This is a genomic window from Acidimicrobiales bacterium (assembly GCA_036270875.1).
GTDB lineage: Bacteria > Actinomycetota > Acidimicrobiia > Acidimicrobiales > AC-9 > AC-9.
Genome location: DATBBR010000028.1, coordinates 1 through 47,460, shown reverse-complemented (window position 1 = coordinate 47,460; position 47,460 = coordinate 1). Strand labels below are relative to the sequence as shown.

Sequence of the window (47,460 nt, the reverse complement as noted above, 5' to 3'; positions counted from 1 at the left end):
CGCCAACTCCGGCAGCCATCCCACCGTTCTCAACGTCGGCCAGATGGTCGGCATCCCCGACGGCGGCAACCCGCATCGTTGGTACTCACCCGACAACGTGCAGAGCGTGATCTCCACGATTACCGGGGACTACAAGCAGGTCGACCCGAAGGACGCCGCCTACTTCGACTCCCAGAACCAGGCTTTTGAGACCACCGGCCTCGGCCAGTACAACCAACTCATCAGCCAGATCAAGTCGCGCTACTCGGGCGTGCCGGTCGGGGCATCCGAGAGCATCTTTGTGCCGATGGCCCAGGCTCTCGGCCTCAACCTCCTCACGCCCGACTCCTTCCTCACCGCCATCAGCGAGGGCACCGAGCCGACCGCCCAGGACAAGGCGACGATCGATTCCCAGATCAAGAACCACCAGATCAAGGTCTATGTCTACAACTCCCAGAACTCGACGCCCGACGTGCAGGCCCAGGTCAAGGAGGCCAAGGCCGCAGGCATCCCGGTGACCACCATCACCGAGACCTTGGATCCGGCCAGCTCGACCTTCCAGGCCTGGCAGGTGCGTCAGCTGCAGGGCATCGCCAACGCCCTGGGCAAGGCCACGGGTCAGTGAGCGTGACCGTCCGCGCACGGCTCGGCCCCGGCAGTCAGCCGGACGGCGCGGCCACCGGCTCTTCTCACACCGAGCAGCCCGATACCGTCGTCAGCTTCGATCGAGCGGCGGTGCGGCTCGGTGGCCGTCTCCTGTGGAGCGACGTGACCCTCGCGGTGCACAGAGGAGAGTTCGTCGCCGTCCTCGGTCCGAACGGCGTGGGCAAGTCCACCCTGGTCAAGACGGCGCTCGGGCTCCTTCCACTGTCGGCCGGTAGCGCCACCGTGCTTAGCCGTCCTCCCGGTCGGGCGGGCGAGCGCATCGGCTACCTGCCCCAGCGTCGCAGCTTCGATGCCAGTCTTCGTGTCCGGGGCGCGGACATCGTCCGCCTGGGCCTCGATGGGGACAGGTGGGGGGTGTCGGTGCCGCCGTTCGGGGCAGCGTCCCGGCGGGCGGGCAGGGCCCGCGTGGACGAGGTCATCGAGCTCGTCGGAGCCGACGGCTACGCCGATCGTCCGATCGGACAGGTCTCCGGTGGCGAGCAGCAACGGCTCCTGATCGCCCAGGCCTTGGTACGCCGACCCCAGCTGCTCATCCTCGACGAGCCGCTCGACAGCTTGGACCTGCCCAACCAGGCTGCCGTCGCTGCGCTCGTGCAACACATCTGCGCCGACCAGGGCGTCACCGTGCTGCTCGTGGCCCACGACGTCAACCCCGTCCTGGGCTATCTCGACGGGGTCGTCTACCTGGGCGAAGGCGGCGCCGTCAGCGGCACGGCCCAAGAGGTCATCACGAGCGAGACCCTAAGCCGCCTGTACCGGGCGCCCATCGAGGTCCTGCAGGCCTCCGACGGCCGGCTCGTCGTGGTCGGACAACCCGAGGCACCCGCGCATCACTCCGACCGCCACACCGGCCAACCACGGTGGTGAGCGCTCTGGCGGCGACCACCACCGGGTGGTCATGGAACCCGGCCAGCGACGTCAGCCAGCTCTTCACGTATCCGTTCATGGTCAACGCCCTCCTGGCCGGCACGATCGTGGCCGTCACCGCTGCGGTGGTGGGGTGGTTCATGGTCCTTCGCCGCCAGACCTTCGCCGGGCACACCTTGGCGGTCATCGCCTTTCCCGGCGCCGCTGGCGCCACGCTTATCGGCGTGGCAGCGAGCCTCGGGTACTTCGCCTTCGCCGTGGGCGGTGCGCTCATCGTCGCCGCCGTGCCGGGGTCGGGCACCTCCCGGCGTGGCTTCACCGAGGAGTCAGCGGTGATCGGCACCTTGCAGGCGTTCGCCCTGGCGGCAGGGTTCTTGTTCGTCGCCCTCTACAAGGGCTTCCTCAACGGCGTGAACGCCCTGCTGTTCGGGACGTTCCTCGGTATCACGACCGCCCAAGTGTGGACACTGTTCGTCGTCGGCATCGCGGCACTCGCCGTTCTGGGCCTCATCGGTCGCCCGCTGCTGTTCGCGACGGTCGATCCGGACGTCGCCGCCGCTCGGGGCGTGAGGGTGCGGCTCCTCAGCGTCGTGTTCCTCGTCGTGCTCGGGGTGGCCGTGGCCGAGGCCAGTCAGATCACCGGTTCACTGCTCGTGTTCGCCCTGCTGGTGATGCCTGCCGCCACGGCCCAGCGGTTCACCGTCCGGCCGGTCCTCGGCCTGGCGCTCTCGGTGCTCATTGCGCTGATCGTCACGTGGCTGGGCCTGGTCGTGTCCTATTACTCGCCCTACCCGATGGGCTTCTACCTCACCAGCTTCGCTTTCGGGCTGTATCTGGTGTCGTTCGTCGTCCGGTACGTGCTCGACCGGAGGCGTCGTCTACCGCCGGTCACTTTGAGCGCGCGCATTGCAACCTGATGTTCTTCCTAGCGACCGCGGCAGGGAACGGACTGACAACCTTCTTCGGGCATTCGTTCATTCGCTATGGCCTCCTGGCCGGCACCTTCATCGCTCTTGCCTGCGGATTGGTGGGGTATTTCCTCGTGCTGCGGGCTCAGGTGTTCACCTCAGATGCCCTGGGCCATGTGGCCTACACCGGTGCGCTGGCGGCACTTGCTTTCGGACTCGACCCCGGAGTCGGCCTGTTCGCGGCGACGGTGCTGGTGGCTCTGGGCCTTGCCGCACTCGGGTCCCGCTCACGACCCGACGACGTGGTGATCGGGAGCGTCTTCGCGTGGATCCTCGGGCTGGGAGTGTTCTTTCTCACTATCTACACCACGAGCCGGAGCACCGGCAACGGCAGCGCCAGCGTCAACTATCTGTTCGGCTCGATCTTCGGGTTGTCTGCCACCCAAAGCGTGTTGGCGGCGATCGTATGTGGCGTCGTCAGTCTCGCCGTCGTGCTGATTGCCCGGCCGCTCCTATTCGCCAGTGTGGACGAGGCCGTGGCTGCCGCTCGAGGTGTCCCGGTCCGGATACTCGGGATCGCGTTCCTCGTCCTCGTTGGTGTCACCGCCGCCCAGGCCGCGCCGGCCGTGGGTGCGCTTCTCCTGCTCGGACTCATGGCTGCGCCCGGCGGCGCGGCCCAGCGACTGACGACCCGTCCGTTCGTGGGCCTCGCCATCTCTGGAGCGATCGCCGTCGCCTCGATGTGGATCGGGGTGGTGCTGAGCTATCTCGTCCCGAGCATGCCGCCGAGCTTCGCCGTCCTGGCCGTCGCCACCTGTAGCTATGTTGCAGCGGCGCTCGTTGCTCGGGCTCGCCGTGAGACGGTGCCAGCCGCACAGGACCAGCCGATCGGACGCGGGCTACGGAGGTGGGTGGGTGAGGCCTTGTCGTCGTCGTCGCCGACGATTCGATAGACCGGTAGGCGCCGTGGCGGGCAGACGCCCGCGGCCTCTCCGGCGGACAGATCACCTGGCTCGTCGAGGATCTGAGCTCCTGGCAGCCCACGACCTGCGATTATGAGTTGGTAGCGGCGTGCTTCCTGCACTCACCCATCGACTTTCCCCGCACCAGTGTCCTACAGCGCGCGGCCGCGGCAGTCGCTCCGGGGGGGTACCTGCTGATCGTCGGTCACGCCGAGGCGCCGCCTTGGGCCTGGGCACAGGGTCATGCCGATCACCATTTTCCCATCCCGACCGAAGAGCTCTCCACCTTGCAGTTGGACGACGCCAATTGGGAGACCGTCATCGGCGAAGTCGTGCCGAGGGAGGCGACCGGACCCGATGGGCAAGCCGCGACGCTGCACGACACCGTGGTCTTCGTCAGCCGGCATTAGGGCTCGTCTCGAAACATGGTGACGAAATGGTGTGCTGCCATGCCAGCCGCCCAGCTCGAGGTGTGGGGGAGCAGAATCCGGGCTCGGGACTACCCGTCTCGCTCACGGTCGCGGCCTTGTTATCAGCCGGGGTGCAGGGCCCTGTCCCACCGATCTATCAGGTTGGTCGCTCCCCGCTGGGCTCGACGTCGCCCGGCGCGGTGGACAAGGGCGGCCCCTGCGCACCCCATGCCGCCTCCCACATCTGCAGCCGCCGCGCCTCCTGGGCGCTGGGCTTGCGATCTCGTCGGCGAGCGCGGCGTTCCTCCTGCCTCATCCACTGGTCGAGCATCACCAGGGCCGCCGCGAAGGTGATGATCATGCTCGCTCCCCAGAAGACGGCGCCACCCGTGTGCGTGTCGGACAGGGTGTGTTGGGGCGCGATGGGGCTCCCGAGGTTCATGATTGCCAGTCCGAGGAAGACCTCGAGGGGCATCCCCACGAACATGGCGATGATGCGGGTCGAGAAGGCGGGTCGGTTGGGCAGCTGGTCGACGGCCACCATCGGCCACCAGAAGACGCATCCCAACCCGAACATGACCACGTGGCTGAGGTTGTGGACGAGGGGGTGGCGCAGCGAGAACGGATAGAAGGAGGTCAGGAAGAAGCCGTACATCGACGCGTAGTACAGGGCCCCAGCCACCAGAGGGAGCGTCAGAATGCGAACCACCCGAAGGTGCAGCAGGTGCACGATGCGGCTCTGGAGCGGTCGCCGGGCCGCCTGTATCGCCAGCGTGATGGGCGCGCCAAAGGCCAGCAGCGGTGGGGCCACCATCATGAGGAGCAAGTGCTGGACGACATGGATCGTGAACACCGTGTCGTCATATGAGGCGACCCCCGAGACTACGGCGATGTCGAGCACGAGGACCCCGGCCAGGAAGGCCGTGGTCCGCCACGTCGACCAGGTCCGGCCGTGGCGGCGCAGCCGGCCGACTGCGGCCACGTACCACACCGCCCCGACGACCTGAACGATGAAGGCGACGAGGGCGAACCACTCACCGAACTGCCAGCCCGTGAGCAGCTCGTGAATCTGGACCGGCGGTGACGGGTCGAGGGCGGTGGCTAGCGGCATCATCAGTGTCCCCTGCTCGCGGAGTCAGCCTCCCACAACCGGCTGGTTCCACGCCCATCCGGGCCGCTCGCTATGGACCGGCAGGAGGAGTCGTCCCGACGGGCTGTCCGGCGTCTGCGACTGTCCAGTGGGTACGATCCGGTCGAGGGTTGCCCGCGCCCGTGCCGAACTTGTCCAGGCCCTCCGACCAGGGATGCCGACGCGCCGCGTCGACGAAGGAAGCGGTCCTGTTCGGTGAAGTCCGGCGTCGAGCATCGCCGCCGTCTCGAGGCCGGCATAGGCGAGGCCGAGACGCTCCTGGACGACCGCGGACCCGAAGGCCACACCGCCTTTGGCCTGCTCTTTTGTGGAGGCGATGGGACTCGAACCCACGAAACCTCTTGACTGCCAGTCAAGCGCTCTACCAACTGAGCTACGCCCCCGAGGCCTCATAACTTAGCAAGCGGTGGTCCTCCGAGGCGCCGCCCCGGCGGCCGGCAGAGGTCCGACATCGGGGCCGGTGGCAGGCATCCCCCCGGTACCATCCCAGGCATGGCAGAGGCCTACGACGTCGGCGCCATCGAGAAGAAATGGCAGGAGCGGTGGGCGGCCGACGGCACCTACGAGGTCGATGCCGACGACCCCCGCCCGGCTGAGTACGTGCTCTGCATGTACCCCTACCCGAGCGGGCCAGCGCACCAGGGCCACATTCGCAACTACACGTTCGGGGACCTTGTCGTCCGGTACCACACCATGCTCGGGCGGGCGGTCCTGTCGCCCATCGGCTTCGACTCCTTCGGGCTGCCGGCCGAGAACGCCGCCATCCAGACGGGGGTGCACCCCCGGGTGTTCACCGAGGCCCGGATCGACGAGCTCAAGGCGAGCCTCAAGGCCCTGGGGGCCGTCTACGACTGGCGACGGGAGCTGCGCAGCCACGATCCCGAGTACATCCGCTGGAACCAGGTCATCTTCAAGCGCTTCCTCGAGGCGGGCCTGGCCTACCGGGATCGGGCGCCGGTGAACTGGTGCCCGGGATGTCAGACGGTCCTGGCCAACGAGCAGGTGCTCCCCGACGGCACGTGCGAGCGCTCGGGCGACGTGGTCGTCAAGCGCGAGCTGGAGCAGTGGTTCTTCCGCATCACTGCGTACGCCCAAGAGCTGTTGGACTCACTCGACGACCTCGACTGGCCCGAGCGGGTCAAGGTCATGCAGCGCAACTGGATCGGGCGCTCCGAGGGAGTCGAGTTCGACATGGCCGTCGAGGGCCACTCAGGTCTGTCGGTGCGAGTCTTCACCACCCGGCCCGACACCAGCTTCGGCATGACCTATGCCGTGCTGGCGCCCGAGCACCCGCTGGTCGACGAGCTGACGGTCCCCGAGCAGCGCGCTGCCGTCGACGAGCTGCTCGAGAGGGTGGCCCGCAGCACCGAGATCGAGCGCCAGTCGACCGAGGGTGGTCTGGAGAAGCGCGGCGTCTTCACGGGAAGCCGCGTGATCAACCCCTTCACCGGCGAGCCGGTTCCCGTCTATCTGGCCGACTACGTCCTCTCGGGCTACGGCACGGGGGCGATCATGGCCGTTCCCGGTGAGGACCAGCGCGACTGGGAGTTCGCCCGGACCTACGGCCTGCCCATCGTGCGCACGGTGGCGCCCCCCGAGGGGTGGGAGGGCGAGGCGTACACGGGCGACGGGATCACGATCAACAGCGCCTGGCTGGACGGGCTGGGCATGGACGACGCCATACAGGCTGCCATCGAGTGGCTGGAGGCCGAGGGAATCGGCAGGCGCACGGTCAACTATCGGCTGCGCGACTGGCTCGTGAGCCGGCAGCGGTACTGGGGCTGCCCGATCCCCGTCATCTACTGCGAGTCGTGCGGGCTGGCGACCGTCCCCGACGACCAGCTGCCCGTGCTCGCTCCGGACGACGTCGAGTTCCGCCCCACCGGGGAGTCACCGTTGAAGTACAACGAGGGGTTCCGGTACGTATCGTGCCCCACGTGCGGCGGGCCCGCCGAGCGGGAGACGGACACGCTCGACACGTTCGTCGACTCGTCGTGGTACTTCCTCCGCTTCTGCGATCCCTGGTCCACCGATGTGCCGTTCGACCAGGACCTCGTTCGACACTGGATGCCGGTCGACCAGTACATCGGCGGCATCACCCACGCCATCCTCCACCTGCTCTACGCCCGCTTCTACACCAAGGCCCTCGCCGACCTCGGGCTCGTACCCCCCGAGCTGCGCGAGCCCTTCACCCGCCTGTTCAACCAGGGCATGATCCGCCTGGGCGGCAGCGCCATGTCCAAGTCCAAGGGCAACGTGGTGGCGCCCTCGCGCTACCTGGAGACCGTCGGCGCCGACTCGCTGCGGCTGTTCCATCTCTCCGCCGGCCCGGCGGTCGACGATGTGGACTGGAACGACCAGACCGACGAGATCATCGAGGGGTGCTCGCGGTTCGTGCACAGGCTATGGCGTCTCGGGATCGGCGAGCTGCCCGGACCGGAGCCCGCGGACCGGGAGCCGACAGAGGCGGATCTCGAGGTGCAGCGGGCCACCCACCGTCTCATCGATCGGGTGACCGACGAGTTCCGACGTTGGTCGTACAACACGGCCGTCGCCGGCTTCAGGGAGTTCACCAACACGCTGTACCACTACGTGCAGTCGGGATCTCGGGCCGCCACGCTGGCCGAGGCCGTCGACACGATGCTGCTCCTGCTGGCGCCGATGACGCCGCACGTCACCGCCGAGCTGTGGGAGCGCAGGCATGGCGGCCACGTGCACGAGCAGCCCTGGCCTCAGGCCGACCCCGAGCTGGTGCGGCGCCAGGCCGTCACCCTCGTGGTCCAGGTCAACGGCAAGGTGCGGGACCGCATCGAGGTCGACCCGGCGATCGACGAGGCCGACGCCGAGCGCCTCGCCCTGTCCTCTCCGAAGGTCCGGGAGCAGCTGGCCGGCGAGGCTCCAGCGCGGGTCGTGAGCCGCCCGCCCAGGCTGGTCAACCTGGTGACCGCCCGCACGGGCTGACGCCGGCGTCACCCGCGCGTAACGCCACACCATCGCGGGTAGTCGAACGTCTGTGACCCAAGCTTGGACCTCCGGGCCTGCCCAACCGCGATCGCGCCCCTTGACGCTGCCGGACCGGATCGAGCAAGCGACCGCCAGAGGTGGGACCGTCACGTTCGTCGGGTCCGGCGATCCGGAGCGGGTGAGCTGGGCGTTGCTGCACGAGGACGCCCGGGTGGTGGCGGCCAACCTTCAGCGCCGAGGCATCGGGCCTGGTGACCGGGTCGCCCTGCTGGGCCCGACCTCGCGCCCGCTCGTCACGACCATCCAGGCTGCGTGGCTGGCTGGCGCCACGGTCGTCGTCCTCCCCCTGCCCCTGCGGTTGGGATCCGTCGAGGACTTCGTCGCCCAGACCCGGGCCCGGGTGCGTAGCGCGGACGTCGGCCTGACGCTGGTCGACCGCGATCTGGCTGCCTTCATGGATCCCAACCCGGGGGACCCACCGCTCGTCCTGCTCGACGAGGTGACGGCGGGCCCCGGTCGCGCCGGCGCCGGCGAGCTCGAGGAGCCCGCCGTCGACCCCGCATCGCTCGCCATCCTCCAGTTCACCAGCGGGTCAACTGCTGACCCCAAGGGGGTGATGCTGCCCCACGCCCAGATCGGCGCCAACATCGACGCCATCGGCAGCGCCGCCCACCTCGACGTCGAGAGGGACGTGATCGTCTCCTGGTTGCCCCTGTACCACGACATGGGGCTCATCGGCCTGTTGATGACCCCGATGACGACGGGCACCGATCTCGTGCTGGGGGCACCGCAGGACTTCATGGCCGCCCCCGCCCGCTGGATGCAGTGGATGAGCGACTTCGGGGGCACGGTCACCTGTGGCCCCAACTTCGCCTACGCCCTCGCCGCCCGGGCCCTGCGGCGCCAGAGCGGGTGGGACCTCTCGCCCTGGCGCGTCGCCCTGAACGGCGCCGAGCCGGTCGACCCCAAGGCGGTGGACGACTTCTGCGCCGCTGGGGCCGCGCACGGCCTCGACCCCAAGTCGATGTTCTGTGTGTTCGGCATGGCGGAGGCGTCGCTCGCCGTGACCTTCCCCGAGCCGGGGACGGGCATGACCACCGACATCGTCGACCGCCGGGCGCTCGAGCACGAGGGATCGGCCGCCCCGGTCGCCGAGACCGACGAACGAGGGCGCCGACTGGCCCGTCTGGGTCGGCCCCTCCCCGGGCTCGAGGTTCGCATCGTCGAGCCGACGACTGGAACCGTCCGATCTGAGCGGGAGGTCGGGGAGCTGGAGATCCGCGGCACCTCGGTGACGCCCGGCTACTACCGTCACCCGGAGGCGACGGCCGAGGCCTTTCGGGACGACTGGCTGCGCACCGGAGACCTGGCCTACATGGCCGACGGCGAGCTGGTGGTGTGCGGGCGCATGAAGGACGTCATCATCATCGGTGGCCGGAACGTGTACCCCGAGGACATCGAGCGGGCGGTCGGGACCATCCCCGGCGTTCGCCAGGGGAACGTGATCGCCTTCGGGGTCGAAGGGCGCAAGGGTCGGGAGGGGCTCGTCGTGGTGGCGGAGACGAAGGACGACGATTCCCAGGCCATCCGCCAGGCCGTGGCCACGCGCGTGCGCCACGCCGTGGGCCTGACGCTGGAAGAGGTCGTCCTCGTCAACCCGGGCAGCTTGCCGAAGACGTCGTCGGGCAAGCTGCAGCGGTCGTTGTGCCGCAACCGCTACCTGGCCGCCGAGCTCGGGGGGCCGTGACCGGCGGGAGCGATGGGCCGCCGGCCCTCAGGCCGGACCGAGCTGCTTGAACCTGGCCAGGATCCCATGCCACCGGTCGGGGTCGCTCCGGTACGGGGCGTAGAAGGTGATGCGGTCGACGACGTCACCGACCCGGGCCAGGATCTGGGCGGGGACGTCCTCGGGTTCGCAGACCACGGCGAAGGTGTGGAGGATCTCGTCGTCGATCAGCTCCGCCATCTTCATCCACTCGCCCTGCTTGGACAGGGTGTTCAGCTCCCGCTGCAGGTCGCCCCAGCCGTGGAGCTCCAACACGGGCCGGTAGGCGGGGGTCGACCCGTAGAACGCGATCTGGGCGCGAACGCCGCGGGCGGCGTCGGACATCTCGGCCTCCGTCGTGCCGGTCACCACGAAGGCCGGGTACGACACCTGGACATCCTCCCGATTGCGCCCTGAGGTCGCCAAGCCTCGCTCGAGCGCGGGAATCGTCGCCTCCCTCAGGTAGCGCTCGGTCGTGAACCCGTGGACGAGCAGTCCGTCGGCGACCTCGCCGGCGACAATCGTCATCAGCTCGCCGACAGCGGCCAGGAACACTCGCGGCGGCCCGTAACGGTTGGGACCGGGGTTGAAGAACGGGGTCATCAGTGTGTGGGTGTAGAAGTCACCCTTGAAGTCGAGCTTGGTGCCCTCGTTCCAGCTGCTCCAGATGGCGCGCATGGCGAGGATCAGCTCCCGCATGCGCGGTGCCGGGTGTGACCACGGCATGCTGAAGCGCTTCTCGATGTGGGGCCTGATCTGGGAGCCCAGGCCCAGCATGAACCGGCCCTTCGAGTAGGCCTGGAGGTCGTTGGCCAGGATGGCGAGGTTCATGGGGTTGCGGGCGAAGGCGACGGCGATGCCGGTGCCGAGCTCCAGATGCTCGGTGTGCTCGGCCGCCAGCAGCAGGGGCAGGAACGGATCGTGGCCGGTCTCGGCCGACCACGCCCCGTCGTAGCCGGCCTGCTCGGTCTCCTTTGCGGACGTTCCCGCAGTCTCGAGATCGCCTCCGACCCCGCCATCGACACGCATGGGCTCGCAACCTAGCCGCTGCGCGGCTGCGGGTGATTCCCCCGGCTGGCCTCCCCGGCCGGCGCCTTAGCGGGTCGCACTGCCGGCCGGCACTTCCGGCGTTTGGGCGCTGTGGCTAGCGCTCGCCGCGCAGGTACCGCTCCAGCTCGGCGGCGATCTCGTCGCCGGAGGGCAGGGGTCCGAGGTCCAGCGGGGTGCCCTCGGCGGCGTCGATGTTGTCCTCGAGCTGGCTGACCATGGCCTTGTGCTCGGTGCTCTGGGAGATCAGCTCGTCCACCCGGCTTCGCGTGACGTCGGCGGCGGCGTGGAGCCCGGTCGAGTCCAGGGTGAGGCCGGCCACGCTGGCCAACCCGTCGACCAGGGCGGCGCTGGCGGCGGGATACGGCATGGCCGAGACGTAGTGCGGCACCCGCGCCCACAGGCCGACTGCGGGGATCTCGGTGTCGGAGAAGGCCTCCTCCATGGCGGCTTCGATCCCCGCCGGGACCTCCAGCGTGCCGGGCACCACGCCCACTCGTGAAGCCAGGTCGGGGTTCGTGGCCGTGGCCGCCAGGCGGATGGGGCGCGTGTGGGGAGCGGCGGCCGGGAATGCTCCCAGTCCCACAACCAAGCGGACCCCGAGCTCCTGGGCCAGCTCGACCACGCCGGCGACGAAGGACCGCCAGTGCAGATCGGGCTCGGGCCCGACCAGGAACACCATGTCGTTGCCGTCCCGGTCCTCGCCGACGAGGAGCCGGATCTCGGGCCAGTTGAGGCCGGCGTTCACGCCGTCGACGATCCGGAGGACGGGCCGGCGGGCGCGCTGATCGATGAGGTCGTCGCCGTCGAAGGTGGCCAGCACCTCGGTGGGGACGGAGCCGAGCAGGGCGCCGGTGGCCGAGGCGGCACCGAGCCCAGCGTCGACCCAGCCCTCGAGGCTGACCACGAGCACGGGCCGATCGGGCTGTCGGGAAGATCGTCGCTCGTACAGAGCCATAGCCGCCTCGCTAGCTTAATTGGGGGCTACAACCGGTCGGCTGCGTCCTTGGCCGCCTCGGCCAAGGCCAGCACCTGGTCGGAGAAGGCGTCGATCCCACTGCGGTCGCCGCCCATGGCCCCGCCGGCATAGCGGGCGTGGACGCCCTCGAGGATGCAGGCGAGCTTCCAGTAGCCGAAGGCCACGTAGAAGTCGAGCTCCGAGAGGTCTCGCCCGGATCGCTCGGCGTAGCGGGCCCGCATCTCGGCCCGGCTCGGGAAGCCGGGAATGGCCGTCGGGGCGATGCCGAGCGCCGGGTGGGCGTCGCCGGGCTCCGCCCAATAGACCATGAGCAGCCCGACGTCGGCCAATGGGTCCCCGAGGGTGCAGATCTCCCAGTCGAGCACGGCGCGGCAGCGGCCGTCGTCGCCGAGCATGGTGTTGTCCAGTCGATAGTCGCCGTGGACAATGGCAGCCCCCAGCTGGGTCGGTATCCGCGCCGCCAGCATCTCGTGCAATTCGTCCACCAGCGGTACGGGTCGCCCGGTACCCGCCTGGGACTGTCGGAACTGGCTGTACCACCGCTTGAGCTGACGCTCGATGTAGCCGTCCCGACGGGCGAGATCGCCGAGGCCCACCGCATCGACGTCGACGGCGTGAAGATCGGCGAGCACGTCGACGAGTGACTCACCCGCCCGGCGGCGGCCCGCCTCGTCGAGGACCTTCGCCGCCGTTTCCCCGTCGCGCAGGATGTGCCCCGGAACGAAGCCCATCACGTAGAACGGCGCGCCCGTGACGGTCTCGTCGTCGCAATAGCCGAAGATCGGCGGCACCGGCACCGCAGTGGGGCCCAGGGCGGACACGACGCGGTGCTCCCGCCCCATGTCGTGGGCTGTCGGCAGCACATGGCTGGTGGGCGGCCGCCGCAGCACGAAATCGTTCCCGGCCGAGTCGGTGACCCTGTAGGTCAGGTTCGAGCGCCCACCGGCGATGAGCTCGAACGCCAGCGGCAGCATCGTGCCGGCGATGTTGGCCTCGAACCAGGCGCCGACCCTGGCCTCGTCGATCCCCTCCATCGGCGCCAGACGCTACTCCGCTCCGAGCGGGGCAGGTTCTGCCGACGTCCCCGGGTAGTCTCGCAGGCGATGATCGACGTGACCGATGCCAGCTTCGAGCGCGACGTGTTGGAGCGTTCCGATCAGGTCCCCGTGGTCGTGGACCTGTGGGCGGAGTGGTGTGGTCCGTGCCGGACACTTGGCCCGATCCTCGAGCGGGTCGTGGCAGACACCGAGGGCGCCGTCGAGCTGACCAAGGTCAACGTGGACGAGAACCCTCGGGTCGCCGCCACGTTCCGGGTCCAGTCGATACCCGCGGTCTTCGCCCTCCGGGACCGCCAGGTGGTGGACAGCTTCATCGGCGCCCAGCCGGAGGCCGCGGTGCGGGAGTTCGTGAGCCGGCTGGGGCCGGCGGCGAGCGAGGCCGACCTTCTCGTCGAGGCCGGAGACGAGGCGTCGTTGCGACAGGCGCTCGAGCTCGAGCCCGATCATCCGGGAGCGGTCGTCGCCCTGGCGGACATGCTCGTCGGCCGCGGGCAGGCTGACGAGGCGCTGACCCTGCTCGGACGAATCCCCGAGACGCCCGAGGTTCGCCGGGTCGCCGCCCTGGCCCGACTGGGGAACGGGGCGCTCAAGAGCGACACCGACCTCGAAGGCCGGCTGGACGGACTGCTCGACCGCGTGAAGCAGGACGACCAGGCCCGCCGGGAGTTCCTCGACCTGCTGGAGGCGATGGGTCCTGGTGATCCCCGTACCGCGGAGTACCGCAAGGCGCTCACCGCCCGGCTCTTCTGAGGGCCCGACGGGCGAGCCGGACCAGAGTCCCATCAGCTTGCCGGCCGTACGCCTGCGCCTGGGGGAGCGGAGCTACGAGCTGGGGACCAGGTGCCTGGTGATGGGCGTCCTGAACCGCACGACGGACTCCTTCTTCGATCGCGGCGCCTATTTCGCCATGGACCGCTTCCTGCACAGGGCCGATCAGCTCGTCGGAGAGGGGGCCGACATCCTCGACGTCGGAGGCGTCAAGGCCGGCCCCGGACCAGAGGTCGGCGTCACCGAGGAGCTCGAGCGCGTCGTGCCCGCCGTTGCGGCGCTCCGTGAGCGGTTCGACGTGCCGCTGTCGGTCGACACCTGGCGGGCCGCCGTCGCCGAGGCGGCCTTCGCCGCCGGCGCCGTCGTCGGCAACGACATCAGCGGGTTCGCCGATCCCGCCTACCTCGACGTGGCGGCCGACGCCGGCGCGAGCGTCGTGGCCACCCACATCCGGCTGGCCCCCCGCGTGCCCGATCCCGAGCCCGCCTACGCCGATGTCGTCGGCGAGGTCTGCGAGTACCTGTCAGAGCGGGCCCGGTGGGCGGAGGCCAAAGGGATCGAGGGCGAGCGGGTCGTGGTCGACGCCGGCCTCGATCTCGGCAAGACCTGGGAGCAGTCGCTCCTCCTGCTGCGGGCCTCCGACCAGCTGGCAGCGCTCGGGTTCCCGCTGCTGCTGTCGGCATCGCACAAGCCCTTCCTGGGCCGCTTGTGCGATCTCGCGGTCGAGGACCGGGGCTGGGCGTCGCTGGCGGCCGCCGCCCTCGGGGTGACCCGCGGCGCCCGGATCGTGCGAGCCCACGACGTGCAGGGCACCCGGCGAGTCTGCGCTGCCATCGCCGCTGTCCTGGAGGCGGCGTGAGCTCGGGCCGCGGTGAGGAGGGATCGGCGCCTGCCGCAACCCGCGCCCCCGCCTACGTGGTCGCCGGCGACGACGCTTCGCTGGTGGGAGAAGCCGCTCGCGGACTGATCAAGGACCTCGTCGGCCCGGAGGATCCCGGGCTGGTGGTGGAGGAGCACGGCACCGAGGACGACCCGGACATGGGATCGATCCTCGACGCCTGTGCCACGCCGTCGTTCCTGGCCAGCCACCGCGTGGTCGTCGTCCGCGACGCCGGTCGGCTGCGGGCCGACCAGGTGGGCGCGCTCCTCTCCTACCTGGAGGACCCCCAGCCCACGGCCTCGCTCGTCCTCGTGGCCGGCGGGGGGGCCATCCCCAGCCGGCTTGTCAACGCGGTGCGCCAGCGTGGTCAGGTGGTCGACGCCTCGGCCCCCACCGGGCGGGGCCGGTCACCGTGGCTGGCGTCACGCGTGCGCGACAGCTCGGTGCGGCTCGACGGACCGGCCACCGCCCTGCTCGGCGAGCACCTCGGCGAGGACCTGGGCCGGCTCTCCGGTGTGCTCGATGCGCTAGCCGCCGCCTACGGGGAAGGGGCCAGCCTCGGGCCCGAGGAGGTGACGCCATTCCTCGGCGAGGCGGGCGCAGTGGCGCCCTGGGAGCTGACCGACGCCATCGACCGGGGTGACACCGAGGGTGCCATGGAAGCACTCCACCGCATGAGCGGTGCCGGCCAGCGTCATCCGCTGGTGCTGATGGCCAGCCTGCACCGCCACTACGCCAGCATGCTGCGGCTCGACGGAGCGTCGGTCACCACCGAGGCCGAGGCCGCCGCCCTGCTGGGGACCCGCACCACCTTCGTGGCCGGGAAGGCGCTCCGGGAAGCCCGCCGCCTCGGTCGCGACGGCGTCGGCCGGGCCATCACCCTGCTGGCCGCTGCTGACCAGGACCTACGGGGCGCCAGCGCCTGCCCGGCAGACCTGGTGATGGAGATCCTGGTTGCCCGGCTCAGCCGGCTCGGCCCCCGGCGGCCCCGTGGTCGGGGCCGGCGCTGAGGCGATCGCGCCGCCCGCCGTCCTCAGCTCTGGACGGTCTCGCCCCGGAGCTCGGCCACGCGGCGGGCGAGACGGGACTTGCGATTGGCCGCCTGGTTGGGGTGGATGATCCCCTTGGCCGCGGCCTTGTCCAGACGCTTGACGGCCTGCCGCACGGCCTCGGCGCTGTCGTCGGCCCCGGTCTCGGCCGCCCTGATGGCCGTCTTGACCCTCGTCTTCGCCTCGGAACGGACGCCCTTGTTTCGCAGGCGGCGGCGCTCGTTCTGACGATTACGCTTGATCTGGCTCTTGATGTTGGCCATCGGTCGGCTCCATTGGGCCAGCCTCCCGGGCTGGCTTTGCTCCAGTGGTCCAGCCTCCCGGGCTTGGCCCGGTACGGCTGGTCGTTCGATCGGGCCGAGGTTACCAGCAGCGAGGAATGCAACCGGGCGCCCAGGTCCGGCCGCGGTGGTCCGGACATTCCGCCCAACCCGTGCCGGCAGAGGAGAATGGATCTCCGGCGCCCGATCCCGGAGCCCTGTCGACCGTGACTCAGCACGAACGCTTTCGCAACTTCTCGATCATCAGCCACGTCGACCATGGCAAGTCCACGCTCTCTGACCGGATCCTGGAGCTGACCGGGGCCGTCGATCCGAGGTACATGCGCGAGCAGTACCTCGACTCGATGGATATCGAGCGGGAGCGGGGCATCACCATCAAGGCCCAGAACGTGCGGGTGGAGTGGCGGGGCCACGTGCTGCACCTGATCGACACCCCGGGCCACGTGGACTTCGGCTACGAGGTCAGCCGGAGCCTGGCCGCCTGCGAGGGCGTGGTGCTGCTGGTCGACGCGTCCCAGGGGATCGAGGCCCAGACCCTGGCCAACTGCTATCTGGCCCTGGAGCACGACCTGGAGATCGTCGCCGTGCTCAACAAGATCGATCTGCCTGCGGCCGAGCCGGATCGGTACGCGTCGGAGATCGAGCAGGTCCTGGGCCTGCCGGCCGAGAGCATCCTGCGCATGTCGGCCAAGACGGGCGAGGGCGTGGAGGCGCTCCTCGATGCCGTCGTGGATCGCATCCCGCCGCCGACCGGCGATCCCGACGCCGCCCTCCAAGCCCTGATCTTCGACTCGTACTACGACCAGTACCGCGGTGTCGTCAGCTCGATCCGGGTGGTCAACGGCACCCTGGCGGCCGGCGCTCGCCTGCGCTTCATGCAGGCCGGTGTCAGCCACGACGTGGAGGAGATCGGCGTGCGCACGCCCGTGCCGGTGCCGGTGGCCACGCTCGGGCCCGGTGAGGTGGGCTACCTCATCGCCGGCATCAAGGACGTGGCCGAAGCCCGGTCAGGCGAGACGGTGACCGAGGTACGCCGGCCGGCGCCCGAGCCGCTGGCCGGCTACCGCGACCCCAAGCCCATGGTCTTCTGCGGGCTCTTCCCCGTCGACGGCGACCGGTTCTCCGACCTGCGGGACGCACTGGAGAAGCTGCGGCTGAACGACGCCAGCTTCACGTACGAGCCGGAGACGTCGGGAGCTCTCGGCTTCGGCTTCCGGTGCGGGTTCCTCGGGCTGCTGCACATGGAGATCGTGCGCGAGCGTCTCGAGCGGGAGTTCGATCTCGACCTCATCGCCACCGCCCCGTCGGTCGAGTACCGGGCCCACCTGGCCAACGGGAGCGTCGTCGACGTCGACAATCCCAGTGCCATGCCCGCTCCCACGGCGATCGAGCGGGTGGAGGAGCCGCTCCTCACCGTGACCATCATCACCCCGAGTGAGTACACGGGCACCGTCATGGACCTGTGCCAGTCGAGGCGGGGAGACATGGTGAAGATGGACTACCTGTCGCCCCAGCGGCTCGAGCTCGTCTACCGCATTCCCCTGGCCGAGGTGGTGGTGGACTTCTTCGACCAGCTCAAGAGCCGCACGAGGGGCTACGCCAGCCTTGATTACGAGCCGGCCGGCTACGACGCCTCCAACCTGGTGAAGGTCGACATCCTGCTCAACGGGGTCCCGGTCGATGCCTTCAGCACCGTGGTGCACCGGTCGAAGGCCGAGGAGTACGGGCGCCGCATGACCGCCAAGCTGCGCGAGATCATTCCTCGCCAGCTTTTCGACGTGCCGATCCAGGCGGCGATCGGCGGGCGCATCGTGGCCCGTGAGACGGTCAAGGCCAAGCGCAAGGACGTGCTGGCCAAGTGCTACGGCGGTGACGTCACCCGCAAGCGAAAGCTCCTCGAGCAGCAGAAGGAAGGCAAGAAGCGCATGAAGAGCATCGGCAGGGTCGAGGTCCCCCAGGAGGCGTTCATCTCCGCCCTTCGCCTGAGCGACTAAGAGGCGCCGGCCCGGGAGGCCGGCCGAGGAGGTCGGCCCGGGAGACCGGCCCGACGACAGACCGGCCGAGCCCCGCGGGGGCGAAGCGGCAAGCCGTCAGTACCATGGCTGGCGCCAACCGCCGAAGCTGATCGTGCCCGCCCGATCAGCTGTGTCGCCATCAGAAAGCGCCGAATTGGGTCATCGCATCGGCACCTCCAGCAGGGCGAGCAACGGTTCGTCGGGGCAGACGCACGTACCGGTGGTCAGTCTGGTGCGGGCCGGGCTGGTCGGCGCCGGGCTGGCCGAGATCGGGCTGACGGCCCTCCGGTGGTCGAGGCACCGCCAGACCACCGGACGCGGGGGCGAGCTCTGGGAGCTGGCCCAGCCCGAGCTCGACCTCACCATGGTGGTGCCCTACTTCAACCCGGGCTCGCGGCTGCGGGTGACCGTGGAGAGCCTGGTCGCGGTGCTGGTGGAGTCGGGGTTGAGCTTCGAGATCATCACCGTGTCGGACGGCTCCACCGACGGGAGCGCCGATTCGCTGGCGGGCGTGGCCGGCGACGTCGTCCGGCGCGTCGTCCTCGCCCGCAACTGGGGCAAGGGGCAGGCCCTTCGCGCCGGGATGGCGCTCGGCCGCGGTCGCTACCTGGGCTTCATCGACGCCGACGGTGATCTCCCGGCCGAGCTGCTACGCCCGTTCGTGTCGCTGATGCGGCGCCACGAGCCCGACATCCTGTTGGGCAGCAAGCGCCACCCGCAGTCGTCCGTGCACTACCCGCCCCTTCGGCGCGCCTACTCCTGGGGCTACCAGCAGCTGATCAGGCTCCTGTTCCACCTGCGCATCCGGGACACCCAGACCGGCATCAAGCTGGTGCGACGGGACGTGCTGGCGGCGGTGCTTCCTCACATGGTGGAGAAGCGCTTCGCCTTCGATCTAGAGCTGTTCGTCGTGGCTCGTCGATTGGGCTACCGGCGCTTCATCGAGGCGCCGGTGCGCATCAACGAGCGCTTCAGCAGCACCATCTCGCCCCGCGCCGTCCTGTTGCTGCTGCTCGACACACTGGCCATCTTCTACCGGCTGCGGGTCCTGCGCTTCTACGGCGGGACCATCCCGGCGCCCGAGCCGACCAGTCCCCCGGTGGGGGCCATGGGAGACCTGCCGTTGCGGGGACCACCGGGCCCCGACGGGGGCGACGCCGACGGCGGTCTGCAGCCCTCGGCCCAGGCCGTGGAGGGCACCCCGGCAGCCGCGGAGCGCCGATACCCGCCTGGCACTCGGTACACTTAAGTGCTAATCGTCCCGCCATCTCGGGGACGGCCAGGTCGGTGAACCGTTGGACGAACGCAAGGCTTCCATACTCCGAGCAGTGGTCTCGGAGTACATCGAGACGGCCCAGCCCGTCGGGTCGGCCCATGTCACGCGGGTGCCGGAGGTCGGTGTCTCCGCGGCCACGATCCGCAACGAGATGGTCGCCCTGGAGCACGAGGGCTATCTCACCCAGCCCCACACGAGCGCCGGGCGCATCCCGACCGACAAGGGCTACCGGTACTTCGTCGACCAGCTGAGCGGACCCGAACCCCTCGACCCCGCCCGCCAGCAGCAGGTGCGAAAGTTCTTCGCCCGAGCCCACGGCGAGCTGGAGCAGATGCTCCATGACACGTCCAAGCTGCTTTCGCACCTGACGGACTATGCCGCCGTCGTGGTGAGCCCCGGCCCCGAGGCCGCCGTGATCCGTTCGGTCCAGCTCGTCGGACTGGCACAGCGCGCTGCGCTGCTCGTCGTCGTGCTTTCCAACGGCGCCGTCGAGAAGCGCTCGCTCGAGGTGGACGAGTCCACCGGTCCCGAGCGACTGGCATCGGCGACCGCCCACCTCGGCGCCCACCTGGTGGGGAGGACCCTGGGCGAGGTGGAGCGGCCGGTGGCCACCGGCGACCAGGCAACGGATGCGGTCGTCAATTCGAGCGTGTCCGCCCTCACCTCTCCCGAGCACAGCGAAGAGCCCGAGCACATGTTCGTGGGCGGCGCGTCGCGAATGGCCACGGCATTCGAGGCGGTGGACACCGTGCGCGGCGTGCTGGGCATCCTGGAGCAGCAGTACGTCGTGGTCAGCATGCTGCGCGACGTCCTCGACCGCGGCTTGTCGGTGGCGATCGGCATCGAGCACGGCGTGGTTCCCCTGGCTGAATGCGCCGTCGTCGTGGCACCGTATGGTGGTGCGGGGGACGACGCCGGCACGATTGGCGTGCTCGGTCCGACCCGCATGAACTACCCCCAGGCCCTGGCTGCCGTCGCCGTTGTCAGTCGACAGCTCGGGCGCCGACTGAACGAGGGATAGCTCCTCTTGCCAACCGACTTTTACGAACTTCTCGAGATCGACCACAACGCCACTGATGACGACATCAGGCGGGCCTACCGTCGGCTGGCCCGCGAGCTGCACCCAGACGCCAACGGCGGTGACCCGCACTCCGAGGAGCGCTTCAAGGAGGTGACGGTCGCCTACGAGACCCTGCGTGATCCCGAGCGCCGCCGCCGCTACGACATGTTCGGCCCCGACGGGGCGCGCGGGGCAGGACCGAACGATCCCAACGCATTCTTCGGCGGGGGCCTCGGCGACATCTTCGACGCCTTCTTCGGCCAGCAAAGCCCATTCGGCGGGGGAGGAGCCGGCCGTGGTCGAGCGGGGCCGGTGCAGGGCGCCGACCTCGAGGTCGTCCTCGAGCTGACCTTCGAGGAGGCCGTGTTCGGCGCCCAACGGGAGGTCGGCCTCAAGGCCCCCGTGACGTGCTCGACCTGTGAGGGGAGCGGGGCCAGCCCCGGCACCTCGCCGACGGTGTGCTCGGAATGTCGCGGCGCGGGCGAGGTGCGTCGGGTGCGGCAGTCGATCCTGGGCCAGATGGTGACGTCAGCTCCCTGCCCGCGCTGCCGCGGCCTGGGACGGATCATCGCCGACCCGTGCCGAGACTGCCGGGGCGAGGGCAGGCGGACCGAGCAGCGCACCTATACCGTCGACGTGCCGGCGGGCGTGGACCACGGCTCGACGCTGCGGCTCACCGGCCGGGGCTCGGCCGGCCCCCGCGGGGGACCGGCCGGCGACCTGTACGTGCATCTGTCGGTCGCTGGCCATCAGCGCTTCCGCCGGGATGGATACGACCTCACCCACGAGCTCCACCTGGCGATGAGCCAGGCCGCGCTCGGGGCCCACATCGAGTTCGAGACCCTCGACGGCTCGGAGGATCTGGTCGTCCCGGCGGGGACCCAGACGGGTCGGGTGTTCCGCCTGCGCGGGCGGGGCGTGCCCCACGTCAACAGCAGAGGTCGGGGCGACATCGTGGTCGAGGCGGTGGTCGACACGCCGACCGCCATGACCGACGCGCAGGAGGAGCTGCTGCGACAGCTCGCCGCCGAGCGGGGCGAGGAAGTGGCTCCCGTCGAGTCCGGCATGTTCTCGAGGATCCGCTCGGCGTTCAAGTAGCAGCGGTGGCGGTCGCCCACGTCTTCGTGGCCGACCTCGAGGCGCCGGAGGTCGACGAGCCCGATCGGCACCACCTCTCGCACGCCCTCCGCCTGCGCCCGGGCGAGGAGGTGACGGCGTCGGACGGGGCCGGCCGATGGCGGCGCTGCCGGTTCGTGCCGGGGCGACGCGGCGGGGGCCGCTCCACCGTCGCCCTCGACCCCGAGGGACCGGTCATCCACGAAGAACAACCGCTGCCGGCTGTCGGCGTCGGTTTCGTGATCACCAAAGGTTCGCGGCCCGAATGGGTGGTGCAGAAACTGACCGAGCTGGGAGTCGATCGGATCGTCCCCCTCTCGTCGTCGCGCTCCGTCGTCCGCTGGGACGCCGCCCGCGCCGACCGCAACGTCGATCGCCTGCGCCGCGTGGCCCGGGAGGCGGCGATGCAGTCACGCCGCAACCGCCTGCCCGAGGTCACCGACGTCCTGCCCTTCGCCGAAGTGGCAGTCGCCGGCGCCGCGCTGGCGGAGGCGGGCGGCGCCGCTCCTTCGCTGGATCGACCCTTCGTGCTGGTGGGCCCGGAAGGCGGCTGGGATCGCACCGAGCTGGCCTCCGGCCTCCCGCTGGTGGAGCTGGGGCCCAACGTGCTCCGGGCCGAGACGGCGGCGGTGGCCGCGGGTGTGCTGCTGTGCGCCCTCCGGGCCCGGCTGGTCTCCTGAGCGCGCTCAGCGCTGGTCCGCAGCCGGCGGTGGCGGCAGGTCGAAGACCTGGCCGGGAAAGACGAGGTCCGGATCGTCGCCATGTGCGAGGCGGTCACGGTTGGCGGCGATGAGCCTCGTCCAGCAGTCGTCCACCTCGGCGTCGGAGGGCACCCGACCCCAGGCTCGGACGAGCGTCGCCTCCGCCACCGACCACAGGTTGTCGCCGGCTCGGATGACCCACGTCCCGGGCGGCAACTGGGCGGGCGGCGCCGGCGCCGAGAACGACTGGGCGGGCGGCGACTGGACGGGGGGCGCCGGCGCCGAGAACGCCGTGCCGGCGTGCGGCGCCGTCGCTGTCGTGCTCGGAAGGTCCGGGGGCAGCCGACGCATGATCGGTGTCGACGACGCGGGTCCCGCTGGCACACCGGGTGCGGCCCAGGCGGCCGCCTGGGTCGTGGTGACGGTGGCCGCCATGGTCAGGCCGGCCGCGCCCTGGACGAGCCGGCGGACCACGAGCGGGCTGATCGCGTCCACTGCGGCCGACCAGCGAGCCCGGCCGACGGTCCGGGCCAGGAGGCCGGCGAGCGTGGTCGCCAGCAGGTACCCCGCCAACCCCATGGCCGCCAGGCGCAGCGCACCGAAGGCCAGCGCGGCCGCCGATCGTTGCTCCAACCAGGGGGCCAGGGCCCCGGGCTGGCTGACGGGCGGGGCGGCGAGCGGACCCCGCCCCGCGGCATGGAGCACGCCCACGGCAAGGACGAGGAGCATCACCCAGCCCACCAGGAGTACGGAGCGGCACGCCGGTCGATCATCGCTTCGAGGCATCAAACAACACCATACAGCATAGAATCGTCGGCTGCACTGAACCACATGTAGAGAGTTGAAACACATCGAGACCCAGCCGTATGCTGCCGCCACATCCAGCTGGGAGGGTCCACCGTCGTGGTGACGATCGAGCGCAGGACGGCGGGCCCGGGCGGCGACGGGGCCACGGCCACCGCCGACGGAGCCCGTCCGCTTCGCCGCCGCCGGCCGCTGCCCGGAGGACGGGCCGTCGTCGGTGGCTTCCTGGTCACCGCCGCCGCGGTGGGGATCTTCGCCGCCTACACCGGCGCCACGAGCCAGCAGGGGGTGACCTACGTCGTGGCCCGGCACACCCTCACGGTCGGCCAGCGCATCACGTCAGCCGACCTGGCCACGGCGCCGATGGTGCTGTCTCCGGCGATCGGCAGCCAGCTTGCCTTTCGAGATCCCGGTCGCCTCGTGGGGGCCCTGGTGGTGGGACCGGTGCACGCGGGCGAGCTGATCCAGGCCAGCTCGGTCGTAGCCGGGGCCGACGCCACCGGGGACCGTCAGCTCTCGTTCCCGATCACCGCAGCTCGGGCCGTCGACGGGACGCTCCAGGTGGGCGAGCTGGTCGACGTCCTTGCGACCTACGGGAGCGGCGCCGACGCCACCACGGTTGCCGTGGTCCGTAACGCCACTGTCGTCGCCCGCAGCGACGGCTCCTCGACGCTCGATCCGGCCGGAGGCGCCAGCGAGACCATGACGCTCGGGTTGGCCCGGTCGGCCGACAGCCTCGCAGTCGCCCACGCCGTGGATGCCGGCCAGGTGATGCTCGTCCGCTCGACCGGGGCTGGCAGCGCCACCGACAGCGGGACGTATCGCAGCCCGTCGACCGCGGCCAGCCCCTGACGCCCGGCGACCGGTAGGTCGATCTGGGGCTGGCCCATCCCCGGGCGGCGTGGTTCCGCACCGTCGCCCACTAGTCGTGCGGGTGTGCTCGATACCGGTGGAGCTGGTCAATCACCGGCAAGGACTTGACGGTGTGGTCGAACACTGTTAGGTTCTGCGAACGATGGTCGTAGAACCGATGCGTGATAGGCGGATGGAGCGCCGGGAGGCGACCAAGGCCGAGATCCTGGACGCAGCCTGGGAAATCGTCCGGGCCGAGGGCCTCGGCGCCCTGTCGCTGCGCGACCTTGCCCGCAGGGTCGGCATGCAGGCGCCCTCGCTGTACTCGTACTTCGACTCCAAGCACGCCATCTACGACGCAATGTTCGCCCAGGGCAACCTCGATCTGCTGAAGCAGCTGGAGCTCGCGCCAGAGTCCGACGACCCCGACGAGATCCTACGGTGGACTGCTCGCACCTTCGTGAGCTTCACCACGGAGGACCCGGCGCGGGCCCAGCTCCTGTTCATGCGGACGATCCCCGGCTTCGAGCCCTCGCCGGAGTCCTACGCCCTCGCCGTGCGGATCCTGGAAGGGGGCCGGGCGGCGCTCGCTCGGGCGGGCCTCACCGAGCCCGTCCATCTCGATCTGTGGACCGCAGCGATCTCGGGTCTGGGCTGGCAGCAGATCGCCAACGAGCCGGGCGGGGACCGATGGACTCGGCTCGTCGACGAGGTGGTCGACATGTACCTGACGCAAGTCCGGAGGGGCACCAGGAGAAGGAGGGCGACAAAGTGAACGACACGGCGGTCCGGGTGCAAGACATCCCTTCGATCACGCACCGCGAAGGGATCGAACTGGCGGCAACGGAGTACCGGCGCTTCGGCGATGTCGTCCATCAGCTGGGCCCCGACGACTGGGAGCGGCCCACGGTGTGCGACCAGTGGGACGTGCGTGGCCTCGTTGCCCACAATGTGGGCGCGGTCGAGGCCAACTCGTCACTGCGGGAGCAGGCCCACCAGATGCGCGCCGGGCGGCGAATCGCGAAGGACAAGGGCTACGGCCACTGGATCCACGGTGTCACCGAGCTCCAGGTCCGGGAGCGGGCGGCTGCCGGGCCGGACGAGCTCGTTGCTCGTTGGGACGCGGCATGGCCGCGGGCACTGAAGAGCCGGCGCCGGTTCCCACCTTTCCTCCGGCCCCTGCCCCTCGACTTCGGGCCCCCGCTCGGCAAGCGCCCGATGGGCTCCTACCTCATCGACGTCGTCCTCACCCGTGACATCTGGATGCATCGCATCGACCTGTGCCGCGCTGTCGGGCTTGTGCCCGTGCTCACCGCCGACCACGACGGGCGGCTCCTCGCCGACATGGTCGTCGACTGGCAGCGGGTGCACGGTCATGGTTTTCGCCTCGAGCTCGAAGGCCCGGCGGGCGGGAGCTACGCCGCCGGGATCGATGGCGAGGTGCTTCGCATCGACGGCCTCGAGTGGATCTGGATCCTCTCGGGCCGGGGAACCGGCTCGGGACTGTTGAAAAAGGAGTTGCCCCTCTGATGGAAACCAAAGTCGACGAGATCAACGACGGTATCTACCGGCTCTCGACATTGACCGACGCCGTCCCTGGCGGCTTTACGTTCAACCAATTCCTCGTCGCGGGCGAGGAAGCGCTGCTCTTCCACACCGGCCCCCGCCAGATGTTCCCGCTCGTCGCCGAGGCGGCCCAGTCGGTGATCCCCCTCGACCGCTTGCGCTGGATCAGCTGGGGGCACTGGGAGGCTGACGAGAGCGGCGCCTTGAACCTGTGGCTCGATGCCGCTCCGTCCGCCGAGCCGGCAGTGGGCGCGCTCAGCGGCATGCTGTCGACGACCGATCAGGCGGCCCGAGCCCCGCGGGTGCTCGCCGACGGCGACGTCATCGACCTCGGCGGCCGGCGGGTCCGCTGGGTGGACACGCCCCACGTCCCGCATGGATGGGACGCCGGGCTCCTCTACGAGGAGACCACCAGCACACTGCTCTGCGGAGACCTCTTCACCCATGTCGGCGCCGTCCCCGCCCTCACCGAGGACGATGTGGTCGGCGCGGCGGCGGCGACGGAGGACCTGTTCGGCGCGACCTGCCTCACTCCCGCAACGGCCCCGACGATTCGCGGCCTGGCCGAGCTCGCGCCAGCAACCCTTGGCCTCATGCACGGCGCCTCGTACCGGGGCGACGGCGCTACCGCCCTGCGGGCCCTCGCCGACGACTACGAGTTGCGCCTCCGCAAGGCGTTCGCCGAGGCTGGGTGAGCTCCGGCCTCCGGCGCGGTGGGCGGCCAGGTTCTCACCCTCCCGAGTACTGCGATTCAAGCACCAGGTCCTTGATGAGAGATTGGTACTCCACATGGGCATCATGCTCGATGGTGCGCCAGGTCTTGCCCTCCTGGGCCCTCATGTAGGAACGGTAGGCCGGCGCGCCGGGGACCTTGATGTTGTCAGCCACGACGACCGAACCGGGATGCAGCCACCCCCGGCTCAGGATCCGCTCGAGGTCGGGAAGATAGGCAGCCTTGTCGTGGTCGACGAAGACGAAGTCCAGCGTCCCACCGCCAAAGCCATGCTCCGATTCGAGCCGGTCCAGTGTCTTACCGCCGTCCGCCAGGCGCCCGACGACGACCGTCAAGCGGCTGCCAACGTCGGCGTGGTCCCAAATGCGGCGTGCGATGTCTGCGTTCGCCTCAACGGGCTCGACCGAGTAGAGCCGTGCTTCCTCGGGCATGACGCGGGCGATGCGCAGAGCGCTGTAACCGCAGTACGTCCCAAGCTCCAATAGCCGTCGAGGGTGGACGCGTGCCACAGCGCGATCGAGAATCTCGCCCTTCTCGTCCCCCACGTTCATCATCACGCTGCGCCGGTAGCAGAAGTCGTCGATCACCCGGATCGTGTCGTCGATGTCGCCCTTCCGAGCGTGACCGACGACGTAGCGGGCCAACGCTTCCTCACGTCCGTCGCCTACCTGCCAATGAGTAGTCAGGTGTCTGGCGCCGAAGGCCATCCGCAGGGCCGACCACCGCAGGAAAGGGAGTCGCTTGCCCCCGATCTCCGTAAGCCTTGTCACTGCGCCGACCTCCATTCCTTGGGGGTGTCACCCGGACGGAATGGCAGCACCGTCCGAGCTGCTCGTCAACAGTGACCTCGGCAGACCCGACATGGGTGCACGGGGTGTGCCGAACCACACAGGGTAAGTTGAAAGATAGCGACAGTGCGCCGTATGCTCCCGCCGTGCGGGCGATCGGGGGCGGCTGATGGCCGGCGAACGGTACGTCATCCTCGGGCTCGCGCACCCTCGGGCGGCCTGGTTCCGCACCGTCGCCCAGTGGGCGCACGCCTCGTCGATACCGGTCGAGCTGGTCAAGTGCCTGTCGGCGGAGGAGCTGCGGGCGAGGTTGGGCTCGGGCCGAGCCTTCTCGGCGGCGATCGTGGACTCGAGGGTCGCCGCCCTCGACCGGGATCTCGTCGACGAGATGAGCCGGGCGAGGTGTCCGACGCTGGTGGTCGAGGAACGGCGCCATCGGAGCGACTGGCTGGCGCTGGGAGCTGCTGCCGTCCTCTTCGACGGCTTCGCCCGGGAGGAGCTGCTCAGGGCGCTCGCCGCCCACGCCACGCCCATTGCCGTAGGGAATCAGGTGCCGGGAACGCTCGACGGCGTGGCGAGCGGCGATCCTGGCGGCGCGGTCGTCGCCATATGCGGTCCGGGGGGGACCGGCGCCTCGACGGTCGCGATCGCGCTCTGCCAGGGCCTCGCCGAGGACAAGCCGGGGGGCGCGAGCGAGCGCGGTCCGGTCATCCTGGCCGACCTCGCCCGCCGTGCCGAGCAGTCGATGCTGCACGATGCGGGCGACATCGTCCCCAGCGTCCAGGAGCTGGTGGAGGCGCACCGCAACGGACAACCGGATCGTGACGCCGTCATGGCCCTCACCTTCGTCGTCGAGGAGCGCGGCTACCACCTGCTCCTCGGGCTGCGGCGTTCGTCGGCCTGGGCGGCGTTACGTCCGCGGGCATTCGAAGCGGCGTTCACGAGCTTGCGCCATACCTTCTCGACGGTCGTCGCCGATGTGGAAGCCGATGTCGAGGGTGAGCGCGACGGGGGCTCCCTGGACGTCGAGGAGCGCAACGTCATGAGCCGAACCGCGATGCAAGAGGCAGACGTGGTCCTGGTGGTGGGCGGGCCCGGCATGAAGGGCATCCACTCACTGGCGCGAGTCGTCACTGACCTGCTCGGTGTCGGCGTCCCCGGCCAGTGCGTGGTCCCCGTGGTCAACCGGGCGCCGCGCTCACGCCGCTTGCGCGCTGAGCTGGCGGCCGCCCTGGCGGCGCTCGTGGAGTCGGGCGCGGTGAGGGAGCCGCACGGCCCCCACGAGCTCACTGGCGATGGTGCTCGCACCATCGAGCGGGCCCGCATCGCCTCGCCCGTCTTTCTGCCCGAGCGACGGATCGAGGAGTGTCTGCGCGATGGGATCTGCCTTCCGTCCCAGTTGACGGCGCCGCTGACCGGAGCGGTCCGAGCGGTACTGGCGCGCAACGGTGATCGGACTCGCCGCTCCACCGGCCCGGAGGCGGTGGTGCCCGGATCGCTCGGCCATTGGGGACCCGACGACCACGGCGCAGGTGCGGACGCCGAGGCGCTCGGTTGACCGTCGTCGAAGGGCAGGCCTCGCTCGGAATGCTCTGGGCAAACTGGAACACGTTGCCCGGGTCGTAGGCCCGCTTCACCTAGGGAACGAGCACGATCTTGCCCTGGGTGTGGCCTGCGGCCAGAGAGCGATGGGCAGCGGCCACGTCTGAGAGGGGGTACGCGGCGCTCACCAGAACTTCAAGCTGGCCGCCCTCGGCCTGCTCGACCAGCTTGGCGCGGGCGGCAGCACGGATCTCGGTGCCGGGGTCGGCACCTGGCGCACCTCCGAGAACCCTGAGGCCGAGCTCGAACCCGCGCTGAACGGCGACGAGAGTGGCGATCCGGTCGCGCGCTGGGACCAGGGCGGTCGAGACGTCGATCGCCTCGGTGGTGCCGACGGCATCTATCGCGGCCTGGACGCCGTCAGGCGCCAGGTCCCGGATCCTCTCGACGAGCCCGTCGCCGTAGGTAACCGGCTCGGCCCCGAGCTGTCGCAGGTAGGCGTGGTGTCCGTCGCTTGCAGTGGCGATGACCTGGGCCCCAAGGTTGATGGCCAGCTGCACGGTCATGAGTCCCACGCCCCCTGACGCTCCATGGATCAGGACCGTGTCTCCCGCGGCGACACCCGTCACCTGAAGCGCATGGACCGCCGTCGCCCCGACAAGCAGGAGCCCGCCGGCCTGCTCGAAGGAGAACGTCGACGGTTTACGGACCACTGCAGACCCCGGCACGACGACCTCGCTGGCATAGCCGCCCGTGATGCGGAAGGCGATCACCTCGTCTCCGGGGTGAACAGGGCCCTCTGCTCCTGCGGCGCCGTCGCCCACGGCGGTGATCACGCCAGCGGCCTCGAGACCGAGGCGGATCGGCAGTTGCGCGGGATCTCCTCCGAACGCGCCGCTGTACATCTTGTAGTCGACCGGATTCGTTCCCGCGGCGCGTACCTGGAGGAGGACCTCACCGGGGCCGGGATCTCGAACTGGCGTGTCCACCACGGCCAGGACCTCGGGTCCCCCGAATGCCGTCGCTATCACGGTCGCGGCCACGTACTCGGCCAACGAGGGCGGCCGATCGCCCATTCCCCGTCGTCCGCCCCTGCCAAGTGCTGTCGCCGCGATGCCACGTGCGCTGCCGTGGATGCCGGCGCGCCGTCAGCTCGAGGCACGACTGGGCGGTTTCAACCGCCTTGAGCCACTCTGGCGCTTACCGGCGGGGCCGGGTGGCGTCTGGTTCGTCTCACCGGACCTGGGGGATGGGTCTTGGCTACAATCCCGGCGGGTTCCCGACCGCGATGGTTGGGGAAAGGGGGGTTTCAGATGTCGGTTGCCAGCACCACTTCGCTCGAGGTGGGGTTCAAGGGCCAGCTCGTCCGCCCGGCGGACGCACCGTACGACGAGCTTCGCGCCGTCTTCAACGGCATGATCGATCGGCGTCCGGCGCTCATCGCCCGCTGCACCGACGTGCACGACGTCGCTGAAGTCGTGAGGTTCGCCCGCGACTCTGCCCTTCCCCTGGCCGTCTATGGCGGCGGCCACGGTGTGACTGGCAACGCAGTCTGCGACGACGGCGTCGTCGTCGACTTGCGGCCGATGAAGCGTCTCAACGTGGACGCAGAAGCCCGCACCTGCCGGGCCGATGCGGGACTGACGTGGGGTGAGCTCGACGCGGCGACGCAAGAGCACGGACTGGCTGTCACCGGAGGCAGGGTGTCCACGACAGGAATTGCGGGCCTCGTGCTGGGGAGCGGGTCGGGATGGCTCGAGCGCATGTGTGGCTTCACGGTGGACAACGTGATGTCCGTGGAGATGGTGACCGCCGATGGCCAGGTTGTCACTGCGTCCGAGAGCGAGAACGAGGAGCTCTTCTGGGGTACTCGCGGTGGAGGCGGGAACTTCGGCGTCGTCACCTCTTTCGAGTTCCGCCTCCATCCGGTCGGGCCAATGGTCCTGGGCGGGATGCTGATGTACCCCGCGCCGATGGCAGCGGCGGTGCTTCGCAACTTCCGGGACGTCATGGCAGGCGCGCCCGATGAGGTCGGCGGTGGCGTGGCTCTCATCACTGCGCCGCCGGAGGAGTTCGTCCCCGAGCCCGTGCGCGGCCAGCCGGTGGTTGGTGTCATCCTCTGCTACGCCGGGTCTGTCGAAGACGGCGAGGAGGCCATGCGGCCGCTGCGGGAGTTCGGCCCGCCGGCCATGGACATGGTGCAGCCGATGCCCTATCTGGCCGTGCAGAGGTTGATCGACCCGGCCAACCAGAAGGGAATGCGCAACTATTGGACTGCCGAGTTCCTTGCCGGCCTGCCAGACGCGGCGGTCGAGACGATATGCCGGTACCACCTGTCCAACCCATCACCGCTGACGCAGATCGTCCTCATGCCCGGCGGCGGTGCGGTCGCGCGGGTCCCGGACGATCGCATGGCTATCGGCCAACGTCGGGCCCCGTTCAACATTCACATCCTGTCGATGTGGGCGGAAGCTGCTGAGGACGAGGCCAACGTGGCCTGGACGAAGGAGTTCGACGCGGCGATCAAGCCGTTCTCCACCGGACGGGTCTACCTGAACTTCATCGGCGACGAGGGTGAAGACCGTGTGAAGGCGGCGTTCGGCCCGGAAACCTACGCGCGGCTACAGAAGCTGAAGGAACGCTACGACCCGGGAAACCTCTTTCGCCTCAACCAGAACATAAGGCCAGCGGGCTCAGCGACTGGGTAGCTGCAGTACTGGGCTAGCTAGGCCGCTTGGTCTCGCAGGTAACGGGCCACCTCGTTGTCCAGGATGCTCGGGTCTGCCTCGCCTCGCAGCATGCGCCGCAGCTCCGGGTTAGGGGCTGGCGCGCTCCGGATGTAACCGTTCGCGATGAACTCAGCCACCTTTGCACGAAGGTCACCCGCGGCCAGGACCTCTGCCATCCCTTCCTCGTTCAACTGGCCGGCCTCGACCGCCGCCTGCATGACGTTTGTGGCCTTCTGGAGTACCTGTGGTTCGGACATCTGGTCCACCCACCGACGGCCAACTTTCCGGGCGACGAGGACGCGGGCCACCTCCTCCGCCAGGTCGGTTCCATCGTCCTCGGCGAGCCCTCGGAGGGCTACTACCTGCTCATCTGCGGGTACCACCTCTAGGGCCTCGATCGCTCGCCGGAAGGCCTCTGGCGCATCCTCCCACGTGGTCATCGTTCTCCCCTCGTGGTTGTTGTTCTGAAGACCGTGACCGCTCGCACGACTCCAACCGCGATCAGAGCATGGCAGGCGAAGCATGACTGACCCGGGAGACGGCGGTGACCCACGGCTTCGACGGAGATGACGGGGCTCAGCCGCCTCTCCCGGGCTACACAGCGTATCGACGGGTCGGTGGCTTTTGTGCGCGCCCCGGGCTCTGATGGAGGGCGACTGGAAGGCATTTGACCAGCCGTCAGCGATGATGCGGACCTTACTGTCCCGTATTCCGGGCTCCTGGGTCCGGCGACTCGATCTGTTCCATGAGCTCCAGGCGGATCCCGCCGGGCGCATTGACGAAGGCGATCCGGCGCTTCCCGAAGGCGCCTTCGACGACCTCGGGTCCAAACACCACCTCGTGTCCCTCCAACTCGTGGTCGAGGTCGTCGGTGAGAAGCGCCGGATGGAGGAATCCCTCATCGGGCAACTCCACCTTGTCCTCATAGATCGCCCGCGTGAAGAGAGTGATCATCACCGGGCCGAGGTGGACGTCGGCTCGCTCGCTGCCCCGCCACGTCATCCGGTCGCGCACCTCGCCGCCTGCCTTCTCGTAGAAAGCGCAGGCGGAGTCGAGATCAGCCACTTTCACCGCCAGGTTCGCCATGCCTATGACTGCCATGCTGGCATCCCTTCGCATCCATTCGCACCGATCGACGCTACCGCGCCGGCGGGCATCGAGGACTACCGGGTTCGTGAGGCTGGTTACTTCTTCTTCGTTCCCCGTTGAGTGCGCACCGCGGAGTTGGCCGCCACCGCGGCGCGGATGAGCTGCTTGAAGGCAGCCTCGTTGATCTTCTCGCCTTCGCGAAGGTCGATCGCACGCCGCGTGTTCCCGTCCAGGCTGGAGTTGAAGAGCTTCTTCGGGTCTTTGATGGAGGCTCCACGAAAAAAGGTGAGCTTGACGACCTGCTTGTACGCTTCCCCCGTGCAGACGCCGCCGTCATGGGACCAGACGGGGACCCCGGAGGATCGTGGCTTCTCCCATTTCCACTCCTCCTGGATGTCGGGGTCGGCATCGTGGATGAGCTGACGGACATGAGCGAGGGTCGCTCCTCTCCAATCCCCTAACCCTTGAATCCGCTTGGTGATGTTCGCTGAAGCGGCCTTGCCATTCGGACGAATTGGCGGATTCATGATCTCTCCTATCCTCGCTCTAGCCCAAGGGCGGAGGCGGACCGTACCGCGCCGCGCTGCCCCCTTACACCTCGTCGCAGCAAGGGCCCCAGGCTCAAATCTAACCCGCCGGCCAGCGCCCACGGATCGAGAAGGGGGCCGCTCGACGGCGACCGTGAGCCGCCCGGGCGCCGGAACCGCACCATCAGACGCTCGGTTGTCACGCCGGCGGTCGCGGAGGTAGCCGCCGGGAGGGGGACAAGCCCAACTGCGATGCCGACGCCGGGCTCTGAGGCCTGGCGCGGGGGAGCGGGCTTCTTCGTCGAGGGTCTACCTCCATGCGGCGATGCCGCGACCATCGACTGCGGGAAATTGCCCGAATGTTCACTTCAAGGTCGAAAAGCCGTCATCTGCCCCCTTTAGTGTCCCCGGCCGGGCCCCCGTGTCCGCCGTGCGGGCCACTCGGCGAGTCGCCGCCCAGGCGACAGCACCGACAGACGACGATCACCCGACAGGAGAGTGCACCGCATGCCCGGCATCACCGGTCTTGTCCGACGAGCGGCTCTCGCCGCCGCTGCCGTCGGCGCAGTCGTGGTCCCCGCCGTGGCGGCAACATCTGCCGTCGCGGCCACGCCGCCGCCCGCCACATCGGCTGCGGGCCCGGCGTCGGCGGCCCATTACGACCACGTCTTCGTGGTCATGGAGGAGAACCACGGCTTCTCCGACGTGATCGGTAACCCCGCGGCGCCGAATCTCAACGCCTTGGCCGACCGGTACGGGCTGGCGACCTCTTACTACGGCATCGGGCACCCCAGCGAGCCCAACTACGTGGCCCTCCTGGGTGGGTCGACCTTCGGGGTCGCCAGCGACAACCCCTACTACGTCAACAGCGTGCACGAGCGCAGCCTCGTCTCGCAGATGGACCAGGCCGGCATCTCCTGGAAGGCCTACCTGCAGGGCCTTCCACACCCCGGCTACCAGGGCATCTGCTATCCGGCCTTCTGCAACGGGACTCCCGACAAGGACCCGCTGTACGTGTCCAAGCACAACCCGGTCGCCAACTTCACCACCTCGTGGAACGCGGCAGACCGATCCCGTCAGGTACCCGCCGAGCAGCTCGGGACCGACCTGGCGGCAGGGCATGTGCCGTCGCTCGGGCTCATCGTTCCCGACGAATGCCACGACCAGCACGGAGATCCGCCGTACTGCCTCGACTCGGGCAGCGCGGGCGGAAGCGACCCGCAGGACCAGCGCCTTGTGGCCACGGGCGACCAGTATCTTGGCCAGCTCATGACCGGCATCACCTCGGCGCCTTTTTGGAGCAAGGGCAACAACGCCGTCGTCGTGACCTACGACGAGGGCAACGACAACGGCGGCTGCTGCGGTGCCAACCCCGGGGGCGGCCGGGTGGCCACGGTGGTTGTAACCAGCCACGGTCCCCGCCACGTGCAGGATGCCACGCCCTACAATCACTACTCGCTGCTGGCCACCGTGCAGCGCAACTTCGGACTGGGGTGCCTGGCCGCCACCTGCGACACCTCTACGGTCACACCGATGACCCGCCTGCTGGTCCCGAGCGGACAGACGGCACAGCCGTATCAGACGCTCCAGACTCCGGCCTTCCCGACCCCTACTCCAACCCCGACGTCGGAGCCAGTGACCACCTCGACGGCGACCGGCAGCGGCGGAGGGTGGACCGTTGAACCCGCCCCCGTTTTGGGCAAGAACGACAACAGCTTCGGCGGGGTGTCGGCGGCCTCGCCCAACGATGTCTGGGCGGTAGGGAATTACATCGCCGACGCTCCCGGTACCAACCCCGACGCCACCCTGACCCTGGCCGCTCACTGGGACGGACACCGCTGGGCTTCAACGCCGACCCCCAACGCGGGGCCCAACTTCTCGACGCTGTTCGGCGTCGCCTCCACGTCCAGCCAGGCGTGGGCAGTCGGCACTGCACTGGGTGACGGCTACACCTCGCAGGCCATTGTCGAGCACTGGGACGGCTCGGCCTGGAGCCTCCAGACCATCCCCACCATCGCCGGTCAGCGCAGCCTGCTCTACGGCGTGACCGCCGTGTCCCCTCATGATGTCTGGGCCGTCGGCCTCCAGCAGGACAACGCCGGGAGGTTCGCCACTCTCGTCGAGCACTACGACGGGCACAGTTGGACGCTGGTCCCCGCCATCGACCCGGGCAAGGCCGGCAACGCCTTCTATGCCGTAGCGTCGGGCGGTCAAGATGACGTCTGGGCGGTCGGCCAGCGCAACGACCCCACCGCCGACAGGGCCCTCGTCGAGCACTTCGACGGCCACGGCTGGTCCGTGGTCGAGAACGCGGCTGGCGCGCCCTCCGGGCTGCTCGACGCTGTCACGGTCCAGAACGGGCGGGTGCTGGCCGCCGGCCAGACCGATGACGCGATACAGGAGGCCCACCCGTTGGTGGCCGAAGCACGGAGCGGGAGCGTCGCATACCAGGTACTCACCGGGGTCGGCGGCCCGTTCAGCAACCTCAACGGGATCACACTCGACCGCAACGGCCAGGAGTGGGTGACGGGCACGACCTTCGATCCCAAGGGCACGTACGACGGCGCACCCGGTGGCGTGCAGCAGACCCTGGTCGCCACCTCCGACCGCTCTGGATGGCATGCGGTGGCGGCGCCCAGCCCTGGCACCGCTGACCGGGTTCTCGGCCAGGTCGTCCCCAGCGGCGACGACCTGATCACCGTCGGCTACTTCAAGGAACCCAACGCGCGCCAACCCCTGGTGGAGATCGGTCATGGGTCCTGACGGCTCCGCGGTTTCGGCACCGAGAGGCCACGCGGGCTCAGGCCACTGTGATTCTGCCCTTTGGCTTCAGAGTCCGTCAGGGCGAGGGCGGGGTTCCCGTTGGCAAGGGGAAGCCCGCCGATTGAGCCCAGGTCGGATTGATGACGTAGCTGCCAGCGGCGACGGTGCCAGATCGTGCCCCCGCGCTGGGCCGCGAGCGCGGGATCACTCCTCTTGTTCTGCCGCCAGCTTCAACATCCAGCGCGACCACACGTCGCTTGGATCTTCGCCTCGGCGGTGAGCGTGATCCTCGACCATGCCGCTGAGAACTACGGCTGCGGCTTCGAGGATCGCGCGTCCGGCCGCCGGTAGCGTGTCGACGCTACCCATGCGCTGGCGCCAATCAGCAAAGCTTTCGGGTCCGTCCAAGTAGGCCGTCACGTACTCGCATTGCTGGCGTAGCGCCTCGGTCTCCGCCAAATCGGTCTCCTCCCCCTACCCGTACCTTCGACGGTAGACCTGTTGCGCTGAAGCTGGAAGGCCCGGGTCGCCAATGGCCGGCCGGTTATGGACAAATTGTGGCGCATTGTGGCGATCTGTCGGAGGGCCGCAGGACACGCTCGCCCGCGGCGGTCTTGCTGCGGTGGCTGGAGGCGTGCTGAGGGTGTCGGCGCCGGCAGCGCGTGCCGCCGCCGCGAGCCCGCGAACGTCTGTGGCGTTCCGCCGCAGCCGCGACCGTGCTTGTACAGGCTCGCCGCGACTACTGCCGTGCGACCAGCGAAGCCGCGGCCTGTCTGATGAGGTCGGCCACCGCCGCCGGTTGCGACACGTAGATGGCATGGCTCCCTTGAACGTCGACCACGGTTGAGCCGGCACGCTCGGACATGGCCCGCTGGGCCGGCGGCGGGATCATCCGGTCCTCGGTTGTAAGTAGGTACCAGCTCCGCTTGGTCTGCCAGGCGGGCTCGGTGATCTGGCCACCCAGGGCGTCCACGCCCCACGGGACCTGCGAGTCGGCCATGAATGCGGCCTCATCCGCGGGCACATCGCCAGCGAACGACGCGTGGAACTTCTCCCGGTCCAGGAGCAGAAAGCCGTCCCTCGGCGGCAGGATCGGTGGCATCGGCGCATCGGACGGCAGGTTGGCGAGGAGGCTGTTCACGGACTCGCCCTTGTCGGGCGCGAACGCCGCGATGTAGACGAGAGCCGCAACGTTGGGGTCGGTTCCCGCCTCGGTGATTACGGCGCCACCGTAGGAGTGGCCAACGAGCACGACCGGGCCGTCCTGCGCGTCGATGACCCATCGTGTCGCGGCGACATCACCCTCGAGCGACAGGGTAGGGTTCTGCACGACGCTGACGTGATAGCCGTCCTGCTTGAGTAGGTCGTAGACCCCTCGCCACCCGGACCCGTCCACGAAGCCGCCGTGCACGAGCACGACGTTCGGGTTTGCTGAGCTTGTCGCCATGATGATCTCCTCGCTCTCGGACGTTTGGGGGGGCATTTCGGCAGCAAGCCGCTCCAATCTCGCCCATCTACGATCGTCGGCGGCGCCCGATGTCACGTTCTCAGGAAGGCCAGCAGGTCGGCGTTGATCGTCTCCGCTTGCGTAGTGGGCATGCCGTGCGGGAAGCCCTTATAGGTCTTCAGCGTGCCGTTCTTCAGAAGCTTCGCGGACAACGGACCGGCGTCAGCATAGGGAACGATCTGGTCGTCATCGCCATGCATAACTAGCACCGGCACAGAGATCTTCTTCAAGTCTTCGGTGAAGTCGGTCTGTGAGAAGGCAACGATGCCGTCGTAGTGTGCCTTGGCGCCGCCCATCATCCCCTGGCGCCACCAATTTTCGACGATTGCTTCCGACGCCTGAACGCCCGGGCGGTTGAAGCCATAAAAAGGTCCGGCCGCTAGGTCGCGATAGAACTGAGGGCGATTGGCGGCGACTTGGGCCTGAAAGCCATCGAATACTTCTTTGGGGAGGCCTCCCGGATTGGCTGGGGTCTTCACCATCAGCGGGGGCACTGCGCTTATCAGCGCCGCCTTGGCCGCCCGGCTCCCGCCGTGCCGTGCCAGGTAACGCGCGACCTCGCCGCCACCAGTGGAATGACCAACGTGAACCGCGTCCGTGAGATCGAGTTGAGTCGTCAACGCCGCAAGGTCATCGGCATAATGGTCCATGTCGTGGCCGTCCCCGGTCTGGGTGGACCGGCCGTGGCCGCGCCGGTCGTGGGCGATGACGCGATAGCCGTGCTGGAGGAAGAACAGCATCTGCGCGTCCCAGTCATCGGCCGATAGAGGCCATCCGTGGCTGAACACAATCGGCTGGCCGATTCCCCAGTCCTTGTAGAAGATCTTGGTGCCATCGGCCGTAGTGATCGTGTCCATCTGGCGCCTCTCTTTTTTGACTGCGAGCATGTACCGCTCGTCCAGCATCAGTAGATCTGCTCTAGGGACTGCCCCCGACGCGCCCCACCAGCGCATCCTTTGTGATTCCGTATCGCATCAGGACTGAGCCGTCGCGATCGAGGTCGATGGGGTCGGGAAGCTGCGACATGATCTCGTCGATCAGGGCTTCGTCGTAGTTGGCCCGACGCAGCACAGCTATGGCTCGGGACTTCGGGTAGCTGGTCGGAGAGTCCATCGGTCGCCTCCTCTCCTAATCGACCAGACCCGCTAGCGATGGACGGTAAGGCAGAGGCGCCGGAAGCCTGCCGCTTGTCCTGGACCTCATGCCTCAACCGACAGTACCCCGGGTTGAGCGGCTACGTCGCCGATCTGCCAGTTGAACAGGGCGCCGTAGGCGGCGCCCAGCGGGAGTGGGCACCGAACGTGTTTTTCACCTTTTCTTCCTTTTGCTGCCACCACGGTGTTGCCTGAGACCGGCGGGCAGGGCAGCTCGAGTCAGCTCCAAGCAGTAGCGGCCCCGGATATCAACCCTGCTCGCGGGCTGCGAGGCTGGGCCGGGATCGGGTTAACGGCACAGCTCGACGATCAGACGAGCGTGGCCGTGAGTGCTCGCCGCAGCTCAAGGCGATCATCAAAGAAGACGGTCCGAGCTCCGACCGTCTGCACCATTTCATGGCCACGACCGGCAATGAGGACGCCGTCACCAGGACGGGCCAGCTCCACGGCCCGTACGATGGCCTCGGCCCGGTCGAGCTCCACAACGTGCTCCGCCCTGCAGGCGCCAGCGCTTGCTCCGGCCATGATGTCGGCGACGATGGCGGAGGGATCCTCGGTGTATGGGTCGTCCGTCGTCACGATGACCAAGTCGGCCTCGCTGGCCGCCACCTCCCGCATCAGTGGTCGCTTACCGCGGTCGCGATCGCCGGGGGCACCGAAGACAAGGATCGTCCGTCCCTTTACCAGATTACGAAGGCACCGAAGTGCCGCCCTCAAGCCATCGGGGTTGTGCGCGAAGTCCACCATCGCCACGAAGGGCTGACCGACATCGATCACCTCGAGCCGTCCGGGGACCCCTGGGAAGTCGGCCAGGGCCTCGGCCGCCTCTCCAACGGCCACGCCGAGAAGGTCGGCCGTGGCCAGGGCCGCTACTGCGTTCTGGACATTGTGCGCCCCGGGCAGGGGCAGCATTGCGGAGACTTCGCCGACGGGGCTGCCAACGCTGAAGCGGCTCCACCCAGAACCAAGCTCCGCGTGGGTTACCCGCCAGTCCGCGTCGGGTGCTCCCATAGCCGACACTGCTGTGGCGGGACCGGTGGCGGCGGCCGCCACATCGCGGCCAGCGGGATCGTCGATGTTGATCACCGCTGCAGCACAGCGATCAGCACTGAAGAGCGACGCCTTGCAGGCCAGGTAGGCCTCGGGCCCTCCGTGGAAGTCGTAGTGGTCGCGCCCGAGGTTGGTGAACACTCCTACTGCGAAGCGAGTCCCGCTCACCCTTCCGAGCGCGAGCCCGTGGCTCGAGACCTCGACGACTGCCGAGTCGCAACCCTCCTCGACCATGCCCGCCAGCAGAGCCTGGAGATCCGGTGCTTCTGGGGTGGTGAGGGTGCTCGACCTGACCCGTTGGCCGACGACAGTGTCGATCGTCGTAACCCGTCCAACGGTGCGACCGGTCGCCCTGAGGAGATGATCGGCGAGGTAGCTCGTCGTCGTCTTGCCGTTTGTGCCAGTCACGCCTACCACGTCGAGGCGCTCCGATGGGCGTCCGTATACCAGCGAGGAGATGGGGCCGGCAAGGGCGCGGGGGTTGCTGACGGTGATGGTCGGCAGGCGAGCGCTGCGCCGGTCGCTGACCATGGCGATCGCTCCCCGGTCCGCCGCCTCGGTATGGAAGGTCGCGCCGTGGACCCTATGGCCCGGCAGGCCAAGGTAGAGATCGCCCGGGCTGACCCTCCGTGAGTCGAGGGCCACACCCCTGACGGGCGTCGCCTCGGTTACGGAAGCCGGCAAGCGGACGCCAACCTGGCTGCAGACGTCGCCGAGCGTGACTCCATGGGTTGATGGGCGCCGGGTAGGAGACATTGCGTGAACGGCCCTATCGCGCCGTGCGCCGAGGTTGTCGCCCAATTGCACCGGTCATGGGATGGTCACCTGGTCTGTTGTTGCGCAAGCCCGTACCCATCGCTGTTCCGCCGCGTTGGCACACGGCGAACCGGTCCCTGCGGCAGAGTGCCCATGGCCAGCACAGCTGGCGCTCAGGGCATGCCCAGGGGAAGCTACCCAGACCGGGTGTCGCGGAAGTTGACAACCGGGAAATGATCATTGAACTCTCGCCCTCGGCGACGCTGTCGCGGCCCAGCTGGTGGTGCCGCGCAAGAGGTCGCCGGGATGCGGGTGCGAGGAGCGCAGTGCCGATCGAGTCGCGGGCCTATTCCGCCGTCGGAATCCACACCCCGTGATTGCATAGGCCCGTAGCTCCGGCTCCGTGCATCGCCGCCGTTCATGTACTGGACACCGAGCCGTCACCCGGTGGGGTTATGGTCACGGGTGATGGCGATCTCCGCCCGACAACGTGAGCGCGTCGTCGCACTGGAGGGGTGCTTCAACTTTCGCGATCTGGGCGGCTACGAGACCGCCGACGGTCGCAGCGTCCGATGGCGACGCTTGTTCCGGGCCGACGGGCTCCATCGCCTGACCGAGTCCGACCAACGTGACCTCGCGAAGCTGGGACTTCAGACGGTCATCGACCTACGAAGCCAAGGCGAGCTAGCCGAGCGCGGCTCGATCGCCTGGTCAGCGCCGGGCCTGGCCTACCACCACCTGCCCATGAGTGAGGTGCTTCCCGATCAGGAGGAGCTGCCGTCCTGGGTCGACGCCACCTACGCCGCGTCTCGCTATGCCGAGCTGCTGGGCCAAGGCAGGGAGGCAGTGACCGAGGCACTGGCCGTGCTCACCGACCCGGCTGCCTACCCGGCGGTGTTCCACTGTGCGGCCGGGAAGGATCGCACCGGGATCCTTTCCGCCCTCATCCTCGGGCTGCTCGGGGTGTCGGACCAGTTGATCGTGTCCGACTACGCCCTCAGCCGGGCGGGCATGATTCGTTTCGTTGATTGGCTCCGGAGCAACTATCCAGGCGCCAGCGAACAGCTCGAGCGGAGCTCGGCGGCCATCCTCGCCGCCGAGCCCGAGACCATGGCACTCTTCCTCGAGCGGTTCCACTCCGATCACGGTTCGTTCGAGGACTACGCCGCCTCCCTGGGCATGGCCAGCGCGGTGGCCTACCTGCGGCTGGCGCTCCTCGACCCATGACCTGTTTTAGCGGCAGCGATCGAGTCAAGTCGACGAGCTTCTCGGTGCGCCGTCAGGTGTCCGCTCGGACATAGACGTCGTCGTGGCACTGCTGCGCGCGTTCACCGTGACGTGAGGGCTGGCCTCCAGCCTCCGATGGCGCGAGCCTGGTCCAGATCGCGCCTCCGGCGGCGTCCGCGTATCGCCGTCTGAGGTGGACAGCCAAATGGGGATCCGGAGGTGTCCATGGTGCGGAACGACGAGTTTGACGTGATCGTGATCGGTGCTGGGCCGGCCGGGGAGATCGCGGCCGTGCGTGCGGCTCGGGGTGGGCTGACTACGGCCGTCGTCGAGCGGCGCCTGGTCGGCGGCGAGTGCAACTACTACGGGTGCGTCCCGAGCAAGGCGCTTCTGTGGCCCATGGAGCTGGCAGCCGCGGTGGGCCGGATGCCCGGGCTGAGCCTGGACGGTCCCATCGACGCCGTCTCCGTGGAAGCTCGCCGCGACGATTTCGTGGGTCACTACGAGGACGCTCCCCAGGTGAGCTTTGTGGAGAAGATTCCGGCCACCTTCGTCCGAGGCCAGGGCAGCCTGGCCGGGCCCAGGCGGGTCGACGTACGAGAGCCCGACGGTAAGACCCGGGCGCTTCGCGCTCGCCACGCGGTCGTCCTTGCCACCGGCACCGATCCCGTGATTCCCGACGTGCCCGGCTTGGCGGCGGCGGCTCCGTGGACGAATCGGGAGTCGACCAGCGTCCACCGGGTGCCCAGGCGTCTGGCCGTGATCGGCGGTGGTCCGGTCGCCTGTGAGATGTCTCAGGCGCTTCGTGCCCTCGGTGCCGAGGATGTGACCATGCTGGTCCGCGACGACCGCCTGCTCGTTCGGCACGAGCCCTTTGTTGGTGAACTGGTGGCCGGGTCCTTTCATGAGTCGGGTATCGCCGTGCGCTTCGGCCGCTCGGCCGTCCGGGTGGAGCGTCCGGCTCCCGAGGGAGCCGCGGACATCGAGATCGACGACGGCTCCCGCCTCGAGGTGGACGAGATCCTCGTGGCCACCGGCCGGCGAGCCAACACTGCTGACATGGGCCTGGACACGGTGGGCCTTGAACCGAACGGACCCATCGATGTGGACGCCAGCATGCGGGCAGCAGGGATCCCCGACGGGTGGCTGTACGCGGTCGGCGACACCAACGGACGCAACCTGCTCACCCACATGGGCAAGTACCAGGCCCGGATTGCCGGCGAGGTGATCGCGGCACGGGCCACGGGCGCCCCCGATAACCGTCCGGGCATGCGTGACATCGCCGACGACCTCGGCGCTCCCCAGGCCATCTTCACCGACCCCCAGGTCATCGCTGTGGGGCGCACGGAGGCCACGGCCCGCGCCGAGGGCTTTGCGGTCCGGGCCGTGGAATACGACATCGGCGCCGTCGAAGGCGCCGCCCTCCAGGCAGATGGCTACACGGGTCGGGCGAAGATGGTGGTCGACGAGGATCGCCAGGTGCTCTTGGGCGTCACGTTCGTCGGCCCAGGGGTGGTCGATCACCTCCACGCGGCGACTATCGCGGTCACTGCCGAGGTCCCGCTCGACCGTCTCTGGCATGCCGTTCCTGCGTTCCCGACCACCAGCGAGATCTGGCTCGAGCTCCTCGAGGCCTACGGGCTTTGAGGACCCTGACTCGTGGAGACCGGAGGTTCCAACCATGCCCGTGGCCACCCCGGAGCGCTACGCCGACATGCTCGACAGGGCCAAGACAGGGCGCTACGCGTGACTGGCTATTCCAGGCCATGCCAGGTCGAGAAGGTGATCGACCGCCGCTGGACTTGTCGGACGATGACCTATCAGTAGGCGGAGCCAAAGGGGTCCATAGAGCACGTCGAGCGCGTCATCGATGTTGAGGTCGGATCGCAGCTCGCCAGCAGCAATTCCTTCGGAAATGGTGGCCGCCCCTCGTGCTCGGCGGTGAGCAAAGAACCGGCGGCGGAAGTCCTCGGCCAGGGCCAGGTCGCTTTGTGCGTCAGCGACGAGCTCCTTGATGAGCTGCCCTTGCCGTGAGGCGAACAGTCGCGCGACGCGGCGCATCTGGAGACGGATCACCTCGCGAGTCGAGTCCGGTGTGTCAGCGGGCTCAGGGTCAGTCAGTTCGATGAGCGCGTCCAGGATGACGGCGGATTTGGAGGGCCACCACCGATAGATGGTTTGCTTGCCGACCCCGGCCGCGGCGGCGATTCCATCGACAGTCACCGCCCGCGGGCCCAGTTCGCAGACTAGGTCACGAGCGTTGTCCAGCACGCGACGTCGAGCGGACTCGTCGCGGGTTCTCGCCATGCGAGGAGTCTAGCGCGGTCTTTGGAATACAAGACGCTCAGTCTCTGTTGGGGGGGCCGAAGGTGGTGAGTGACGACGCAAGCTTCGTTCATGGCGCTGTACTCGCCGCCGACGGCGGCCCGTTCCGCGACCTGACGAAACGTGGCCGCGGTCTCCGGTGTCGGCCTGATCTCCGCCAGCACGACGACTGCAGCCGCCTTCAGCCCCAACCTCGCCCCTTCGTCGTGAAGCAGGGATGCATGCCGGTCACCGTCAACTGGAGACTCGAACGACGAACTCTGTGGTAGCGCCCGGGGCCGTCTAGATAATTCGCGTAGAGGCAGTATCCACCGCGGGCGCCTGACGGCTCGGGCCAGCGCTTACGCGCCGCGCAGTCGGGTATGAGGCTCGGCCAGGGGGCGGACGGCGGCGAAGCTGGCGTCGAGGAGAAATAGCGTTGCGGATCATGAGCAGGATTCGATGGACGATCAATCTGGCGGCGCTGGTCACGGCGCTCGCAGGATGCTACGTCGGTCTTGTACGCGGGGCGGTGACTCTCGATCTCGGGATCGGACGGCGAACTCGACCACTCGGGCCCCTGCGGCGGCGTGTCAACGCGTCGCGCGAGACTGTCTTCGATCTCATTGCTTCGCCCTACTTGGCGAAGACCCCGAGGGCTCTAGAGAAAGAGCTACATGTGATCGAGCGAGGCACCGACATGGTCCTTGCCGCTCACTTCACCCCTGTCGGAGGGGGGATGACAGCCACGACGGTGGAGACGGTCGGGTTCGATCGGCCACGCCGCGTCTCGTTCCGCCTCGTTCGGGGTCCTGTCCCCGAGGTGAAGGAGACCTTCACGCTCGAGGAAGCGGATGGAGCGACCGAGTTCGAGTACCGCGGAACACTGGCGACGGACCTGTGGGCGATAGGCGACCTATGGGGCCGCCTCGTGGCCCAGCAGTGGGAGCGGGCAGTAACCCGGACCCTTGACTCCGTCCAGGCCGAGGCCGAGCGAGTGGAGCGCTCGAGGCCCTAGCAGCCGCGCTGATCGAGGGGGCAAGCGCTGGCGAAGCGGCGGCCTACTGGCCCACACCGGAGCCCGGGAAGAAGTACCCCACGCATTGGGCTATGCCCGCAATCCAGACCTGGGCCTCATGTCCGCCGGGATCGATGATCAGCTTGTTTGGCTGACCCACCGCAGTCATCGCGGCGACATACCGGTGTGCCTGGTCCAGTCCGGGAGCGTCGGTTGATCCGACTACCACGAGGGTGGGCGGACCACTGCGCGAGACATGGAGGATGGGTGAGGCGGCATTCGTCACCGAGGCCGGCTGACCCGCGAAGGCGGGATCTCCCTCGAAGGGCGGAGTCTGGGCGGTGAATGATCCACTGATCGGGCACGCGGCCTTGTAGGCGCCGGGACTCAGCGTTGGCAGATAGGCCGCCCCGAACCCGCCAGAGGAGAACCCGGTTACGTACCACGTGCCATTCGTGGCGTATTGCGAATTGACCCAAGAGCGAAGCTCGGGGCCGGTGACGGTTCCCATCGGCTGCCGGGTGCTATTGGCGAAGTCGCTCTCGCTGACGACGGGGCCGTTCCCGTCCGGCGCCACGGCGATGAACGGCACCTTGGACTGAGTGGACACCGTGCGCATGCCCAACCCGATCATCTGAGAAGGATCCCCCGGAGCGCCGTGCAGGAACTCCACCACGGGATAGCGCTTCGTCGATTGGTAGCCCGGCGGCAGAAGCACGACGACGCGGCGGTTTGAGTGCAGGGCGGCAGAGGGGTATGTGGTGTCTATCTCTTTGGCCGGGGTGGGGGAGGTCGTCGAGGTAGTTGCCTTCGACGCCGTTGACGTGGTGGTCGGCGAGGCCGTCGAGCCACCTCCTCCACATGCCCCTGCGAGGATGGCGGCGAGCAGTCCCGTCAGTATCCCCGTCCGCCGCATGCCCGACCTCCTAGCTCCCTTGAGCATCCATTGTGTGACCGCGAGCTCGGTGCGGTTGGTGAGTGGGTGGGTAGAAACCAGATCCGCTCAGGATCGGATAGCCTATCCGGGTTCGTCGATCCTGAGGCTGAAGTGTCGATGGCCGAGATCGCGCGACGCGCGGGAGTCGGCATGGCGACTGTGTACCGAAACTTCCCCGGCCGTCGAGAGCTACTCGAGGCCCTCTACACCGACGAGGTCAACGCCATTTGCGAGGCCGTCGAGACCGTCGAGGGCGAGACGCCCGGAGCGGTCCTCATGGCCTGGCTGCACCGGCTCTTCGCCTTCTCGACCAGCAAGCGCCATTCGCTTCCCAGCTGCTCACGGTTGACAGAGGTGTGCGACGGCGCCTCGAGTACTGGAAGCATGACCGAGCCAGGGAGAGGGTCCTGATGGGCGCACCCACCATCGAAGTCTTCGACGACTTCGAGGTCCTCGACCACGGGGGCAACCGCCGACGGCTGAGCGAGCTCGTCGGGGGCGACCCCGCCATTCTCCAGACCTACCGAGGCCCGTGGTGTCCCAAGGAGCAGCGGTTCTTCCGCCGGCTGATCGCCTTCCAAGACGAGGTCGAGATCGCCTACAGCCGAATGCTGTCGCTCAGCGTCGATCCTCCTGCCGTGGCCGACGCCTTTCGAGCGGGGCTGGGGGCTCGCTGGACGTTCCTGTGCGACCCGGAGCGAACCGTGCTCGAGCGCCTCGGCCTGCGGGAGACCACCGACACCCTGCATACCCCTTCGTCCCCGCGGTGTTCGTGCTCCGCCCGGACCTGAGCGTCCACCGCCACTACGACGGCTACTGGTTCTGGGGCCGCCCCACCCTTGACGAGCTCACACGGGACCTACGAGAGGTCAGCGCCCAGATTCGGCCGGACTGGGACGCGCCCACCCCGTGAGCGTGCAACGGTGGTGGTTCGCACTCGGATGGCTCGCCGTCTGGCGACAGCCGGGCAAGCCGATCCGGGGGCGTTGCTCGCCGACCCTCGAGCCTTCGATCCCGCCGACCGCCGGGCTGGGCCTCCCTGTTGCTGATCAGAGCCGGGGTGCGAGTGATCTTCGACGATCCCGCCGTACAGCGGGCCCGTCAACGCCTGCTCGAGTACAACCCCTTCACCGCGGTCACCACCTTGAGCCGCGATGCGGCGACCTTCGGTGGCTCCCTGGTCGCCGTGGCAGACGCGGCCAGCCCGGCCGCCGTCGCCGACGACCCCTTCCGGGTGGTTGCCACTCCTGCCGTCGTCCACATCGGCCCAGGCCTCATCGGAAGATCGCCGCCACTCCCGGCGCCCGTCATCGAGCGCTACGGGGGCCAGCCCTGGCCGGCCGACCGCTTCCCGACCGCTCAATGATCGAAGTGATTGGGCGACGATGCAGGCGCGGCAACGATGACGCACCTCTTCTAGCTCACCTCCCAGCCAATCAGCTTGGGCGTGGGGAGATGCAGGCGTCGGTTCCTGTCGCTGCGGGCCCAAGCACCCTGTCAGCTCCCCGACTCGTCCGAGGATCCTCTTTGTGAAGGGACCAACCCGAGCGTCGTCCATTCCTCCGCGCCGTCTTGGAGATCGGCCGAGGCCGGCCGGGCGCTACGACCCTTGAACTCGCCGAAGAACTGGGCGGCGGCCTGTTGCACCGCCATGGACCAGGTCGGATAGGCGTGAGTGGCGAGCGCCAGGCGACCGGGGAACATCCCGACCGCCATGGCCAGAACCACCTCGTGGATCATCTCGCCGGCCCTGGGAGCGACGACGGTTGCGCCTAGCAACCGTCCCCCCGCCACGCGACCCAGCACCCTCCGAGGACCGGCGATGAGCTTGATGTATCCCTCTGTCCTGCCAGCGGAGACGGCCCGGTCCACTTCTGTCATGGGCAAGAAGGCGACCCGTCCACCGAGGCCGGCGGCCTCCGACTCGGTCATCCCAACCCGCGCTACCTCGGGATCGGCGAAGGTGACCCAAGGGACCCTCGCGGGCCGAAAACGATGGACGGGGAGGCGTGCCACCGCGTTGAGTGCCGCGATCCGTCCGGTCTCGTAAGCGACGTGGGTGAACTGAAGGGGCTCAGCGACGTCCCCGGCCGCGAAGATGCCCTTCACGCTTGTGCGGAGCCGCTCGTCGGCATGGACGAAGCCGCGCTCGTCCACCGCGACCCCAGGTTTCTCCAGATCGAGGCCCTTCGTCGTCGGCGTCCTCCCCACCG

47 protein-coding genes and 1 tRNA gene are annotated in these 47,460 nt (G+C 68.9%); 28 read left to right on the top strand and 20 right to left on the bottom strand.

Going from position 1 to position 47,460, the window contains the following annotated elements:
* The 5 genes from VH112_02830 to VH112_02810 all read left to right on the top strand — a co-directional run.
* On the top strand, positions 1–604 hold a 604-nt coding region (locus VH112_02830), incomplete at its 5' end, for a zinc ABC transporter substrate-binding protein (protein HEX4539153.1).
* Between the two features lie 2 nt (positions 605–606).
* Entirely contained in the window at positions 607–1,512 is a 906-nt protein-coding gene (locus VH112_02825) for an ATP-binding cassette domain-containing protein (protein HEX4539152.1), read from the top strand.
* Positions 1,509–2,429 carry a metal ABC transporter permease gene (locus VH112_02820; protein ID HEX4539151.1) on the top strand — a complete coding sequence of 307 codons (921 nt, stop codon included), beginning with the start codon at positions 1,509–1,511 and terminating at the stop codon, positions 2,427–2,429. The genes VH112_02825 and VH112_02820 overlap by 4 nt, the downstream gene beginning before the upstream one ends.
* On the top strand, positions 2,429–3,373 hold the full coding sequence (locus VH112_02815) for a metal ABC transporter permease (protein HEX4539150.1): 945 nt from the start codon (positions 2,429–2,431) through the stop codon (positions 3,371–3,373). Before VH112_02820 ends, VH112_02815 begins: the two co-directional genes overlap by 1 nt.
* Positions 3,374–3,480: 107 nt before the next feature.
* Positions 3,481–3,792, top strand: coding sequence for a hypothetical protein (locus tag VH112_02810; GenBank protein HEX4539149.1), 312 nt, complete (start codon positions 3,481–3,483; stop codon positions 3,790–3,792).
* 157 nt (positions 3,793–3,949) lie between these two features.
* On the opposite strand, the gene VH112_02805 is transcribed toward VH112_02810, so the two are convergent.
* Positions 3,950–4,903, bottom strand: coding sequence for a cytochrome c oxidase assembly protein (locus VH112_02805; GenBank protein HEX4539148.1), 954 nt, complete (start codon positions 4,901–4,903; stop codon positions 3,950–3,952).
* A gap of 347 nt (positions 4,904–5,250) precedes the next feature.
* Positions 5,251–5,325, bottom strand: a tRNA-Ala gene (locus tag VH112_02800).
* A 109-nt stretch (positions 5,326–5,434) separates the two neighbouring features.
* Here VH112_02800 and leuS point away from each other — a divergent pair.
* On the top strand, positions 5,435–7,903 hold the full coding sequence (leuS, locus tag VH112_02795) for a leucine--tRNA ligase (GenBank protein HEX4539147.1): 2,469 nt from the start codon (positions 5,435–5,437) through the stop codon (positions 7,901–7,903).
* Positions 7,904–8,003: 100 nt separating this feature from the next.
* A complete protein-coding gene (locus VH112_02790; protein HEX4539146.1) occupies positions 8,004–9,653 on the top strand; it encodes a fatty acyl-AMP ligase in 1,650 nt (549 codons plus the stop codon).
* A 27-nt stretch (positions 9,654–9,680) separates the two neighbouring features.
* Here the strand turns inward: VH112_02790 and VH112_02785 are convergent, their stop codons facing one another.
* The 3 genes from VH112_02785 to VH112_02775 all read right to left on the bottom strand — a co-directional run bounded on the left by VH112_02785 (position 9,681) and on the right by VH112_02775 (position 12,731).
* Positions 9,681–10,700, bottom strand: coding sequence for an LLM class F420-dependent oxidoreductase (locus tag VH112_02785; protein ID HEX4539145.1), 1,020 nt, complete (start codon positions 10,698–10,700; stop codon positions 9,681–9,683).
* 115 nt (positions 10,701–10,815) lie between these two features.
* Positions 10,816–11,676, bottom strand: a complete 861-nt coding sequence (locus VH112_02780) for a PAC2 family protein (protein ID HEX4539144.1) — start codon at positions 11,674–11,676, stop codon at positions 10,816–10,818.
* A gap of 26 nt (positions 11,677–11,702) precedes the next feature.
* Complete coding sequence (locus tag VH112_02775) at positions 11,703–12,731, bottom strand: phosphotransferase family protein (protein ID HEX4539143.1); 1,029 nt, start codon at positions 12,729–12,731, stop codon at positions 11,703–11,705.
* Between the two features lie 69 nt (positions 12,732–12,800).
* Here VH112_02775 and trxA point away from each other — a divergent pair, with 69 nt between their 5' ends.
* From trxA to holA, 3 genes are read left to right on the top strand one after another with little or no spacing between them, the layout of a single operon-like run.
* Positions 12,801–13,505, top strand: a complete 705-nt coding sequence (gene trxA, locus VH112_02770) for a thioredoxin (GenBank protein HEX4539142.1) — start codon at positions 12,801–12,803, stop codon at positions 13,503–13,505.
* Between the two features lie 37 nt (positions 13,506–13,542).
* Positions 13,543–14,382 carry a dihydropteroate synthase gene (gene folP / locus VH112_02765; GenBank protein HEX4539141.1) on the top strand — a complete coding sequence of 280 codons (840 nt, stop codon included), beginning with the start codon at positions 13,543–13,545 and terminating at the stop codon, positions 14,380–14,382.
* Positions 14,379–15,413, top strand: a complete 1,035-nt coding sequence (gene holA, locus VH112_02760) for a DNA polymerase III subunit delta (GenBank protein HEX4539140.1) — start codon at positions 14,379–14,381, stop codon at positions 15,411–15,413. Before folP ends, holA begins: the two co-directional genes overlap by 4 nt.
* Before the next feature lie 23 nt (positions 15,414–15,436).
* Here holA and rpsT read toward each other — a convergent pair whose 3' ends face one another.
* Entirely contained in the window at positions 15,437–15,715 is a 279-nt protein-coding gene (gene rpsT, locus VH112_02755) for a 30S ribosomal protein S20 (protein HEX4539139.1), read from the bottom strand.
* A gap of 224 nt (positions 15,716–15,939) precedes the next feature.
* On the opposite strand from rpsT, the gene lepA reads away from it, so the two are divergent.
* From lepA to VH112_02730, 5 genes are all read left to right on the top strand, one after another.
* Positions 15,940–17,727, top strand: a complete 1,788-nt coding sequence (gene lepA / locus VH112_02750; GenBank protein ID HEX4539138.1) for a translation elongation factor 4 — start codon at positions 15,940–15,942, stop codon at positions 17,725–17,727.
* Between the two features lie 241 nt (positions 17,728–17,968).
* Positions 17,969–18,997, top strand: a complete 1,029-nt coding sequence (locus VH112_02745) for a glycosyltransferase (protein ID HEX4539137.1) — start codon at positions 17,969–17,971, stop codon at positions 18,995–18,997.
* A 46-nt stretch (positions 18,998–19,043) separates the two neighbouring features.
* Entirely contained in the window at positions 19,044–20,045 is a 1,002-nt protein-coding gene (gene hrcA, locus VH112_02740) for a heat-inducible transcriptional repressor HrcA (protein HEX4539136.1), read from the top strand.
* A 6-nt stretch (positions 20,046–20,051) separates the two neighbouring features.
* On the top strand, positions 20,052–21,182 hold the full coding sequence (gene dnaJ / locus VH112_02735; GenBank protein ID HEX4539135.1) for a molecular chaperone DnaJ: 1,131 nt from the start codon (positions 20,052–20,054) through the stop codon (positions 21,180–21,182).
* Between the two features lie 5 nt (positions 21,183–21,187).
* Positions 21,188–21,880, top strand: coding sequence for an RsmE family RNA methyltransferase (locus tag VH112_02730; GenBank protein ID HEX4539134.1), 693 nt, complete (start codon positions 21,188–21,190; stop codon positions 21,878–21,880).
* Between the two features lie 6 nt (positions 21,881–21,886).
* Here the strand turns inward: VH112_02730 and VH112_02725 are convergent, their stop codons facing one another.
* Positions 21,887–22,687, bottom strand: a complete 801-nt coding sequence (locus VH112_02725) for a hypothetical protein (GenBank protein ID HEX4539133.1) — start codon at positions 22,685–22,687, stop codon at positions 21,887–21,889.
* 117 nt (positions 22,688–22,804) lie between these two features.
* Between VH112_02725 and VH112_02720 the strand changes: the two genes are divergently transcribed.
* The 4 genes from VH112_02720 to VH112_02705 all read left to right on the top strand — a co-directional run bounded on the left by VH112_02720 (position 22,805) and on the right by VH112_02705 (position 25,818).
* Positions 22,805–23,557, top strand: coding sequence for an SAF domain-containing protein (locus VH112_02720; protein HEX4539132.1), 753 nt, complete (start codon positions 22,805–22,807; stop codon positions 23,555–23,557).
* A 178-nt stretch (positions 23,558–23,735) separates the two neighbouring features.
* Complete coding sequence (locus VH112_02715; protein HEX4539131.1) at positions 23,736–24,332, top strand: TetR/AcrR family transcriptional regulator; 597 nt, start codon at positions 23,736–23,738, stop codon at positions 24,330–24,332.
* A complete protein-coding gene (locus tag VH112_02710) occupies positions 24,329–25,087 on the top strand; it encodes a maleylpyruvate isomerase family mycothiol-dependent enzyme (GenBank protein ID HEX4539130.1) in 759 nt (252 codons plus the stop codon). Before VH112_02715 ends, VH112_02710 begins: the two co-directional genes overlap by 4 nt.
* On the top strand, positions 25,087–25,818 hold the full coding sequence (locus VH112_02705; GenBank protein HEX4539129.1) for an MBL fold metallo-hydrolase: 732 nt from the start codon (positions 25,087–25,089) through the stop codon (positions 25,816–25,818). The genes VH112_02710 and VH112_02705 overlap by 1 nt, the downstream gene beginning before the upstream one ends.
* 34 nt (positions 25,819–25,852) lie before the next feature.
* On the opposite strand, the gene VH112_02700 is transcribed toward VH112_02705, so the two are convergent.
* Positions 25,853–26,626: an O-methyltransferase gene (locus VH112_02700; protein HEX4539128.1), complete on the bottom strand. Its 774-nt coding sequence runs from the start codon at positions 26,624–26,626 to the stop codon at positions 25,853–25,855.
* 187 nt (positions 26,627–26,813) lie between these two features.
* On the opposite strand from VH112_02700, the gene VH112_02695 reads away from it, so the two are divergent.
* Positions 26,814–28,202 carry a hypothetical protein gene (locus VH112_02695; protein ID HEX4539127.1) on the top strand — a complete coding sequence of 463 codons (1,389 nt, stop codon included), beginning with the start codon at positions 26,814–26,816 and terminating at the stop codon, positions 28,200–28,202.
* A 79-nt stretch (positions 28,203–28,281) separates the two neighbouring features.
* On the opposite strand, the gene VH112_02690 is transcribed toward VH112_02695, so the two are convergent.
* Positions 28,282–29,262, bottom strand: coding sequence for an NADP-dependent oxidoreductase (locus VH112_02690; GenBank protein HEX4539126.1), 981 nt, complete (start codon positions 29,260–29,262; stop codon positions 28,282–28,284).
* Positions 29,263–29,499: 237 nt separating this feature from the next.
* On the opposite strand from VH112_02690, the gene VH112_02685 reads away from it, so the two are divergent.
* The gene (locus tag VH112_02685; GenBank protein HEX4539125.1) at positions 29,500–30,894 is read left to right on the top strand and encodes an FAD-binding oxidoreductase; all 1,395 of its coding nucleotides are present in this window, start codon (positions 29,500–29,502) and stop codon (positions 30,892–30,894) included.
* A gap of 17 nt (positions 30,895–30,911) precedes the next feature.
* Here the strand turns inward: VH112_02685 and VH112_02680 are convergent, their stop codons facing one another.
* The 3 genes from VH112_02680 to VH112_02670 all read right to left on the bottom strand — a co-directional run bounded on the left by VH112_02680 (position 30,912) and on the right by VH112_02670 (position 32,531).
* Positions 30,912–31,355: a hypothetical protein gene (locus VH112_02680; GenBank protein ID HEX4539124.1), complete on the bottom strand. Its 444-nt coding sequence runs from the start codon at positions 31,353–31,355 to the stop codon at positions 30,912–30,914.
* Between the two features lie 256 nt (positions 31,356–31,611).
* Positions 31,612–32,016: a VOC family protein gene (locus VH112_02675; protein HEX4539123.1), complete on the bottom strand. Its 405-nt coding sequence runs from the start codon at positions 32,014–32,016 to the stop codon at positions 31,612–31,614.
* 83 nt (positions 32,017–32,099) lie between these two features.
* Positions 32,100–32,531: a DUF1801 domain-containing protein gene (locus tag VH112_02670; GenBank protein ID HEX4539122.1), complete on the bottom strand. Its 432-nt coding sequence runs from the start codon at positions 32,529–32,531 to the stop codon at positions 32,100–32,102.
* 507 nt (positions 32,532–33,038) lie between these two features.
* Here VH112_02670 and VH112_02665 point away from each other — a divergent pair.
* A complete protein-coding gene (locus VH112_02665) occupies positions 33,039–35,294 on the top strand; it encodes an alkaline phosphatase family protein (GenBank protein HEX4539121.1) in 2,256 nt (751 codons plus the stop codon).
* A gap of 204 nt (positions 35,295–35,498) precedes the next feature.
* On the opposite strand, the gene VH112_02660 is transcribed toward VH112_02665, so the two are convergent.
* From VH112_02660 to VH112_02640, 5 genes are all read right to left on the bottom strand, one after another.
* Complete coding sequence (locus tag VH112_02660; GenBank protein ID HEX4539120.1) at positions 35,499–35,753, bottom strand: hypothetical protein; 255 nt, start codon at positions 35,751–35,753, stop codon at positions 35,499–35,501.
* 280 nt (positions 35,754–36,033) lie between these two features.
* Entirely contained in the window at positions 36,034–36,741 is a 708-nt protein-coding gene (locus VH112_02655; protein ID HEX4539119.1) for an alpha/beta hydrolase, read from the bottom strand.
* Between the two features lie 92 nt (positions 36,742–36,833).
* Positions 36,834–37,706 (bottom strand): alpha/beta hydrolase, encoded by an 873-nt coding sequence (locus VH112_02650; GenBank protein HEX4539118.1) that lies wholly within the window; start codon positions 37,704–37,706, stop codon positions 36,834–36,836.
* A gap of 13 nt (positions 37,707–37,719) precedes the next feature.
* Entirely contained in the window at positions 37,720–37,914 is a 195-nt protein-coding gene (locus VH112_02645; GenBank protein HEX4539117.1) for a hypothetical protein, read from the bottom strand.
* A 350-nt stretch (positions 37,915–38,264) separates the two neighbouring features.
* Positions 38,265–39,689, bottom strand: coding sequence for a UDP-N-acetylmuramoyl-L-alanyl-D-glutamate--2,6-diaminopimelate ligase (locus VH112_02640; GenBank protein HEX4539116.1), 1,425 nt, complete (start codon positions 39,687–39,689; stop codon positions 38,265–38,267).
* Between the two features lie 540 nt (positions 39,690–40,229).
* On the opposite strand from VH112_02640, the gene VH112_02635 reads away from it, so the two are divergent.
* Both VH112_02635 and VH112_02630 read left to right on the top strand, forming a co-directional pair.
* Complete coding sequence (locus VH112_02635; GenBank protein HEX4539115.1) at positions 40,230–40,988, top strand: tyrosine-protein phosphatase; 759 nt, start codon at positions 40,230–40,232, stop codon at positions 40,986–40,988.
* Between the two features lie 225 nt (positions 40,989–41,213).
* Entirely contained in the window at positions 41,214–42,635 is a 1,422-nt protein-coding gene (locus tag VH112_02630) for an NAD(P)/FAD-dependent oxidoreductase (protein HEX4539114.1), read from the top strand.
* Between the two features lie 93 nt (positions 42,636–42,728).
* Here VH112_02630 and VH112_02625 read toward each other — a convergent pair whose 3' ends face one another.
* Positions 42,729–43,295, bottom strand: coding sequence for a TetR/AcrR family transcriptional regulator (locus VH112_02625; protein HEX4539113.1), 567 nt, complete (start codon positions 43,293–43,295; stop codon positions 42,729–42,731).
* Positions 43,296–43,740: 445 nt separating this feature from the next.
* Between VH112_02625 and VH112_02620 the strand changes: the two genes are divergently transcribed.
* The gene (locus VH112_02620; protein HEX4539112.1) at positions 43,741–44,310 is read left to right on the top strand and encodes an SRPBCC family protein; all 570 of its coding nucleotides are present in this window, start codon (positions 43,741–43,743) and stop codon (positions 44,308–44,310) included.
* A gap of 43 nt (positions 44,311–44,353) precedes the next feature.
* On the opposite strand, the gene VH112_02615 is transcribed toward VH112_02620, so the two are convergent.
* Positions 44,354–45,226, bottom strand: a complete 873-nt coding sequence (locus VH112_02615) for an alpha/beta hydrolase-fold protein (protein HEX4539111.1) — start codon at positions 45,224–45,226, stop codon at positions 44,354–44,356.
* Between the two features lie 138 nt (positions 45,227–45,364).
* On the opposite strand from VH112_02615, the gene VH112_02610 reads away from it, so the two are divergent.
* The 3 genes from VH112_02610 (at position 45,365) to VH112_02600 (ending at position 46,613) form a co-directional block, all read left to right on the top strand.
* The gene (locus VH112_02610) at positions 45,365–45,658 is read left to right on the top strand and encodes a TetR/AcrR family transcriptional regulator (protein ID HEX4539110.1); all 294 of its coding nucleotides are present in this window, start codon (positions 45,365–45,367) and stop codon (positions 45,656–45,658) included.
* Complete coding sequence (locus VH112_02605; protein HEX4539109.1) at positions 45,658–46,038, top strand: redoxin domain-containing protein; 381 nt, start codon at positions 45,658–45,660, stop codon at positions 46,036–46,038. Before VH112_02610 ends, VH112_02605 begins: the two co-directional genes overlap by 1 nt.
* A gap of 269 nt (positions 46,039–46,307) precedes the next feature.
* Positions 46,308–46,613: a hypothetical protein gene (locus tag VH112_02600; protein HEX4539108.1), complete on the top strand. Its 306-nt coding sequence runs from the start codon at positions 46,308–46,310 to the stop codon at positions 46,611–46,613.
* Between the two features lie 131 nt (positions 46,614–46,744).
* Here VH112_02600 and VH112_02595 read toward each other — a convergent pair.
* Positions 46,745–47,460: FAD-dependent oxidoreductase (locus VH112_02595; protein HEX4539107.1), on the bottom strand; the 716-nt coding region annotated here is incomplete at its 5' end.

Excerpts from the sequence above, each read along its gene's own strand:
- VH112_02725 (HEX4539133.1), bottom strand. The coding sequence starts at position 22,687 with ATGCCTCGAAGCGATGATCGACCGGCGTGCCGCTCCGTACTCCTGGTG.
- VH112_02780 (HEX4539144.1), bottom strand. The coding sequence starts at position 11,676 with ATGGCTCTGTACGAGCGACGATCTTCCCGACAGCCCGATCGGCCCGTG.
- VH112_02630 (HEX4539114.1), top strand. The coding sequence starts at position 41,214 with ATGGTGCGGAACGACGAGTTTGACGTGATCGTGATCGGTGCTGGGCCG.
- VH112_02665 (HEX4539121.1), top strand. The coding sequence starts at position 33,039 with ATGCCCGGCATCACCGGTCTTGTCCGACGAGCGGCTCTCGCCGCCGCT.
- VH112_02805 (HEX4539148.1), bottom strand. The coding sequence starts at position 4,903 with ATGCCGCTAGCCACCGCCCTCGACCCGTCACCGCCGGTCCAGATTCAC.
- VH112_02605 (HEX4539109.1), top strand. The coding sequence starts at position 45,658 with ATGGGCGCACCCACCATCGAAGTCTTCGACGACTTCGAGGTCCTCGAC.
- VH112_02655 (HEX4539119.1), bottom strand. The coding sequence starts at position 36,741 with ATGGCGACAAGCTCAGCAAACCCGAACGTCGTGCTCGTGCACGGCGGC.
- VH112_02625 (HEX4539113.1), bottom strand. The coding sequence starts at position 43,295 with ATGGCGAGAACCCGCGACGAGTCCGCTCGACGTCGCGTGCTGGACAAC.
- VH112_02675 (HEX4539123.1), bottom strand. The coding sequence starts at position 32,016 with ATGGCAGTCATAGGCATGGCGAACCTGGCGGTGAAAGTGGCTGATCTC.
- VH112_02610 (HEX4539110.1), top strand. The coding sequence starts at position 45,365 with ATGGCCGAGATCGCGCGACGCGCGGGAGTCGGCATGGCGACTGTGTAC.
- VH112_02650 (HEX4539118.1), bottom strand. The coding sequence starts at position 37,706 with ATGCTGGACGAGCGGTACATGCTCGCAGTCAAAAAAGAGAGGCGCCAG.
- rpsT (HEX4539139.1), bottom strand. The coding sequence starts at position 15,715 with ATGGCCAACATCAAGAGCCAGATCAAGCGTAATCGTCAGAACGAGCGC.
- VH112_02685 (HEX4539125.1), top strand. The coding sequence starts at position 29,500 with ATGTCGGTTGCCAGCACCACTTCGCTCGAGGTGGGGTTCAAGGGCCAG.
- VH112_02785 (HEX4539145.1), bottom strand. The coding sequence starts at position 10,700 with ATGCGTGTCGATGGCGGGGTCGGAGGCGATCTCGAGACTGCGGGAACG.
- VH112_02715 (HEX4539131.1), top strand. The coding sequence starts at position 23,736 with ATGCGTGATAGGCGGATGGAGCGCCGGGAGGCGACCAAGGCCGAGATC.
- VH112_02645 (HEX4539117.1), bottom strand. The coding sequence starts at position 37,914 with ATGGACTCTCCGACCAGCTACCCGAAGTCCCGAGCCATAGCTGTGCTG.
- VH112_02620 (HEX4539112.1), top strand. The coding sequence starts at position 43,741 with ATGAGCAGGATTCGATGGACGATCAATCTGGCGGCGCTGGTCACGGCG.
- leuS (HEX4539147.1), top strand. The coding sequence starts at position 5,435 with ATGGCAGAGGCCTACGACGTCGGCGCCATCGAGAAGAAATGGCAGGAG.
- VH112_02635 (HEX4539115.1), top strand. The coding sequence starts at position 40,230 with ATGGCGATCTCCGCCCGACAACGTGAGCGCGTCGTCGCACTGGAGGGG.
- VH112_02670 (HEX4539122.1), bottom strand. The coding sequence starts at position 32,531 with ATGAATCCGCCAATTCGTCCGAATGGCAAGGCCGCTTCAGCGAACATC.
- VH112_02815 (HEX4539150.1), top strand. The coding sequence starts at position 2,429 with ATGTTCTTCCTAGCGACCGCGGCAGGGAACGGACTGACAACCTTCTTC.
- VH112_02695 (HEX4539127.1), top strand. The coding sequence starts at position 26,814 with ATGGCCGGCGAACGGTACGTCATCCTCGGGCTCGCGCACCCTCGGGCG.
- VH112_02680 (HEX4539124.1), bottom strand. The coding sequence starts at position 31,355 with ATGACCACGTGGGAGGATGCGCCAGAGGCCTTCCGGCGAGCGATCGAG.
- VH112_02690 (HEX4539126.1), bottom strand. The coding sequence starts at position 29,262 with ATGGGCGATCGGCCGCCCTCGTTGGCCGAGTACGTGGCCGCGACCGTG.
- VH112_02615 (HEX4539111.1), bottom strand. The coding sequence starts at position 45,226 with ATGCGGCGGACGGGGATACTGACGGGACTGCTCGCCGCCATCCTCGCA.
- trxA (HEX4539142.1), top strand. The coding sequence starts at position 12,801 with ATGATCGACGTGACCGATGCCAGCTTCGAGCGCGACGTGTTGGAGCGT.
- VH112_02775 (HEX4539143.1), bottom strand. The coding sequence starts at position 12,731 with ATGGAGGGGATCGACGAGGCCAGGGTCGGCGCCTGGTTCGAGGCCAAC.
- VH112_02705 (HEX4539129.1), top strand. The coding sequence starts at position 25,087 with ATGGAAACCAAAGTCGACGAGATCAACGACGGTATCTACCGGCTCTCG.